The organism is Allobosea sp. BE125, from assembly GCF_031456075.1.
Taxonomy (GTDB): domain Bacteria; phylum Pseudomonadota; class Alphaproteobacteria; order Rhizobiales; family Beijerinckiaceae; genus Allobosea.
Genome location: NZ_JAVDTY010000002.1, coordinates 563765 through 618195, shown reverse-complemented (window position 1 = coordinate 618195; position 54431 = coordinate 563765). Strand labels below are relative to the sequence as shown.

The 54431-nt window shown below is 66.1% G+C and carries 57 protein-coding genes (2 of these 57 running past the window's edge); 40 read left to right on the top strand and 17 right to left on the bottom strand.

The features are described from left to right. Positions 1-758 carry the end of an acetyl/propionyl/methylcrotonyl-CoA carboxylase subunit alpha gene (locus J2Y55_RS08205; RefSeq protein ID WP_310150424.1) on the top strand. It extends 1228 nt beyond the left edge of the window, so 758 of the gene's 1986 nt are visible here — the last part of the coding sequence; the start codon falls outside the window, past its left edge; its stop codon occupies positions 756-758. A 7-nt stretch (positions 759-765) separates the two neighbouring features. On the opposite strand, the gene J2Y55_RS08200 is transcribed toward J2Y55_RS08205, so the two are convergent. Continuing rightward, positions 766-1347: a helix-turn-helix domain-containing protein gene (locus tag J2Y55_RS08200; protein ID WP_310150420.1), complete on the bottom strand. Its 582-nt coding sequence runs from the start codon at positions 1345-1347 to the stop codon at positions 766-768. On the opposite strand from J2Y55_RS08200, the gene J2Y55_RS08195 reads away from it, so the two are divergent. Then, a complete protein-coding gene (locus J2Y55_RS08195; RefSeq protein WP_310150418.1) occupies positions 1347-2465 on the top strand; it encodes a threonine ammonia-lyase in 1119 nt (372 codons plus the stop codon). The genes J2Y55_RS08200 and J2Y55_RS08195 overlap by 1 nt on opposite strands. Positions 2466-2488: 23 nt before the next feature. Here J2Y55_RS08195 and J2Y55_RS08190 read toward each other — a convergent pair whose 3' ends face one another. Both J2Y55_RS08190 and J2Y55_RS08185 read right to left on the bottom strand, forming a co-directional pair. Continuing rightward, positions 2489-3133: a LysE family translocator gene (locus J2Y55_RS08190; RefSeq protein WP_310150415.1), complete on the bottom strand. Its 645-nt coding sequence runs from the start codon at positions 3131-3133 to the stop codon at positions 2489-2491. 64 nt (positions 3134-3197) lie between these two features. Further along, the gene (locus tag J2Y55_RS08185; RefSeq protein ID WP_310150412.1) at positions 3198-3821 is read right to left on the bottom strand and encodes an FMN-binding negative transcriptional regulator; all 624 of its coding nucleotides are present in this window, start codon (positions 3819-3821) and stop codon (positions 3198-3200) included. A gap of 76 nt (positions 3822-3897) precedes the next feature. On the opposite strand from J2Y55_RS08185, the gene pdxR reads away from it, so the two are divergent. After that, positions 3898-5319, top strand: coding sequence for a MocR-like pyridoxine biosynthesis transcription factor PdxR (gene pdxR, locus J2Y55_RS08180; protein WP_310150409.1), 1422 nt, complete (start codon positions 3898-3900; stop codon positions 5317-5319). Positions 5320-5503: 184 nt separating this feature from the next. After that, positions 5504-6406, top strand: coding sequence for an orotidine-5'-phosphate decarboxylase (gene pyrF, locus J2Y55_RS08175; RefSeq protein ID WP_310150406.1), 903 nt, complete (start codon positions 5504-5506; stop codon positions 6404-6406). A gap of 119 nt (positions 6407-6525) precedes the next feature. On the opposite strand, the gene J2Y55_RS08170 is transcribed toward pyrF, so the two are convergent. From J2Y55_RS08170 to J2Y55_RS08155, 4 genes are all read right to left on the bottom strand, one after another. Then, positions 6526-7086 carry a GNAT family N-acetyltransferase gene (locus J2Y55_RS08170; RefSeq protein WP_310150402.1) on the bottom strand — a complete coding sequence of 187 codons (561 nt, stop codon included), beginning with the start codon at positions 7084-7086 and terminating at the stop codon, positions 6526-6528. A gap of 220 nt (positions 7087-7306) precedes the next feature. After that, positions 7307-7711 (bottom strand): hypothetical protein, encoded by a 405-nt coding sequence (locus J2Y55_RS08165; protein ID WP_310150399.1) that lies wholly within the window; start codon positions 7709-7711, stop codon positions 7307-7309. 259 nt (positions 7712-7970) lie between these two features. Continuing rightward, entirely contained in the window at positions 7971-8786 is an 816-nt protein-coding gene (locus tag J2Y55_RS08160; protein WP_404978862.1) for an aminoglycoside phosphotransferase family protein, read from the bottom strand. Positions 8787-8825: 39 nt separating this feature from the next. Then, complete coding sequence (locus tag J2Y55_RS08155; protein ID WP_310150394.1) at positions 8826-9593, bottom strand: SDR family NAD(P)-dependent oxidoreductase; 768 nt, start codon at positions 9591-9593, stop codon at positions 8826-8828. Between J2Y55_RS08155 and J2Y55_RS08150 the strand changes: the two genes are divergently transcribed. From J2Y55_RS08150 to J2Y55_RS08140, 3 genes are read left to right on the top strand one after another with little or no spacing between them, the layout of a single operon-like run. Next, the gene (locus J2Y55_RS08150) at positions 9568-10137 is read left to right on the top strand and encodes a peptidoglycan-binding domain-containing protein (RefSeq protein WP_310150392.1); all 570 of its coding nucleotides are present in this window, start codon (positions 9568-9570) and stop codon (positions 10135-10137) included. The two genes, J2Y55_RS08155 and J2Y55_RS08150, sit on opposite strands and share 26 nt — an antisense overlap. 5 nt (positions 10138-10142) lie before the next feature. Further along, complete coding sequence (locus J2Y55_RS08145; RefSeq protein ID WP_310150389.1) at positions 10143-11045, top strand: hypothetical protein; 903 nt, start codon at positions 10143-10145, stop codon at positions 11043-11045. 47 nt (positions 11046-11092) lie between these two features. After that, positions 11093-11530, top strand: coding sequence for a DUF1489 family protein (locus J2Y55_RS08140; RefSeq protein WP_310150713.1), 438 nt, complete (start codon positions 11093-11095; stop codon positions 11528-11530). A gap of 279 nt (positions 11531-11809) precedes the next feature. On the opposite strand, the gene panC is transcribed toward J2Y55_RS08140, so the two are convergent. Beyond that, positions 11810-12658, bottom strand: coding sequence for a pantoate--beta-alanine ligase (gene panC / locus J2Y55_RS08135; RefSeq protein ID WP_404978851.1), 849 nt, complete (start codon positions 12656-12658; stop codon positions 11810-11812). A gap of 99 nt (positions 12659-12757) precedes the next feature. Here panC and J2Y55_RS08130 point away from each other — a divergent pair, with 99 nt between their 5' ends. Together J2Y55_RS08130 and J2Y55_RS08125 are read left to right on the top strand one after the other, a co-directional pair. Further along, on the top strand, positions 12758-13504 hold the full coding sequence (locus J2Y55_RS08130) for a VWA domain-containing protein (protein WP_310150385.1): 747 nt from the start codon (positions 12758-12760) through the stop codon (positions 13502-13504). Beyond that, on the top strand, positions 13501-14220 hold the full coding sequence (locus J2Y55_RS08125; RefSeq protein ID WP_310150382.1) for a DnaJ domain-containing protein: 720 nt from the start codon (positions 13501-13503) through the stop codon (positions 14218-14220). Before J2Y55_RS08130 ends, J2Y55_RS08125 begins: the two co-directional genes overlap by 4 nt. Positions 14221-14284: 64 nt before the next feature. Here the strand turns inward: J2Y55_RS08125 and J2Y55_RS08120 are convergent, their stop codons facing one another. Next, entirely contained in the window at positions 14285-15937 is a 1653-nt protein-coding gene (locus J2Y55_RS08120; protein ID WP_310150378.1) for a serine hydrolase, read from the bottom strand. A 384-nt stretch (positions 15938-16321) separates the two neighbouring features. Here J2Y55_RS08120 and J2Y55_RS08115 point away from each other — a divergent pair, with 384 nt between their 5' ends. Then, complete coding sequence (locus J2Y55_RS08115; RefSeq protein WP_310150375.1) at positions 16322-16663, top strand: phasin family protein; 342 nt, start codon at positions 16322-16324, stop codon at positions 16661-16663. Between the two features lie 95 nt (positions 16664-16758). Here J2Y55_RS08115 and J2Y55_RS08110 read toward each other — a convergent pair whose 3' ends face one another. Continuing rightward, the gene (locus J2Y55_RS08110) at positions 16759-17631 is read right to left on the bottom strand and encodes an aldo/keto reductase family oxidoreductase (protein WP_310150372.1); all 873 of its coding nucleotides are present in this window, start codon (positions 17629-17631) and stop codon (positions 16759-16761) included. A gap of 94 nt (positions 17632-17725) precedes the next feature. Between J2Y55_RS08110 and J2Y55_RS08105 the strand changes: the two genes are divergently transcribed. From J2Y55_RS08105 to J2Y55_RS08095, 3 genes are all read left to right on the top strand, one after another. Beyond that, positions 17726-18637 (top strand): LysR family transcriptional regulator, encoded by a 912-nt coding sequence (locus J2Y55_RS08105; RefSeq protein ID WP_310150369.1) that lies wholly within the window; start codon positions 17726-17728, stop codon positions 18635-18637. 133 nt (positions 18638-18770) lie between these two features. After that, on the top strand, positions 18771-20300 hold the full coding sequence (locus J2Y55_RS08100) for a UxaA family hydrolase (RefSeq protein WP_310150366.1): 1530 nt from the start codon (positions 18771-18773) through the stop codon (positions 20298-20300). Positions 20301-20545: 245 nt separating this feature from the next. Further along, a complete protein-coding gene (locus tag J2Y55_RS08095) occupies positions 20546-20938 on the top strand; it encodes a hypothetical protein (RefSeq protein ID WP_310150363.1) in 393 nt (130 codons plus the stop codon). A gap of 106 nt (positions 20939-21044) precedes the next feature. Here the strand turns inward: J2Y55_RS08095 and J2Y55_RS08090 are convergent, their stop codons facing one another. Both J2Y55_RS08090 and J2Y55_RS08085 read right to left on the bottom strand, forming a co-directional pair. Next, complete coding sequence (locus tag J2Y55_RS08090) at positions 21045-21470, bottom strand: lysozyme inhibitor LprI family protein (RefSeq protein WP_310150360.1); 426 nt, start codon at positions 21468-21470, stop codon at positions 21045-21047. 27 nt (positions 21471-21497) lie between these two features. Further along, a complete protein-coding gene (locus tag J2Y55_RS08085; RefSeq protein ID WP_310150357.1) occupies positions 21498-22685 on the bottom strand; it encodes an aminotransferase in 1188 nt (395 codons plus the stop codon). Positions 22686-22781: 96 nt separating this feature from the next. On the opposite strand from J2Y55_RS08085, the gene J2Y55_RS08080 reads away from it, so the two are divergent. The 4 genes from J2Y55_RS08080 to J2Y55_RS08065 all read left to right on the top strand — a co-directional run bounded on the left by J2Y55_RS08080 (position 22782) and on the right by J2Y55_RS08065 (position 26304). Further along, a complete protein-coding gene (locus tag J2Y55_RS08080; protein WP_310150354.1) occupies positions 22782-23537 on the top strand; it encodes an SIR2 family NAD-dependent protein deacylase in 756 nt (251 codons plus the stop codon). A gap of 283 nt (positions 23538-23820) precedes the next feature. Further along, positions 23821-25086, top strand: coding sequence for an alkyl sulfatase dimerization domain-containing protein (locus tag J2Y55_RS08075; protein ID WP_310150351.1), 1266 nt, complete (start codon positions 23821-23823; stop codon positions 25084-25086). Between the two features lie 160 nt (positions 25087-25246). Beyond that, positions 25247-25639: a GFA family protein gene (locus J2Y55_RS08070; RefSeq protein WP_310150349.1), complete on the top strand. Its 393-nt coding sequence runs from the start codon at positions 25247-25249 to the stop codon at positions 25637-25639. A 317-nt stretch (positions 25640-25956) separates the two neighbouring features. Further along, positions 25957-26304: a hypothetical protein gene (locus tag J2Y55_RS08065; protein ID WP_310150346.1), complete on the top strand. Its 348-nt coding sequence runs from the start codon at positions 25957-25959 to the stop codon at positions 26302-26304. A 48-nt stretch (positions 26305-26352) separates the two neighbouring features. Here J2Y55_RS08065 and J2Y55_RS08060 read toward each other — a convergent pair whose 3' ends face one another. Beyond that, positions 26353-27234 (bottom strand): SDR family oxidoreductase, encoded by an 882-nt coding sequence (locus J2Y55_RS08060; protein WP_310150705.1) that lies wholly within the window; start codon positions 27232-27234, stop codon positions 26353-26355. Positions 27235-27337: 103 nt separating this feature from the next. Here J2Y55_RS08060 and J2Y55_RS08055 point away from each other — a divergent pair, with 103 nt between their 5' ends. Further along, positions 27338-28168: a helix-turn-helix transcriptional regulator gene (locus J2Y55_RS08055; RefSeq protein WP_310150344.1), complete on the top strand. Its 831-nt coding sequence runs from the start codon at positions 27338-27340 to the stop codon at positions 28166-28168. Positions 28169-28205: 37 nt separating this feature from the next. On the opposite strand, the gene J2Y55_RS08050 is transcribed toward J2Y55_RS08055, so the two are convergent. Continuing rightward, positions 28206-28838 (bottom strand): LysE family translocator, encoded by a 633-nt coding sequence (locus J2Y55_RS08050; protein WP_310150341.1) that lies wholly within the window; start codon positions 28836-28838, stop codon positions 28206-28208. A gap of 187 nt (positions 28839-29025) precedes the next feature. On the opposite strand from J2Y55_RS08050, the gene J2Y55_RS08045 reads away from it, so the two are divergent. Both J2Y55_RS08045 and J2Y55_RS08040 read left to right on the top strand, forming a co-directional pair. After that, complete coding sequence (locus tag J2Y55_RS08045; RefSeq protein ID WP_404978849.1) at positions 29026-29640, top strand: cold-shock protein; 615 nt, start codon at positions 29026-29028, stop codon at positions 29638-29640. 21 nt (positions 29641-29661) lie between these two features. Then, positions 29662-30135: a hypothetical protein gene (locus tag J2Y55_RS08040; protein ID WP_310150338.1), complete on the top strand. Its 474-nt coding sequence runs from the start codon at positions 29662-29664 to the stop codon at positions 30133-30135. Positions 30136-30151: 16 nt separating this feature from the next. On the opposite strand, the gene J2Y55_RS08035 is transcribed toward J2Y55_RS08040, so the two are convergent. Then, positions 30152-30502, bottom strand: a complete 351-nt coding sequence (locus J2Y55_RS08035; RefSeq protein WP_310150335.1) for a HesB/IscA family protein — start codon at positions 30500-30502, stop codon at positions 30152-30154. A gap of 98 nt (positions 30503-30600) precedes the next feature. Between J2Y55_RS08035 and J2Y55_RS08030 the strand changes: the two genes are divergently transcribed. The 15 genes from J2Y55_RS08030 (at position 30601) to J2Y55_RS07960 (ending at position 47448) form a co-directional block, all read left to right on the top strand. Further along, entirely contained in the window at positions 30601-31830 is a 1230-nt protein-coding gene (locus tag J2Y55_RS08030) for a deoxyguanosinetriphosphate triphosphohydrolase (RefSeq protein WP_310150332.1), read from the top strand. Between the two features lie 48 nt (positions 31831-31878). After that, entirely contained in the window at positions 31879-33645 is a 1767-nt protein-coding gene (gene argS / locus J2Y55_RS08025) for an arginine--tRNA ligase (protein ID WP_310150329.1), read from the top strand. 97 nt (positions 33646-33742) lie between these two features. Then, entirely contained in the window at positions 33743-35416 is a 1674-nt protein-coding gene (locus J2Y55_RS08020; protein WP_310150326.1) for an SPOR domain-containing protein, read from the top strand. A gap of 263 nt (positions 35417-35679) precedes the next feature. Continuing rightward, positions 35680-36777 carry a TRAP transporter substrate-binding protein gene (locus J2Y55_RS08015; protein ID WP_310150323.1) on the top strand — a complete coding sequence of 366 codons (1098 nt, stop codon included), beginning with the start codon at positions 35680-35682 and terminating at the stop codon, positions 36775-36777. Between the two features lie 144 nt (positions 36778-36921). Next, positions 36922-37932 (top strand): beta-N-acetylhexosaminidase, encoded by a 1011-nt coding sequence (gene nagZ, locus J2Y55_RS08010; protein WP_310150698.1) that lies wholly within the window; start codon positions 36922-36924, stop codon positions 37930-37932. A 41-nt stretch (positions 37933-37973) separates the two neighbouring features. Next, positions 37974-38801 (top strand): segregation and condensation protein A, encoded by an 828-nt coding sequence (locus J2Y55_RS08005; protein WP_310150320.1) that lies wholly within the window; start codon positions 37974-37976, stop codon positions 38799-38801. Between the two features lie 7 nt (positions 38802-38808). Further along, a complete protein-coding gene (gene scpB / locus J2Y55_RS08000) occupies positions 38809-39516 on the top strand; it encodes an SMC-Scp complex subunit ScpB (RefSeq protein ID WP_310150317.1) in 708 nt (235 codons plus the stop codon). Between the two features lie 161 nt (positions 39517-39677). Further along, positions 39678-40790 carry an ABC transporter ATP-binding protein gene (locus J2Y55_RS07995; protein WP_310150314.1) on the top strand — a complete coding sequence of 371 codons (1113 nt, stop codon included), beginning with the start codon at positions 39678-39680 and terminating at the stop codon, positions 40788-40790. A 65-nt stretch (positions 40791-40855) separates the two neighbouring features. After that, complete coding sequence (locus tag J2Y55_RS07990; RefSeq protein WP_310150309.1) at positions 40856-41101, top strand: twin-arginine translocase TatA/TatE family subunit; 246 nt, start codon at positions 40856-40858, stop codon at positions 41099-41101. A 48-nt stretch (positions 41102-41149) separates the two neighbouring features. Further along, positions 41150-41677, top strand: coding sequence for a Sec-independent protein translocase protein TatB (gene tatB / locus J2Y55_RS07985; RefSeq protein ID WP_310150308.1), 528 nt, complete (start codon positions 41150-41152; stop codon positions 41675-41677). Beyond that, positions 41674-42489 carry a twin-arginine translocase subunit TatC gene (tatC, locus tag J2Y55_RS07980; protein ID WP_310150306.1) on the top strand — a complete coding sequence of 272 codons (816 nt, stop codon included), beginning with the start codon at positions 41674-41676 and terminating at the stop codon, positions 42487-42489. Before tatB ends, tatC begins: the two co-directional genes overlap by 4 nt. Positions 42490-42699: 210 nt before the next feature. Continuing rightward, positions 42700-44001, top strand: a complete 1302-nt coding sequence (gene serS, locus J2Y55_RS07975) for a serine--tRNA ligase (protein WP_310150304.1) — start codon at positions 42700-42702, stop codon at positions 43999-44001. Positions 44002-44229: 228 nt separating this feature from the next. Beyond that, positions 44230-44991 carry a 5'/3'-nucleotidase SurE gene (surE, locus tag J2Y55_RS07970; RefSeq protein WP_310150302.1) on the top strand — a complete coding sequence of 254 codons (762 nt, stop codon included), beginning with the start codon at positions 44230-44232 and terminating at the stop codon, positions 44989-44991. 203 nt (positions 44992-45194) lie between these two features. Continuing rightward, on the top strand, positions 45195-45857 hold the full coding sequence (locus tag J2Y55_RS07965; RefSeq protein ID WP_310150299.1) for a protein-L-isoaspartate O-methyltransferase family protein: 663 nt from the start codon (positions 45195-45197) through the stop codon (positions 45855-45857). 169 nt (positions 45858-46026) lie between these two features. After that, entirely contained in the window at positions 46027-47448 is a 1422-nt protein-coding gene (locus tag J2Y55_RS07960) for a peptidoglycan DD-metalloendopeptidase family protein (protein ID WP_310150296.1), read from the top strand. Between the two features lie 213 nt (positions 47449-47661). Here the strand turns inward: J2Y55_RS07960 and J2Y55_RS07955 are convergent, their stop codons facing one another. Further along, on the bottom strand, positions 47662-48555 hold the full coding sequence (locus tag J2Y55_RS07955) for an ATP-binding protein (RefSeq protein WP_310150293.1): 894 nt from the start codon (positions 48553-48555) through the stop codon (positions 47662-47664). 329 nt (positions 48556-48884) lie between these two features. Between J2Y55_RS07955 and yajC the strand changes: the two genes are divergently transcribed. From yajC to J2Y55_RS07930, 5 genes are all read left to right on the top strand, one after another. Then, positions 48885-49154, top strand: coding sequence for a preprotein translocase subunit YajC (yajC, locus tag J2Y55_RS07950; RefSeq protein WP_310150695.1), 270 nt, complete (start codon positions 48885-48887; stop codon positions 49152-49154). 55 nt (positions 49155-49209) lie between these two features. Further along, the gene (secD, locus tag J2Y55_RS07945; protein WP_310150290.1) at positions 49210-50820 is read left to right on the top strand and encodes a protein translocase subunit SecD; all 1611 of its coding nucleotides are present in this window, start codon (positions 49210-49212) and stop codon (positions 50818-50820) included. Positions 50821-50849: 29 nt separating this feature from the next. Further along, positions 50850-51803: a protein translocase subunit SecF gene (gene secF, locus J2Y55_RS07940; RefSeq protein ID WP_310150287.1), complete on the top strand. Its 954-nt coding sequence runs from the start codon at positions 50850-50852 to the stop codon at positions 51801-51803. A gap of 84 nt (positions 51804-51887) precedes the next feature. After that, positions 51888-52265, top strand: coding sequence for an Mth938-like domain-containing protein (locus J2Y55_RS07935; RefSeq protein ID WP_310150284.1), 378 nt, complete (start codon positions 51888-51890; stop codon positions 52263-52265). Positions 52266-52367: 102 nt separating this feature from the next. Continuing rightward, positions 52368-53276 carry a phytoene/squalene synthase family protein gene (locus J2Y55_RS07930; RefSeq protein WP_310150280.1) on the top strand — a complete coding sequence of 303 codons (909 nt, stop codon included), beginning with the start codon at positions 52368-52370 and terminating at the stop codon, positions 53274-53276. Positions 53277-53403: 127 nt separating this feature from the next. Here the strand turns inward: J2Y55_RS07930 and trmFO are convergent, their stop codons facing one another. Beyond that, a protein-coding gene (gene trmFO, locus J2Y55_RS07925; RefSeq protein ID WP_310150277.1) for a methylenetetrahydrofolate--tRNA-(uracil(54)-C(5))-methyltransferase (FADH(2)-oxidizing) TrmFO crosses the window boundary here: on the bottom strand, positions 53404-54431 show its 3' portion. It continues 385 nt past the right edge of the window; 1028 of the gene's 1413 nt are visible here — the last part of the coding sequence; its start codon lies off the right edge, out of view; the stop codon is at positions 53404-53406.

The following is a 54431-nucleotide window of genomic DNA, read 5'->3' as shown; positions in this document are numbered from 1 at the left end:
TGGACAGGCTCGGGACGGCTTTGGGTGAGACCATCGTCGCGGGACCGCGCACCAATCTCGCCTTCTTGAAGGCGCTGACCGAGGCGCAAGGGTTTCGCGATGGCCCGTTCGACACCGGCTTCATCGAGCGCAACATCACAGCGCTTGGGGCCGAGCCGCAGCCGCTCGATGCCGCCGCGGTGGCGGCCGCGGCGCTGCAACTGGAGGAGGAGCGGCAGGCGGATGGACTGCTGGCTGCCGCGGGGCGTTCCGACAGCGAGGCGCGCTCGCCCTGGCTTGTCGCGGATGGGTTCTCATTGATGCCGCAGCCGGCGCTGGGCCTGGCCCTGCTGGTCGATGGCGAGCGCATCGAGGCGCGGATCGAATGGCATGAGGAGGGCGCGCGCGTCAGCCTGCCCGCCCATGAGATCGGGGAGGGCGAGCACGAGATCACGCTGGCCCAGGCTGAGCGCGGCACCTATCTCGCGCTGCATCGCGGCCGCCAGACAGCGGTTGCGCTGTTCGACCCCTTCAGCGTCGATCTCGACGCGGCGGCGGGCACTGGTGGCGTCATCAAGGCGCCGATGCATGGCAAATTGATCGCGCTCTTCGTTTCGGCCGGCGAAGCGGTGGTGAAGGGCCAGCGGCTCGCCATCGTCGAGGCGATGAAGATGGAGCATGTGCTGGTGGCTCCGCGCGACGGCACCGTCACCGAGGTCGCGGGCGAGGCGGGGGCGCAGGTGGCCGAGGGCGCCAAGGTCGTGGTGCTGGGGGAATAAGAGGGCTTCAGCGCTGCGAGCTCGGCGTGAACCGGTAGTGAATCAGGTCCATGACGACGACGTCATTGCGCGTCCGGTTTCGATAACCGTGACGACGATCGGCGGGGAATCTCAGCGATTGCCCCTGCTGGAGCGGCCTCCACTCCTCCTCCACCAGCAATTCGACTTCGCCGTGCAGGACGGTGACATGCTCCACGACGCCAATGTCGTGCGGCTCGGAGATGCTCTCGAAGGAGGGTGCGAAGGTGAGCTCGTAGAGCTCGAAACCAAATCGCGCCTCGTATGGAAACAGGAGTGCGCGTTGCATCCCTTCCTGCGCTGGGCGCACGCGAAGTTCGCTGGCGTCGCGAAGAAGCAGGACATCACCATCCCCGCGATTCGCCTCCAGCAGTGCAGTCATGGGCACGCCTAGACCCGTGGCGATCTTCCAAAGCGTCGCGACGGTCGGCGCAGATTCGCCGCGCTCGATCTGGCCCAGCATCGCCTTGCTGACTCCGGTCCGCGCGGCCGTCTGATCGAGGCTCCAGCCAAGATCGCGCCTGATCGACTTGAGCAGCTTCGGCGTGTCGACGGGGCTGATGGCCTTCATTGCGGGCAATCTCCAAGGCGTGCGTTATTGCGCACAGATGGGTCGTGCGCTATAGCGCACACGTCCACGCATCCGCGGTTCCTAGCATCCAACCGGAGGATTGTCCCATGCAGCCCGTCAGTGGAAGTCCCGCGCAAGATTTCGGCGCCATGCAGCCGAGCACCAGGCTCGATCTTCAACGCATCCGGCAAGCGCGGCAGGAGATTTCGCGGGTTTTCCGCGACACGCCGCAGTTCGTCTCTGCCAAGCTCGGCGATTTGCTGGGCTGCGAACTCGTCATCAAGCTCGAGACCGCGAACCCGATCGGCTGCTTCAAGGGGCGTGGGACCGAGGTCGCGATGTCACGTCTTGCAAGCGGCTCGGGGCCCATGGCCGCAGTCTGCGCCAGCGCCGGCAATCTCGGACAAGCGCTCGCCTATAGCGGCCGGGCACGCGGTCTCGCCGTCACCGTGATTGCGGGCAAAGGCGCCAATGCCGCGAAGATCGAGCGAATCCGCCGGCTCGGCGGTACAGTCGAATTGGTCGATGGCGATATCGAGAATGCACGCGAGCGTGCACGGGAGATTGCAGCTCGCGGCGATGCGTTCCTCGTGGAGGACAGCGAAAATCTCGACACTTGCGAGGGCGCGGGCACGATCGGCCTTGAACTCGTCGAGGGGTTCGATCGCATCGATACGGTTCTGCTAGCGCTCGGCGGAGGCGCTCTGGCCACCGGCGTGGGGCATGTCTTCAAGACCTTGTCGCCGGCGACGGATGTTGTCTGCATCCAGCCAAGAGGCGCGCCGGCCCTGGCGAAGTCCTGGCGGGCGCGATCGATTGTGACCACTGACCGCACCGATACGATCGCTGACGGCGTCGCGGGCCGATTTCCGATCGCCGCGGTTCTCGACGACCTGCTCGCCACCGCAGACCACGTCCCGCTGGTCGAGGAAGCGAGCATCGTCGAGGGCATGCGGATGCTCTACCGGCACGCTGCCCTCGTCACCGAACCTTCGGCCGCGCTTGGTATTGCCGCAGTCTTGGAAGACCCGGCGCGCTATCGCGGCAAGCGCGTGGCCACAGTGATATGCGGTTCCAATGTCCTGCCCGACTCATTCAGGGCATGGATGCAGGAATAGATGCGAGCGGCCGGTCTCTGGGATCAAGCAGGCCGTTTGGCCAGGGCAAGGCCGATGCCCAGCGCAATCATCGCGCCGCCCGAGGCTTCCCGCAGGCGCTTGATGAGCTCGGGCCGTGCTGCCGCGCCGTCCCGGATACCGCTGGCTGCAAAGGCCACCACGACGTCGGCCAGGGTGTTGAGCACGACGGAGATGAAGCCCAGCACGATGAACTGCAACGCCACGCTGCCCGCCATGTCCACGAACTGCGGAATGAAGGCCAGGAAGAACGCCGCCGTCTTCGGGTTCAGCGCCTCGACGACCACGCCCTCGCGAAAAGCCCGGCGTGGGCCGATCGGAGGCTCGACAGTGCCGCCGGCCAGGACATTCGCCGCGTCGCGCCGGGCGGCCTGGAAGGTGCGCCAGCCGAGCCAGACGAGATAGGCCGCTCCCACCAGCTTGAGCGCGGTGAAGAGTTCGGCGCTCGCCAGCACGAGCGCGGAGACGCCCAGGCTGCCGGCGAGGACATGGACCATTCCACCCAGGCCGGTGCCGAGGCTGGACGCGATGCCCTCAGTGCGACCGCCCGCGAGCGTGCGAGCCGCAACGTAGAAGATGCCGGGGCCGGGCGTGATCGCCAGCAGGAAGGCCGCGGCGAGGTAGAGGGCGAGTTGGGAGAGGTCAGGCATGGATCGGCACCGTCGAGAGAGAGGGGGAACTGGATGAGGGTTGAGGGAAACCGCGGGCACTCCCTCAGGACGGGATCAGGGCGGCGGCCGCGCGCTCCACCGGGCGATCGCTCGCGGCAAGGCCGGCCGCGACATTGGCTCTGTCGGCCTCCGGACGATTCTGGCTCATCTTGCGCTTGCCCTCCAGCCTCGTGATCGGCATGCGGATGCCGACGATCCCGCGCAGCTGCGCCTGGATGAAATCGGGAGGGGCATCGGCGACGGCCCAGGGCGCCGCCCGCTCGCCCTCATGGAGATTCGTCAATCGGGTCACGACCGCCAGCAGCCTGGTGGGGTCATCGAAGAACTCGACCGGGCCATAGGCGTGGACCGCGACGTAGTTCCAGGTCGGGACGACCTTCCCGGTCTCCTGCTTGGTCGCGTACCAGGACGGCGTGATGTAGGCGTCCGGCCCCATGAAGATCGCCAGCCCGTCGCCCGCGACGGGACTGCGCCATTGCGGGTTGGCCTTGGCGAGATGGCCGTAGAGCACGCCGTGCTCGCCCTCGTTCTCGTCGAGACAGAGCGGCAGCGGCGTGGCCAACACGCCGTCGGGCGTTGCGGTGACGAAATTGGCGAGCCGCGCGGCCCGGATCGCCGCCCGGATGCTGTCCCTGTCGTCGTCGCGGAAGGCTGGAGGCGTGTACATCTGCGAACTCCTTGCGTTGCCGGGACTGATGCCGCCAATCTGGCTTGCTGGGAATAGCCAGTTGCGAGGGATTGAAGTGGGCCAGTTAGAAGGCGTCGGCCGCAGGATCATCGCGGCGATCAAGGAGCAGATCCATAGTGGCGCCTATCGGCCCGGTGATCGCCTGCCCTCTTCGCGCGCTTTCGCGGCAGAGTGGGGAGCGTCCCGCACGACGGTGACGGCGGCGTATGGTCAATTGATCGCGGAGGGCTATCTGGTTACGCGGGCGGGGGCGCGTCCGGTCGTGGCGCAGGGCCTTGCCGCCAAGGCGACACCGACGCCCGCGCCGATGGCGGCGCTGCGGCATCTCTCGGGCTTCGCGCAACGCCTGCTCGGCTTGCCGCCGCCAACACCGTCCCACGCGGTCAACGTCGCGGATTTCCGCTATGGGGATCTGGCCGGTGACGATTTTCCCGTGCTGGCCTGGCGGCGCGCATTGGCCAAGGTCAGCCTTCGGCGAAAGGCGCGGCTGCGCTATGCCGACCCCCAGGGCGCCAGCGATCTGCGCTCGACACTGCAAGGCTATCTCTGGCGGGCGCGCGGCATCAATTGCTCGCCGGACGACATCGTCATCGTCAACGGTTCGCAGCAGGGGCTCGATCTCTGCGCCCGGCTGCTGCTCGATCCCGGCGATGCCTTTCTCATCGAAAATCCCGGATACATGCTCGCCCGTCACGCCTTCGTTGCCGCTGGCGGAATTGCGGTTCCAATTCCCGTCGATGGCGAGGGCCTATGCGTTGACGGGCTGCCGTCGGGGCGTCTCGTCTACGTCACGCCCTCACACCAGTTTCCGCTTGGCGGGGTCCTCTCCGCGACGCGCCGGCGCGCGCTCCTGGCCTGGGCTGCAGCGTCGGGCGCCTATGTCATCGAGGATGACTATGATGGCGAGTATCGGCACGATATCTCCCCGATCCCGCCCTTGCAGACGCTCGACCCGCAGTCGGTGATCTATGTCGGCACCTTCTCCAAGACGCTCTCGCCGACCCTGCGACTGGGCTATCTCGTTCTCCCCGCCGGGCTGGCGCGAGCGTTCAGCGAGGCCAAGCGCCTCACCGATCGGCACAGCCCGCTTCTGGAGCAGGAGGCGCTGGCCGAGCTGCTGGCCAGCGGCGCCTATGAACGCCATGTCCGCAGCATTCGCCGGAAGAATGCGGAGCGACGCGCGGTATTGCTCCAAGCCCTGTCGGCCGAATGCGGGACGGCCATATCCATCGAGGGAGCCGATACGGGCCTGCATGTCGTCATCTGGATCAACGGCGTTGCTGCGGATCGCGAGGCCGGGATTGTCGAGGCCGCACGATCGATCGGGCTCGGTATTCATCCCGTCTCGCCATTATACGATCCGAAGCTGTCCAAGCCCCAAACGGCAGGATTCATTCTCGGCTATGCCGCGCTCGACACCGAGATGGTGCGGCGTGGTATTTCGATGCTGGCGACCGTACTGACGCCGCGCCAATGAGGCCTTGCCGGCGCTTCGACCGCGGTCGGCCAATCACCCGCAGTCGCTGTTTCGTCCATGACCTCGTGGTCTTGGCGAGCCTTTCGAGGCGGGCCTTCTGATCGTTGCGACATTGTGGTCAGGCGACGTTGCAAAACCTGGACGCAGAACTCTAACCTTGAGTGGCGAGATTATGGGGGAGACCATGAACGCTCGAACATGGATTGAAATCGTCGAAGACAATGTCGGCCGATATGGCGAGCTTGTCGCCGGCGTCGACCCATCTCTCGCCGATGTGCCTCGGTTTTTTGAACGCGATGATGCCGGGGGCTGGGTCGACCGTTTCGTGAGTTTCGTCCTCGACGCGGTTGAGGGTCGCGTTGGCTTTGTGAAGTTTCAGTCGGCCTATTTTGAAGCCTGCGGCTTGGCGGGACTTGCGGCGCTTGCCTCCGGTATGAAACGGGCCAAAGCAGCGGGCATGGGCGTTATTCTCGACGCCAAGCGCGGGGATATCGGGGCTACGGCTGCCGCCTATGCCCGCGCATATCTGACGCCAGCCTCGGAAGGCGGAAGCGGCGATTTCGAAGCCGACTGCCTGACGGTCAATCCTCTGATGGGCCCAGATACGCTGGAGCCCTTCATCGAATGCGCCAACCGCTTCGGGAAAGGTCTATTCGTCCTCTGCCGGACATCGAATCCGGGAGCAGGTTGGCTCCAGGACAAGATGGCGGGCAACCGACTGGTTTCCGATCGCGTGGCTGACCTGATCGGGAGCTTCGCAACTGCGGACTTGCACTCCTTGAGTCCAATCGGCGCCGTTGTCGGGGCGACAGTCCCGAATGAAGGCCGGCGTCTGCGCCAGCTCTTGCCCAACTCCATCATTCTGGCGCCTGGTCTGGGGGCGCAAGGCGGCGATATCGCCAGCATTCACTCTCTGCGTGGCAGCCATCCCGGCGATTTGCTCGTTCCTGTCTCGCGAGGACTGACCCGGGTCGACGATCGCGATACTTCAGCCGAACTCTATCGTCACATGATCATCGAGAGGATTGGCAGCTTCAAAGCCGCGATCGCCTATGACCATGCCCATGGTCACAGCAAGTCGGCGTGATATCGATTTGGCCGTGACATTCCCGACCGGGCAGGGAGCGGCGAACAGGAACCAAAGCAGCTCGCCATCGTCGTGGCGATGAAGGTGGAGCAGGGGCTGCCGCCCCGCAGGATGTGAAATCAGCCCTGGCGTCGCCAGTCGTTCGCCAGCAACGCGTAGAGCAAATCGTCGCGCCAGGCGTCGCCGACGCGCAGATTGTCGCGCAGCAGGCCTTCGCGGCTGAAGCCGAGTTTCTCGATCAGCGCGATCGAGGCGGTGTTATCGGGATGGATGAAGGCCTGGAGGCGATGCAGGCCGAGTTCGCCAAAGCAGAAGTCGAGCATCGTTGAGACGGCTTCTGTCGCAAGGCCCTGCCGGTGGCGCGCCGGGTTGATGATATAGCCGATGCTCGCGCGCCTGCTGCGGATATGGCCGTCATGGTAATTGACCAGTCCGAGGCAGCGATCATCGCCTGCCTCGGTCACTGCCCAGAAGCGATAATAGGACGGCGTGCAGTCGATGAAGCTGCGCACGGCCCGCTCGGTTTCGATGGGCCTCGTATAGGCGGGCTGGTTCCAGAAGCGCATCGCCTCCGGGTCGGCGAAGCACTCATGCATCGCCTCCGCGTCATCGGCGCGAAACTGGCGCAGGCGCAGGCGTGGGGTCGAGAGAACCGGGTGGGGTATGGATTGCTTTACCATGGGGGCCTGCCAGGAGGGGCAACCCTGCCACCGAACCGTCGAGCCGGCCAGTCCCGGCGATCATGGGATTAGCTCACGAGTTAATTTGGCCCGTCGGGGGCGGTGGAGCAAACATGGCTGCACCGCCCCCGAAGACGTAGACTAGATCTGATTATTGCAGGTCCCGGACCCGAAGCTGAGATTCAGCTCCAGGCAGCTGTTTTCAGCCCGCGATCACGGCTTACTGCTTGAAGCCGATCAGCACGCCATCGGCGCCCAGAGAGAGCTGAAGCCCCTGCCGGCGCGCGGCCAGTCGCAGGGTCACGCCCTTGTCGTTCTGCAGCCAGACGCTGCCGCGTCCCCGATTGCCGACAGCCCAGCCTTCCTTCAGCTGGACATAGGCGCCGGCAAGATCGGACCTGTTCTTGAGTCCGTAGACAGTTCCGGAGGCGACGGTGCGCGATGCGCCGATCGAACCCAGGCCGATGCCGCCGACCGTGATCGGATAAGTGCGGCCGTGGTAACGCAGCGTACCGCCGCCGACCTCGCCGGAGGCGACAAAGCCTGCCTGGACCTGCTCGATGCTGACGGTGCCGGTCGCCGGACCGAGCGAGCGCGACTGCGCCATGGCCGGCGAAGCCAGCATGAGAAAAGCTGCTACGGAAACGGCCGTTTGCCTGATCGTTGTCATGGTTTGCTCCTCGCGCCTGATTGGCGATGTGACTGATCAACGCGCGAAACGCGATTTCGATCCCGACGGGAGCGGAATGGATCAAATCCCCGGTCCCGGGCATTACCAGGGCCACCGAAATTCCGGGATCCGTTTCGGCTGTGCGACGCGTGCTGGTCTGGGACGTTGTCCGGAGCGGGACGGGCAATTCCGGGATGCCTGCCTTTGGTCGGCTCTAGCCGTCAAGCGCGGCGATTGCCTTTGCCATGATCGCCAGGTTGATCTCGGCCAGCGGGTCGTCGTCGCCAAGGAACCAGGCGGCCGAGAGGCCGCACCAGGCGATGAGCCATTGCAGCAAACGGGGGCGCTCCAGCCCCGATTGCGCGAGGACGATGTCGAGCCGATGCTCGAAACGGCTCAGCGCGACCGGGGGCTCGGGATCGGAGAGATCTGGGTCGCAGAACAGGATGGTGTATTCGAAGGCGCGGTCGCCGATGACGCATTTCGGGTCGATGGCGCGCCAGCCGCGATCCTCGAAATCCAGCACATTCTCGTGGTGGAGATCGGCATGGAGCGGCAGGATCTCCCGCTGCGCCGCCAGCAATGCGTGCGCCGTGCCGGCGGAGCGGGCGAGGAGGCCGCCGCGCTGCTGCGCCATTGCAAACAGGTCCTTGAACCAGGTGTCGAGTGGGATCAGCCCGGTTGGGGCCGGGCCGCGCGGCTGCTGCAGGCGGGCGATCGCCTCGCAGAGGATGAGCGTCGCTTCATCGTCCCTGCCGTTGCGTGCCATGGCCGCAAGCGAGCGCTTGCCGATGGCGCGTTCGATCAGCATGGCACTGCCGCTCTCGTCGCGGGCAAGCAGGCGCGCCGCCCCGTCGCCGCCCCAGTATTCGAGCAGGCGGTAGCCGAGGCGCTCATCCCGCGCCTCGGGCAGCTTCAGCATTGCGGGTTCGCCCTCATGGCGCACTGGTAGCAGGCGGCTGCCATGGGTGATGATGGCGTCGCCATCGGGCACGAGCGCCCAGCGCGACAGCCAGGGCTCAAAATACAGCCAAGACTCGAAATCGGCAGGCGCAGCGGAATCCACGGATCAGACGCGACCGATCAGCGGGTATTGCTCGGCCTCGTAGAGCTGGCCCGAGACTGGGGCGCTCTCGTCGGAGAGCCAGAAGGCGGTGTGGGCCGCGATCTCCTCGGGCTGCATGATCCGGCCGGTCGGGGCGAGCTTGAGCGGGACATGGTCCTGCCAGCCAGGCTTCTGGCCCTCGCGCTGCTGTGTCGCATCCTCGTTGGCGGTGAAGGTCCAGCCGACATTGAGCTGGTTCACGCGGATATGCTCGGACCCGAGCGTGTTGGCGAGGTTGCGCGTCATCGTCATCAGCGCGCCCTTCGACATCGAATAGACGGTCAGGTTGGAGAGCCCGCAATAGGCGTTGATCGAGCCGACGGTGACGATGGCGCCGCCGGATTTCTGCAGGCGGAAGGCGCGGATCGCGGCCTCGGCGCAAAGCAGCGGGGCGCGGGTGTTGATCGCGAAGATGTGGTCGAAGAAGGTCGCCGTGGTCTCGGCCAGCACGCCGCGCGGATAGATGCCGGCATTATTGACGAGGCCGTCGATGCGCCCGAAGGCCTTCACCGTGGCGTCGACCAGCGTTTGCGCGGTGGCGGGGTCGGCGAGGTCGCCGGTGGCCCCTTGCGTCGATGCGCCCAGATGCCGGCAGGCGGCGTCGACCTCCTCCTGGTCGCGGCCATGGACGAGCACTTTTGCGCCGTCCGCCACCAGCCGCTGCGCCATGGCGTAGCCGATTCCGGTCGAGGAGCCGGTGACGAGGATGGCCTTGCCTGCAAGTCCGCGCATGGTGGGTCTCCTGTGTGCGGGTCTGGATAGCCTGTTCGGCGGCGGCGGTCACGTCGCCGCGTTGTGTGGATTTACAAGCCTGGCCGTTTCGGTGTCTGATGTTTTTGGGTTTATTCTGGATTGCTATTGGTCTGATTCTGCCAATCACGGAGACGCAGCGATGTTTCGGTCCCGTCGCCTTTCCGCCTGCCCGCCTTTGCTCAGGGTGACGTCGTCTGCGCCACTCGCCCGCGGCGCCGCCGGACCCGCTGTCGCGACGATGCAGGATCTGCTCAACGACCTCGGCTTCAGCTTCGTCAAATCGTTCAAGAATGGCCAGTGGGACGGGATTTTCGGCAGCGAGACCGACGCTAATGTGCGCAAGTTCCAGCTGCAGAAAAGGCTTGCCTCCGATGGGATGATCGGCCCCAAGACGCTGGGACTGTTCGATGAATTGATCCTTGCCGACCCGTTGCTCGAATTGCCCGATTTCGGGAAATACAAGGCAGGCCAGGCGTTCGACCGGGTTCTCCCGGCCGAGCAGCGCGGCAATATGTACTGGTAGGCGACATGTCCGATCATACGATTTCGCCTGGCTTCACCATTTCCGGCGTCACCTTCGAGAATATTTTCAATTCCGACGCGGCGAGGAGCCGCCCGGTCGATTTCGAAAAGCCCGACCCGTTCGACTGGCGGCTGATGGTCGGGCGCTTCGCTCCCAATAGCGGCGTGCAGGCGTTCAAAACGACCTGCAGCTTCACGCCCAAGGGGGCGCCTGCTGGAACGGGCTACGGTCTCAAACAGATCGCGTTCCACAAATTCCTCTCGATGTCCTATGCCGGGCTCGAGCCGGAGCACGGCTCGCAGACCATCGGCACGACCTCGATCAACTTCACCTGGAACCTCGATTGTGTCGGCGCGAATGTGGGCAACAATTTTTCGGCGCCGTCGCTGCCGTTTTTTTCGGCGCTGGCAAAGCCGGTCGCCAACAACAGCCAGGGCTCGATCACGATCACCGATTCGCCTGGCGGAACCGCCCGTCTCGTGCGCGCCAACATGCTGACAGCAAAACGGAATTTCCTGCAGAAGCACGCCAGCGAAACGAATTTCATCACAGCCCTCGTCGTCGAGCGCCCCGATGGTGCGCATGTCCCGGTGCGCGCGGTCCAGTGGACCTTCTCGACTTCGACGACCGTGGTCTGGACAGACGGAAAGCCGAAACTGCAATCGGTCGGCGGCTGTTCGTTCATAAGCCTGCTCGATCCCGATGAAATCCAGGACGTACGCAAGCGGCTCTTGGCTGACAATGCGCTCATGGTCTCCGACACCATCCTGCACAAGGTTAATCAGGGGCTTTCGACCGCCGAAATGCTCGACGCGGCAGCCGCCCCCACTCCCAATTCGCCGGACACGGTGCGCAAATTCGATGGCGGCACCTACGCCATCGAGCATTCGAGAAAAGCTTTGGATTGAGCGCGGCGGCGCTGGCGCGAGCGGCGATCGACGCTACTATCCCGGCCATGTCGCTTCACCTGCTCAAACTCTGCGTCGGCGCCGAATCGATCAGCGATCTCGAGGAATGGATCGAGGAGCAGTCGCTGTTGCGCCGGCGGATGGGCCGTCCAAACGAGCAGACGCACACCACCCGCATGGTGCCCAAGCGCGTCAGCGAGATCGTCGATGGCGGCTCGCTCTATTGGGTGATCAAGGGCCAGATCTCGGCTCGCCAGCGCCTGACGGAGATCAGGCCGTTCACCGATGCGGACGGCATCGGCCGCTGCCATCTGGTGATGGAGCCGGTGGTGGTGCCGGTCGAGCCGCGCCCCTGCCGGCCGTTCCAGGGCTGGCGCTATCTCGCCGACAAGGACAAGCCGCGCGACATCGATGGCCGCAGCGGCGATCTCGGCGTGATGCCCGAAGCGATGCGGCGGGAGTTGGCGGAGTTGGGGTTGCTGTAGGCTCCGCCGGTCGGTCGTTCAGCCCAATCGGCCCAGGACGTGTTCCGCCCAAGGCGAGCCTTCAATCGCAGTCCAATCGGGATCCGATGTCTCGTAGTCCAGGGCGAGCGTCAGAAAGCCCCTCCCAGCATCACGGTCAGCCGGCTCGGCATAGCCTTGCTCGCATTCCTCGCAATGAGCGTAGATCGTCCCCGACGCATCGTTCCGCTGGAGGATGATGCGGCCTTGCCGGCAGAGGGGACAGCCTCCGACCCAGTACAGAGGTGCCATCGCCACGGCTCAAACGGCAATATTGTCGATCAATCGCGTTCCGCCGATCCGCGCCGCGACCAGGATCCGGATCGGCCCGTCGGCGAGCGAGGTCACTGGCGCCAGTGACTCTGCGTGGCGTGCCTCCAGATAGTCGAGCTCGAAGCCGCCCGAGATGATCTCGCCCTGCGCTTCGGTCACTGCCTTGAACAGATCGTCGCGGTTACGCAGGCGCGCGGCGAGCGCTTGCATGACCTTGTGCAGCAGCGGCGCGAGCGCGCGATGTTCGGCCGAGAGGTAGCGGTTGCGCGAGGACATGGCGAGGCCGTCGGGCTCGCGGAAGGTTTGGAGCGGGACGATCTCGATGCCGAGGTCAAGATCGGCGGCCATCCGCGTCACCACCTTGAGCTGCTGATAATCCTTCTCGCCGAAGACGGCGCAATCGGCCTGACTCTGGGTAAAGAGTTTGCAGCAAACCGTTGCAACACCTTCGAAATGCGTCGGCCGGAAGCGATCGTCGAGGCCGACCGCGGCGGGGCCGAGCAGCAGGATGCGGGTGGCGAAGCCCGGCGGATACATTTCCTCGACCTGGGGAAAGAAGACCGCATCGGCCTGCGCCTCGGCCAGCATCGCGCAGTCCTGGTCGAAGGTGCGCGGATATTTCTTGAAGTCCTCATGCGGGGCGAACTGCGTCGGGTTGACGAAGATCGTGGTGATGACGCGCTGCGCATGGCGCTGAGCCTCCTTCACCAGGGCGATATGGCCTTGATGCAGCGCGCCCATGGTCGGCACCAGCGCGACCTTCTCGCCTGCGGCATGCCAGGCCGCGACCTTGGCCCGCATCGCGGCGATTGTCTCGAAAACCGCTATCTGCGTCACTGCGCCTGTCCTCCCATTTTGCGGACGGGTAGCAAATGCGCGGGCGATGGCCAATATCAGCTTAGCTATGATTTGCAGCGTCGTGCGACCGGGAGCCCCATGAGCGACAAGACCGACCGTGCCCTGGGCAAGGCCGAAGCCACCGCGCCACAGGCTGCGGGGGCCTCGGCGCCGGGTGCGATCGACCGCTTCCTGGGAGCCGCCAAGCAGCTCGCGCCGCTGGCGACGGGCCAGGCGGGTCGGCTCGTCTTCGCGCTCGACGCCACCATGAGCCGCCAGCCGACATGGGACCTTGCCTGCTCCTTGCAGGCGCGGATGTTCGAGGTCGCGGCGAAGAGCGGTGGGCTTGCGGTTCAGCTCGTCTATTTCCGCGGGCTGATGGAGTGCCGCTCGTCGGGCTGGGTCGGCGAGCCGCAGCGCCTCAACGGGCTGATGAGCCGGATCGCCTGCGAGGGCGGCCAGACGCAGATCCATCGCGTGCTCAAGCATATCCGCCATGAGGCGAAGACCGTGCCGATCCGCGCCTTCGTCTTCGTTGGCGATGCGATGGAGGAGGATGTCGATGCGCTTGCCGCGCTTAGCGGAGAGCTCGGCCTGCGCGGGATTCGCGGTTTCCTATTCCAGGAGGGGCATGACCCCGCCGCCAGCGCCGCCTTTGCAACGATCGCGCGCCTGACCGGTGGTGCGCATGCGCGCTTCGACGTCAATGCGCCGGGCTCGCTGCTCGATCTGCTGCGGGGAGCGGCCGCCTATGCCAGCGGCGGGCGGGAGGCGCTGTTGCGGCTCGCCGGCGAGAATGCTGCGGTCAAGGGGTTGCTGAGCGCGATGGATGGAGGCCGAGCTTGAGCCTGTTTTACGGCGTCGCCGTGCTGATCCTGCTCTGGTGGGTGTCGAAGCTGTTCGCCGGCACCAATCCGAAGCTTCTGGCCAAGGCGGTCAAGACCGGGGGCGGCGTGCTTTCGCTCGGCGTCGCGGCCTTGTTGATGCTGCGCGGGCGGCTCGACATGGCGATCTTCGTCGGCGGGCTCGGCGCCTGGCTGCTCGGCTGGAGCGCCTATGGGCCCGGTGGAATGCGCTTTCCCTGGGGCGGAGGAGCTGGGACGAGCACGACGCCGGGCGCGCGCTCCAAGGTCGAATCCAGGCTGCTGCAGATGGAACTCGACCATGACAGCGGCGGGATGACCGGCAAGGTCCGCGCCGGGGCCTTTGCGGGGCGCGATCTCGATGGCTTGAGCCTGCCGGAGATCAGCGCCTTGATGCGCGAATGCCTCGTGGGTGATCCGGACGGCGCCCGCTTGCTAGAGGCATATCTCGACCGCCGGACGCCCGGCTGGCGTGAAGACGCTGATCGTCACCGCGACACGGGGCAGGGTGGCGCGGCGGGCCCGGGCGCGATGTCGCAGCAGGAGGCCTACGAGATCCTGGGGCTTCAGCCGGGGGCGGGCGAGCAGGCGATCCGCGAGGCCCATCGGAGCCTGATGAAGCGGATTCACCCGGATGCCGGCGGCAGCAGCGGCCTTGCCGCTCGCGTCAACCAGGCCAAGGACGTCCTTCTGAAGTGAGCCGAACGGCGGCAGGGTGTGGGGCTGGAACGACATCGGTCTCAGATCCTTTCCTGTCTGTCCGTCAGCCGCGGGTCGCGAAGCAGGCGAAACCGTCGCGCTTGAGCTTCGTGCAGGCGTTCTGGGCGTCCTTGGGGTCCTCGAAGCCGGCGAAGCGGGCACGGAACAAGGTGGCGCCGCCCTTCTCGACCTTCTCGGTGAAGCCGGAGGCATCGGCCAGGGGGCCTGCCGCCTTGGAGCGGGCGCGGGCCAGAATGTCCTTGGCCTTGGCCTCGTCATCGGTGGCGCCGAGCTGGATGATCCATTTGCCGCTGGCGACGCTCGCTACCGGACGGGCATCATTCGCCTTGGTGTCGGCTGCGGCCTTGGCGAGGATGGTGGTGGCGGGCTCGGACTTCTTCTCCGCGGCGACGGCGGCCACGGCGACAGGCTGGCGCAGTTCGATTTTGCGCTCGGCCTGCTTCGCCTCTTGCTGCTTGACCTCCTGCGGCTTGCCCTGGGCGAGCTTGGCGAGAGCCTCTTCGTCGGGCTCGGAGACCTTGGCGATCGAGGAGGTGACGTCGACATTCGCCGGCGGGCGCAGGACCTTGGCGTCGGCCGGCTGGGAGCCGATCGACCAGCGCATCGCCGAAGGCGTCGTCGTGGCGGTCACGGTGCGCATGCCCGAAAGCTGCAGCGGCTGGGCCCCGACATTGAGCGGGCGCGGCGGCGCGATCGGCGTCGTGGTGGTGGCGGTGTAGGCGCGGGCGGCGGCGGGAAGCGGCGCTTCCTGCTGGACGCGTGGGCGCGGCACCGGCATGGGCGCGGGCTCGACGGCGGCGACAGCGACGGGCTGCGGCGGCGCGACGGCGACCGGAGCGGCGCGGCGCGGCGTCTCCTCCGGCTCGGGCGCTTCGGCGACCATGGTCGAGGCGCGGCCGCTGGTGGCGGCGCGAGGCAGGTTGGCGACCACGAGATCAGCCATGATCTTGTCGCGGGAGGCGCCGGAGCGGCCGCCGAGCACGACCGAGACGATCTGGCGGCCTTCCGATTTGGCCGAGGTCATCAGGTTGAAGCCTGAGGCGCGGGTGTAGCCGGTCTTGATGCCGTCGACGCCCTCGATGCGGCCGAGCAGGCGATTATGACCCCGGATCGTGCGCTCGCCATATTGAAAGGAGCGCGTCTGGAAGAGCGGGAAATAACGCGGGAACCGCTCCTGGATCGCGCGGGCGAGGATGGTGAGGTCGCGCGCCGTGGTCAGGTTCGGCGGGGAATGCGGCAGGCCGTGCGGATTGTGGAAGCGCGTGGAGCTCATGCCGAGCGAGCGCGCCTTGCGCGTCATCATCTCGGCGAAGGCGTCCTCGGAGCCGGCGATGCTCTCGGCGACCACGACCGAGGCGTCGTTGGCCGAGAGCGTGATCATGCCCTTGATGGCGTCCTCGACCGCGATGGTGGAGCCCGGGCGCAGGCCGAGCTTGGTCGGCGGCTGCGAAGCGGCGTAAGTCGAGACCTTGAGCTCGGAATCCATGCTGAAGCGGCCGCGCTCCATCTGCTCGAACAGCATATAGAGCGTCATGACCTTGGTCAGGGAGGCGGGGATGCGCGGCGCATCCTCATTGACGGCGTGCAGGGTGCGGCCGCTCTTCACGTCCACGACCATCGCCGCATAAGGCGGCGTATAGCCGCCGCCGGCGCCATGGTGGCGACGCTTGCGGGCTTCGGCCGGAGACGCGGCCATGCTGACCGCAATCGTGACGACACCGATCAGTCCGACGACCGCGCGAAGACGCGCGCGTCGGGTACCAACGCAACAAAAAGCCATGCAACCCGCCTCAACTCAGAACTCACGTCCCGATCCCACACCCCGTCAACAAACGTGGCGATAAGGACACAGTGGGAGAGGTTAGGCGGATGCGGTTACGGAGCCGTTAAAAAGCGACGCATCTGTTTTGGTGCGGTCTGCGTCTGGTGCAATGCGGTGTGTCCTTGACATTCATGTTGCACTGCACAATATGAGGACTGTCCCTGGTGGTGAACCTTTTCATCTGGCCTTGGGGCGAGAAACCTGGGTCCGCAAGGGCTCGTCAGCAGAGGCGGCACTCCGGTGCCGGAGGGAAGAAACATGATCCAGCAGTTCGAGACGATCCAGAAGGCTTCGAAAGAGAACGTCGATGCGGCCCTGAAGGCTTTCGGCGTCACCTCCAAGGGCGTGCAGACCATTGCCGTCGAGGCTTCCGACTATGCCAAGAAGTCCTTCGAGGCCGGCACCGCGACGATCGAGAAGCTCGCCGCCGTGAAGACCTTGGACAAGGCGATCGAGATCCAGACCGACTACGTCAAGACCGCTTTCGAGGGCGCCGTTGCCCAGCTGACCAAGATGGGCGAGCTCTACACCGCCCTCGCCAAGGACGCCTACAAGCCGTTCGAAGGCATCGTCGCCAAGGCCGTTCCGGCCGCCAAGTGAGCTGACGCCACGCCGCCGCAGGCGGCGCAGGCTCGCTGACACGATATGAAGCCCGGCCGTGAGGCCGGGCTTTTTCTTTGGCTTGGATCGGCGCTTCAGCCGTGAGCTGCCGGCGCCGCGATTCCGTCCAGGGCCGTGAGCGCATCGTCGGGCAAGACGATATCCGCTGCAGCCAGATTGTCGTGCAGATGCGCGACAGACGAGGTTCCAGGGATCAGGAGAATGTTGGGTGCCCGGTGAAGCAGCCAGGCGAGCGCGACCTGCATCGGCGTGGCGCCGAGCTGCGCGGCGACATCCGACAGGATCGAGGATTGCAGCGGGTTGAAACCACCGAGCGGGAAGAACGGCACATAGGCGAGGCCGTCGCGGGCGAGATCGTCGATCAAGGCATCGTCTGTCCTGTGCGCCAGATTGTACTGGTTCTGGACGCAGACGATCTCGACCATCTTGCGCGCGTCCGCGATCTGCGTCGGCGTGACATTGCTCAGCCCGATATGACGGATGAGGCCCTTGCGCTGGAGTTCGGCCAGCGTGCCGAGCGGCGCCTCCAGCGACCCTTCTGTCGGGCCGTGGACGTCGAACATGGCGCGGAGATTGACGACGTCCAAGACGTCGAGGCCGAGATTGCCGAGGTTGTCATGGACCGCCTGCGTCAGCTCGTTTGCCGAAAAGGCTGGAATCCAGGATGCGTCGTCGCCGCGCCGGGCGCCGACCTTCGTGACGATGACGAGGTTGTCGGGATAGGGATGCAGGGCCTCGCGGATGATCCGGTTGGTGACGTGGGGCCCATAGAAATCCGAGGTGTCGATGTGGTTCACGCCTGCTGCCGCCGCCTCGCGCAGGACGGCGAGCGCGGCGTCGCGATCCTTGGGCGGGCCGAAGACGCCGGGCCCTGCGAGTTGCATGGCGCCGTAGCCAAGGCGCTTCACGGGGCGGTCGCCGAGGACGAATGGTTCGATCGTGGACATGGATGATCTCCTCTGGGAACGACCCTGAGCTAGTGATTGCCGGCGCGCACGATAACTGGTCATAATCGGCACGGGCTGTGCGGGATTCAAAACAATGAAAGTCGAGCTGGGCGATCTCAACGCCTTTGTGGCGGTCGCGCGCGCCAAGGGCTTTCGCGATGGCGCACGGGCCAGCGGCGGTAGTGCGTCGGGCTTGAGCGAAGCGATCCGCCGGCTCGAGGCGCAGCTCGGTGTCAGGCTGTTCAACCGCACCACACGCAGCGTGGCAGTGACCGAAGCTGGCCAACGCCTGCTCGATCGTCTCGGGCCGGCCCTCCTGGAAGTGGAAACGGCGCTCGACGTCGTGAGCAGCTTTCGCGACAGGCCCGCGGGAACGCTGCGCCTCAACGTGCCGGTCAGCGCGTCGCGGCTCATCCTGCCCGCCATCGTGCCGCCGTTCCTGGCCGCCTATCCGGAGATTCGGCTGGAAGTGGTCGCCGACGAAAGTTTCGTCGATGTTCTCGCCGCCGGCTGCGACGCCGGCATCCGCTATGACGAGCGTCTGGAGCAGGACATGATCGCGGTGCCGATCGGCCCCCGCGTCCAGCGCTTCGCGGCTGCGGCGGCCACGAGCTATCTCGATCGCGCCGGCCGTCCGGCGCATCCCCGCGACCTGCTCGGCCATGCCTGCCTGCTCGGCCGTTTTGCCAGCGGCGCCTTGACGACGCCATGGGAGTTCGAGCGGGATGGCGAGGTCGTCCGGGTCGACCCTGCGGGCCCGCTCATCGTCAGCGTGGGAGGCGCGATCGATCTCGCCGTCGAGGCCGCGATCGCCGGCCGCGGGATCATCTCCCTTTTCGAGGGCTGGCTGCGTCCGCATCTCGATAGCGGCGCGCTCGAACCGGTTCTCGAATCCTGGTGGCAGAGCTTTCCGGGGCCGTTCCTGTATTATCCCGGCAGGCGCCTGGTTCCCGCCCCGCTGCGCGCCTTCCTCGATTTCGTCAAGGCAGCGGGCGGCCGGGTCTGACATGCGCCGCCGGGCGGCCAGCTTCTTCAAACGCGGTCGTCTTCTTCAAACGATTGAAAACTGAGCCGCGCAGGTGCATGTGTTGCGTATGTCGCCGCACCGGTCGCGGCGCGCCCCAGCCAGCGGTTCGCACATGCTCGACAAAGCGCTTCCCCCCCGCACGCTCACGCTCAACGCCGCCGACAATGTCGCGGTCGCGGTCGATCCTGTCGATGTCGGCGTCATTGCCGCGGGCGTCACTGCGCTGAAGCGGATTCCGCGCGGGCACAAGCTGGCGCTGAGCAAGATCGCGACCGGCGAGCCGATCCGCAAATTCGGCCAGATCATCGGTTTCGCCACGGTCGATATTCCGCCTGGCGAGTGGGTGCATGAGCACAATACCGGCTTCCATGCCTTCGAACGCGACTATGCCTTCTGCGCCGAAGCCAAGCCCGAATTCGTGTTGCCGGTCGAGCAGCAGGCAACCTTCGAGGGCTTCCGTCGGGCCAACGGCAAGGCCGGTACGCGCAATTATGTCGGCATCCTCACTTCGGTGAACTGCTCGGCCTCGGCGGCGCGCTTCATGGCCGAGGAGGTCAAGCGCTCGGGCTTGCTCGCCGATTATCCCAATGTCGACGGCGTCATCGCGCTGACCCACGGCACCGGCTGCGGCATCGACTATAATGGCGAGAGCTTCGAGGTGTTGAAGCGCACGACCTGGGGCTATGCCTGCAACCCGAACATGGCCGCCGTCCTCGTCGTCGGCCTCGGCTGCGAAGGTTTCCAGATCAAGCGGATGAAGGACGCCTATGGCGTCGAGGAGAGCGACGTCTTCCGCACGCTGACGATTCAGGAGACCGGTGGCACGAAGAAGGCTGTCGCCGCCGGCATCGAGGCGCTGAAGGTGATGCTGCCGATCGCCAACCGCGCCGTGCGCGAGACCGTGCCGGCCTCGGAATTGATGCTGGCGCTGCAATGCGGCGGCTCGGACGGCTATTCCGGCATCACCGCCAACCCGGCGCTGGGCAAGGCCGTCGACCTCTTGGTCGAGCATGGCGGCACCGCGATCCTCTCGGAGACGCCGGAGATCTACGGCGCCGAGCATCTGCTGACCCGCCGCGCCGCCACCCGCGAGGTCGGAGAGAAGCTCGTCGGCATCATCAAGTGGTGGGAGGACTATACGGCCCGCGCCCGGATGGACATGAACAACAACCCGTCGCCCGGCAACAAGGCCGGCGGGCTCACCACCATCCTGGAAAAGTCGCTTGGCGCCGCCGCCAAGGGCGGCACCAAGACGCTCGCCGCCGTCTATCACTATGCCGAGCAGGTGAAGTCCAAGGGCTTCGTCTATATGGACACGCCCGGCTACGATCCGGTTTCCGCCACGGGGCAGGTCGCCGGCGGCGCCAATATCCTCGCCTTCACCACGGGCCGCGGCTCGGCCTATGGCTGCAAGCCGACGCCCTCGGTCAAGCTCGCCACCAACACGCCGATGTATCTGAAGCAGACCGACGACATGGACATCAATTGCGGCGATGTGCTCGACGGCGTGACGCTGGAGGAGAAGGGCAAGGAGATCTTCGACTACCTGCTGCGCATCGCTTCGGGCGAGCACTCCAAGTCCGAAGAGATGGGCTATGGCGACGCCGAATTCGTGCCCTGGCAGATCGGTGCGACGATGTAGCGCTTTCCTTCTCCCCTGGCGGGAGAAGGTGGCGCGAAGCGCCGGATGAGGGGCCGCCGTGACCGTTCCGGTTGACGTCATCTTCGTCCATTTCAAACGAGAAAGCGCACGGCGCCCCCTCATCCGTCACGGCTTCGCCGTGCCACCTTCTCCCGCCAGGGGAGAAGGGCAAGGGGCGCATTGACACCTGTTCGGCCTTGACCGATAGGCCTTTCCGTATCGTAAAGCGGTGCCGGGGGGCGATCATGCGCAATATTCTTCTGGTTACTGTTCCGCGCATCCTGCTCGGGCTGCTTTTCCTGGTCAGCGCGGTCGACGGATTCTGGTGGCTTGCGACTGGCGCGCATCTGATTCATCCGCCGACTAGCGAGCGCGGCGTCGCCTTCGAGACCGCGCTGCAGAATGCCGGCTTCTTCTGGCCGCTGTTGAAGACGGTCAATCTGGCGGGTGCGCTCAGCCTGCTCCTGAACATCGTGCCGGCCTTTGGCCTCGCATTGCTCGCGCCGGTGATGACGGTGATCGTGCTGTTCCACCTGGTGATCAACCCCCAGGGCATCCCGGTCGCGATCATCCTGGTGGTGCTCGGAAGCCTGCTGGTCTGGGCCTATCGCGAGCGCTATGCGAGCCTGTTCAGGTAGCTAGAGCACTTTCCAACCAAGAGGATCGTTCAATCGCTCTAGCCCTTTGTTTCAACGCGTTTTCTTCATACGAGCTGGCTCCCGCCGCGCTCTAGCACGCTCCGATCTAAAGCGGCGAGAGGTCTTTCAACCATTTCGTGCGTTCCGCGGTCAGCTTCAGGAGGCAGCTCTGGTCGCTCAATGACGCCATCGTGCCGCGGTCGCGCAAGCCGGTCATGAAGGAGCAGGTGGCATCACGATGCGCCAGCCAGGCGCGCTGGGTATTGCGCAGCAGATTGCGCTGATCCGGCGTCAGATTGGCCGACGCGCCGCGATAGGCGGCGTTGAGCTCGGCATCGAGCGTCCTGTATTCGGCTGCCCCGCAATCGAGCATCGCCACGGTGACGCCGCCGCTTGCTTCCATGCATTTCTGGTAGGTGGGAGAAAAGCTCTCCTCCAGGGTGCGCTGCTGCGCCGCGCCCGGCTGCGCGGCGCCCGCGAGCACGGCCATGACGCCGAGGCATATGGCCGCCTTTCGGATATCGAACCACATTGCGGGGCTCCCTGCTGTTTGTTCGATTCAACCCAGGGCGAATCCACGCAGTCTTTCGGTTAATCCGCCGATCCGGTCGGCTGCGACATTGGCGATGGCGATGCGCAGATGCTGCTCCTGTTCCGGGCCGAAATAGGGGCCGGGCAGGGCGAGCACGCCGCGCTCCTGCACAAGCGCACGCGCGACCTCAGCGGCCGGCACGCCCGCGAAGGGATGCGCGACATAGGCGAAATAGGCGCCTGCCGCGAGCACGCGCCAGCCGTTCAGCGGGGCCATCGCGGCGCGGAACAAGGCGGCGCGGGCGTTGATCTCGGCCCGGTTGGCTTCGCGCCAGGCGCGGATGCCGTCGATGCCCCAGGTGATTGCTGCCTGACCGGCGCGCACCGGGCTGATCTGGACGCAGTCGAGCACCTTGCCGATCTGCGCGACGACCTTCTCGCCCGCCGTAATCGCACCCAGGCGCCAGCCCGGCACGGCATAGGCTTTGGAGAAGCTGTAGAGCCCGATGACGGAGTCTTGCCAAGCGCTTGCGACGAAGACCTCATGCGGTATCGCAACGCCTTCCGGCAGGAAATCGCGATAGGTCTCGTCGAGCACGAGCCAGAGCCCGCGCCTGGCGCAGAGCTCGGCGAAGGCGGCGATGGTCGCTGCCGGATAGACCGCGCCGGTGGGGTTGTTTGGCGTCACCAGCACGATGGCGCGGGTGCGGGCGTCGATCAGCTTTTCTGCATCTGCGACATCGGGCACAAACCCGGCTGCGGGATCGCAGGGCAGAGGCCTGGGCTCGACGCCGAGCATGGTCAGCGTCATCTCGTGGTTGAAATACCAGGGCGTCGGCAGGAGCACATTGTCGCCGGCCCGGGCCAGCGCCATCATCGTGATGACATAGGCCTGGTTGCAGCCCGAGGTGATGGCGATCTCGCTGGGCGAGAAGCGCGCGCCATAGATGCCCCCGATCTCCTTCACATAGGCCTCGCGCAAAGCGAGATCGCCGGTGATCACGCCATAGCGGGCGCTATCGGTCGCGCCGGCGGCCTCACCGAGGCGCTGCAGCAGTTCCTGTGGCGGCGGTGAGCCCGGCACGGCCTGAGACAAATCGATCAGCGGCCCGTTGCGGCCGTCATAGGCGCGCGCCCAGCCTTGGGCCTCGGGGATCGGCGGCGTACCGGTGTCGAGCAGGTCGGGATTCAAGGTGGCTTGCGGCGTCTTCAACATGGCAGGCAGCTTTGGGATGCGGCGGCGCCCTCGTCAATCCGCCATCCTTGTCAATCAACTTGGACGCGGGCGGGTTATCACCCCATATCATTGCGCATGCAGGACGAGACCAACGACGCCATCGACGAACTCCATGCGATGCTCGACCGGGCAGCCGTGATCGTCGGCTTTACCGGAGCCGGCATCTCGACTGAATCCGGCGTGCCGGATTTCCGCACGCCGGGTTCGCCCTGGATGGTCCACAAGCCGATCCCGTTTGCCGCCTTCACCGCCAGCCGCGAGGCGCGCATCGAGGCTTGGCGGCGCAAATTCGCGATGGACGACCATTTCGCCGGTGCCGGCCCCAATCGGGGCCACCGCGCTTTGGCGCGGCTGGTGAGCGAGGGCCGCTCGCCTGGCATCGTCACCCAGAACATCGACGGCCTGCATCAGGCCTCGGGCATTCCCGATGAGCGCATCGTCGAACTCCACGGCAACGGCACCTACGCTACGTGCCTGACCTGCGGCTGGCGTCATGAGCTCGCCGCGATCAGGCCGATCTTCGAGGCGACGGGCGAGCCGCCGAGCTGCATCATGTGCGGCGGCCAGGTCAAATCGGCGACGATCTCGTTTGGTCAGGCGATGCCGCAGATTCAGATGCAGCGGGCCCAAGCGCTGACGCTGCAGGCCGATCTCTTCCTCGTGGTCGGCTCTTCGCTCGTCGTCTTTCCCGCCGCGACGATTCCCGTCATCGCCAAGCGCAATGGCGCGAAACTCGTCATCGTCAACCGCGAGCCGACGGAGCTCGACGCCATCGCCGATCTGGTGGTGCGGGCCGAGATCGGCCCGGCGCTGGGGCGATTGGCGGGGTAGGGGCTTGCGTCATGCGCGCCGTAGCTGACGCGGCCTGTCAGTATCCAGCCGGCCTGAGCTTCATTCCATTGGCGGCGGTGCTAAAAGACAGTTTGAGACTTGGGCCCTCATCCTGAGGAGCCGCGAAGCAGCGTCTCGACGGATGTGCCAGGAGGTTCCAGAGCCTCTGCGAGCATCCTTCGAGATGCCATTCCCAGGGGAATGGCTCCTCAGGATGAGGGCTGCGGGGAAGCTCAAGCAGTCTCCGAGCAAGACGTTCGGCTCTGTTGAGAGGGATTTCGGGATGGCTCACGACGCGTTGTTCGAGCGGCTCTGGAGCGGCGCTGCCCCGATGGAGGAGTGGACGGGGGCGGTGTCGGAGGGCGCGATCACGCAGGTCGCGGAGAATATCATCACCGTCCATACGACGTATTTTTGCGGCAGCGTCACGGCTATCCGCACCGATGCCGGGCTCGTCCTGATCGACACGGCCAAGCCCGATACCGCGGCCCGGACCCTGGCCGTCGTGCGAAGCTGGGACGACAGCCCGGTTCACACCGTAATCTACACCCATGGCCATATCGACCACACCAGCGGTATCAAACTCATCGACGAGGAAGCCGATGCGAGGGGCCGCCCCAGGCCGCGCATCGTCGCTCACCGGAATGTGCGGCGCCGCATGGAGCGATACGAAGCCTCGCACGGCTTCAACAGCCTGGTTCAGGGCCAGCAATTCAACAAGCCGGGCTATGTCTACCCGATCGGCCAGCGACAGCCCGACGAGGTCTATGACGACAGCTTGTCGCTCACGATCGGCGGCGAGGAGATCACGCTTTTCCACGGGCGTGGCGAAACCGACGACGCCAGCTTCGTCTGGCTGCCGAAGCGCCGGGTCCTGGCGAGCGGCGACTTCGTGATCTGGGTGTTCCCGAATGCGGGCAACCCGCGCAAGGTCCAGCGTTACGCGGCTGATTGGGCGGTCGCGTTACGACGCATGGAAAAGCTCGAGCCGGAGATCCTGATCCCGGGCCATGGGCCGGTCATTTTCGGCGCGGAGCGGACGGCGCAGGTGCTGCGGGACGGCGCGGAGGCGCTCGAATATCTGACGCGCGAGACGCTCCGGTTGATCAATCAGGGCGCCACGCTCGATGAGGTGCTGCACGCGGTCAAAGTCCCGCCCCGCTATCTGGCGAAGCCCTATCTGCTACCGAAATATGATGACCCCGAATTCCTCGTCCGGGCCATCTACCATTTCTATGCCGGCTGGTTCGATGGCGATCCGGCGCATCTGAAGCCGGCGCGGACTGCCGATCTGGCAGCGGAGCTGGCGCGGCTCGCGGGCGGCGCGGACAAGCTTGCCGAGCGGGCCGCCATCCTGTCCGGGGAAGGCCAGACGCGGCTTGCGGCTCAGCTTGCCGAATTCGCCGGGGCGGCGGCTCCGGAGGGCGCGCAGATTCAAGCGATCCGCGCGGCGGTTCTCCAGAGATGCATCGATGGCGAGACCACGCTGATGGGCAAGGCTTTCTTCGCTGTCTACCAGCGCGATGCAGAAGAGAAGTCGAAAGCCTGACCGAGCGAGGAGCCGTAGGCTTTCTGCCCAAGCGATCGTGTTGCTTTATCATCGCTCATCATCTGCCTTGGTCTCGCGCGCTCCATGTCACGGCCTTCATGGACGCTCGATGGGGTTGGTTGTTAGCATCCCGACTGCTCGATCTTGGAGGAGACACAGCATGGACCGGTTCACGGGCGGTTGCCGGTGCGGCGACGTCCGGATTGTGGCGTCTGGGCGCCCCTACCGGGTCGGCCTCTGTCACTGTCTCGACTGCCGCAAGCATCATGGGGCGCTTTTCCACGCTTCCGCGGTGTTCCCAGAGGATGCGGTGACGATCGATGGCGAAACATGCGGCTATGCCGGGCGGTTTTTCTGTCCCCGCTGCGGCTCGCCCGTTTTCGCCCGCAGCGCCGACGAAATCGAAGTGAACCTGGGATCGCTGGATGCCCCCGACCAGTTGATGCCGACCTACGAACTCTGGACCATCCGCCGCGAGGCCTGGTTGCCGCCATTTCCGCTCAAGAGACGATATGAGCGCGATCGCGACGCCACGAGCCGCTTCGAAGAGTAGGTCGCACGAGCGGGGCGAGGGCGCCGTGCCGGCATTCCATTCCGCCGGGCGAGGGCGATAGCCAGAGCGCCGGCGGCCGCCCAGAGGCGCGTTTTTCCCAAGGAAAGTACCAGGTTGTGCTGCGGGCGATCGTCTCGGCCCGGCCCTCGGCGCTGCCGGTAGTCAGGGCGAAACTGGCCAGCCGCGGCCCTTCGACCCTTCGCCACGGCCAGGGCGGTAGCTCGGAATCACGGTGTGGTTCCGGGGGCGGCATCCAGCGAACTTCCCCGGCGTCATGATTGCAGCTTTGGGGGCAGCGCAATTTTGGATGTCCCCCGATGACACAGAACGACCCGAAAGCGAACGCAGATACCGCTCCGGCATCCTCCCGCCCGGTCCTGAAACGGCTCGCGAATGCCCTGGCCGGCGGAGCTTGTGCCTTCGCGCTGTCGGTCCCGCTGCTCAGCGAAGAGGTCATGGCTCAGGGCTGGCAGCTCAGCTCGCAATATTATTCGGGCGGCTCGACCTGGACGTTCCGCAAGCTTCGTTCCGGCAATGGCAGCATCACCGAGCTCAAGGAGCCGGCGCCCGCGAACAACTGCCCGGTCTCCGCCTTCGAGGTGGTGAACCCGAAGCGCGGAGAGCTGCGCTGCGTCGGCTATGTCGCTCCGTCCTGGCTGCGATAGAGCAAATCATCCGACCCTAGCGGCCGGCGGCCGGGGCCACCGCATGCCTCATCGAACGGCATAGTAGCCGGGCTGATCGATATCGCTGAGCAGGTTCGGGCCGGTCGGCTCCCAACCGAGCAGCGACCGCGTGCGCTCGCTCGACGCCGCCATATCCGCGCCTGCGAAGTCGGCGAACCAGCCGAAATGCTCGCGGCGACGCGATTCGACGGGCAAGCCGAGCCGGCGGCCGATCACCTCGGCGATATCCTTGAAGGGCGTGCCTTCGTCGGCGACCGCGTGATAGGCGGGCTCGGTGGCGCCCTGTTCGAGTGCGAGCCGGTAGAGGCGCCCGGCGTCGAGCCGGTGCACGCCGGCCCAGCGGTTCCGGCCCTCGCCGATATAGGCCGACACGCCTGTCTCGCGCGCCATCGCAATCAGGATCGGGATGAAGCCGTGATCGCTAAGGCCGTGGACCGACGGCGCGAGCCGGATCGTCGCCGCGCGCACGCCGCGCTCCGCCAGCGCTCGCGCTGCCGCCTCGGAGCGACGTGGGAAGGATGGATCGGAGGAGGGCACGTCCAGCTCGGTTGCGAGCCGACCCGGAGCGAGGTGCGCGAAGCCCGAGGTAACGAGCAGCGGACGGTTCGATCCTGCCAGCGCGCTTCCCAGCGCCTCAATAGCGCGCCGATCCTGCTGGGCATTCTCGGCGAATCTGGAGAAATCGTGATTGAACGCGGTGTGGATCACCGCGTCCGCTGCCGAAGCTGCGCTGCGCAACGCGTCGAGGTCGTCGAGGGTGCCGCGCAGCACATCGGCCCCGGTGGCTGCGAGCGCGGCAGCCTTTTCGTCGGAGCGGGCCAGGCCCGTCACCTTATGGCCGGCCCCGACCAGTTCCTGGACCACCGCCGAGCCGACCCAGCCGGTGGCTCCCGTCATGAATACACGCATGCGCTCAGCCTCCAGAATTTCACTTTGGCCGTTGTGGGCAGACTGGCTATTCAGGTAAAGTAGTGATCTTATCCCGGTATAATTGCTAACAGGATGGGCCGCGATGTCCGACGGCAATTCGCTCGGTGTTTATCTCAGGAGCCGACGCACGAAGCTCGATCCTGCCTCGTTCGGCCTCGCCGGCGGCCGGCGGCGAACCGCGGGGCTGCGCCGCGAGGAGGTGGCGCAGCGCGCCAATATCAGCGCGACCTGGTACACTTGGCTGGAGCAGGGGCGCGGCGGAAGTCCCTCGGCGGATGTGCTCGACCGGATCGCACGGGCGCTGACGCTGACGGATATCGAGCGCGAGCATCTGTTCCTTGTCGGTCTCGGTCGTCCGCCCGAGGTCCGTTATCGCGGCAGCGACGCGATCACGCCGCGATTGCAGCGCCTGCTCGACGTATTGACCTACAGCCCTGCGATCGTCCGGACGGCGACCTGGGACGTCGTTGCCTGGAACCGCGCAGCCGCGGCCGTACTGACCGACTATGGCGCGCTCCCGCCCGATCAACGCAACGTCCTGCGCCTGATCTTCTGTGATCCCCGCGTCCGCGCCGCGCAGTCGGAATGGGAATCCGTGGCCCGCTTCGTCGTGGCTACTTTCCGGATCGATGCCGCACGCGCGGGTGCCGACGCGGAGGTCGTGAAGCTGGTCGATGAATTGAGCCAGGCGAGCCCCGAATTCGCAGCGATGTGGCGCGACAACAATGTCCAGACGCATGGCGACGGCGTGAAGCGCCTGCGTCATCCCAGGCTGGGACCGATCACACTGGAATACTCTGCCTTCGCGGTGGATGCCCGGCCGGATCTGAGCCTTATCGTCTATAACCCGGCCACGCCGGCCGATAGGAGGCTCATCGAGTCCCTGGTCGAAGGACTGCCAGTAGCGGGCTAGGGACTGCCGGCGACCGGTTGGGCGACGTGCCGGGGCCTCATTCGCGCGCCGAGAGTGCCAGCCTGATCGCCAGCGCGCCGAAGACCGCGCCCATCAGCTTCTGCGGTAGGCGTGCGAGATGCGGACGGCTGGCGATGGCATGGCCGAGCCGGCTCGCGGTCAGGATCACAATGCCATTCGTGATCAGCCCCATCAGGTTGAGGATCGTCGCCAGCACCATGACCTGAAGCGCGACTGAACCGGCTTCCGGCTTCAGGAACTGCGGCAGCAAGGCGAGCATGAACAGCGCCATTTTGGGGTTGAGCAGGTTGGTTAGCAGGCCCTGCATGAAGATGCGACGCATCGAGACGGGGCTTGCCGTGGTATCCGGCGCGAAGAGCGGGGTTTTCGTGCGCAGCGTCGTCCAGGCGAGCCAGGCGAGATAGGCCGCGCCGACCCAGCGCAGGATGTCGTAGGCGGCCGGAACCAGGATGAAGAGCTGCGACAGCCCGAATGCGGCGGCGAAGGCCTGCAGATAGCTGCCCGCCGCGATGCCGGTATAGGTCAGGAAACCGGCGAGGCGGCCCTGGCTCAGGCTGCGCGACGCGATCAGCAGCATGTCGGGACCCGGCGTCGCGGTCAGCACCGCGCAAGCTGCCGTAAAGAGAACCAGGGTCTGCAGGTCTTGCATCGGTCTCTCCGGAATCAAATGGTGGCGCGCGTGATCATGACGACTGAGCTTTGGGCGGCCAAGCTGCTTACAATTGAATATTTCCCTCTCGTTGATGTGGATGAAGCTCTGCGGGCTGTATCGCGCCTTGGCAGCAATGGTATCGTGACACCACGAATCAAGCCATTCGCGCGGGGGTGAGCGGCACATGTCCGACGAGTACGGTGAGAGCGGGCGACCACCAGTGGGACCGATCCAGTCGCTCAATCGCGTGATGCGGCTCGACGGGCCCGATGGGCTGGCTCATGAGGCCGGCGTCGAGCTCGCCGGCTATGTCAAATGGTTCGATGTCAGCAAGGGCTATGGCTTCGTCGTCCCGGAGGATGGCGGCGCCGACGTGCTCGTCCATGTCACCATCCTGAAGCGCGACGGCTTCAACGCCATTGCCGAGGGCGCGCGCATCGTGCTCGAGGCGATCGAGAAGACACGCGGCCGGCAGGCGGTGCGGGTTCTGTCGATCGACACCAGCGCCGGGCGTCATCCCGCCGAATTGCCGATGGCGCGCACCAATGTCTCGGTCACGCCGACCAGCGGCCTCGAGCGCATGGTGGTGAAGTGGTTCAACCGCCTGCGCGGCTTCGGCTTCGTCTCGGCGGGCGAGGGCGCGCCGGATATCTTTGTCCATATGGAAACGCTGCGGCGCTATGGCCTCGTGGAGTTGATCCCGGGCCAGGCCGTGCTGGTGCGCTACGGCCCCGGGCCGAAGGGCCTGATGGCCGCCGAGATCCGGCTGGAGCAGGGCGGCGCGATCAGTTCGCATTGAGCTGAAGACCGAGGGTTATCGGTGGGGTATCGTCGCTCGGTAGCATTGGGCGCGATAATTGCGCCGCTTTGTGCGGGGCCAATCTTCGCGCAAGTTGTGAATTCAGATCCGTTATACGGCAAACTCATCTCGCTTGAGAAAATGACGCTTGAAGCGTTCGCTTCGCTCTCAAGCCGTGGGCTTCTCGACGTTCACAACGAGATTATGGAAGACATCGCCAATGAGCGGCAGGCCTCGTCCATCGGCGCCTGCTCGCAGGCCTATACTCAGCTGTCGATCACTGTCGTGTTCCACGCCTCGATCATCCAGCCTGATCTCAATCAGGCGGCGAACACCTCCGAGGCCCATGACGCAGAATGGGCAGATCGCACCTGGTCGGACTATCGGAAGACCGTGGCAGACTGCGAGGCGCTTTTAGGTATTGAATCGCCTCCAAGGAGGCCCGAACGGCCCAGCTCTACGCTTCGGCGACTATTACCGATTCTGCCAAAATAGCCGCATTGGCTGAGGGCTAAACCGCAAACGACGTCCCGCACCCACACGAGCTGGTTGCGTTCGGGTTGGTGATGCGGAAGGACTGCCCCACCAGGTCGTCGACGAAATCGATCGTGCAGCCTTCGAGCAGATCGAGCGAGGTCTCGTCGATCAGCACGGTCGCGCCATCGCGCTCGATCACGAGGTCGCCCGGCGCTTTTTCCCGGTCGACGTCGAAGATGTACTGGAAGCCGGAACAGCCGCCGCCGGCGACGCTGACGCGCAGCATCGAGCCGGGCGGCTCCTTTTCCATCACGGAGAGAATGCGGCTCGCGGCCTTGCCGGTGACGGCGATGCCGCGCGGATTGACCTCGATAGCGGTCGACATGGCGAGCTCCTTGGGCAGATGCTCCTTGCACCCGGGTTACCCACAAAGGTAATTGCCGGCACGCGCCACTACAAGCAGGGGGCGATGACAGGTCCGCCATGCCGCATCAACAGAGCTTTGAACCGGAACCCGGCGACCGCTGGCGGGCGATTTATGCCTGCCGCTCGAGCCTGAGTCGTGGTCGTCTGGTCGATGAGCCGAGCTCGCCGACGCGCAGCCAATTCCAGCGCGACCGCGACCGCATCATCCATTCCACGGCCTTCCGGCGCTTGAAGCACAAGACGCAAGTCTTTGTTTCGCATGAGGGAGACCATTATCGCACGCGACTGACGCATACGATCGAGGTGGCGCAGATCGCGCGTGCGCTCGCCCGGGCTCTGGGGCTCGACGAGGATCTCGCCGAGGCGCTGGCGCTGGCGCATGACCTCGGCCACACGCCCTTCGGCCATACCGGCGAGGATGCGCTCGACGCGTGCATGAAAGACTTCGGCGGCTTCGACCACAACGCGCAGACGCTGCGAATCGTGACGCGATTGGAGCATCGCTATGCCGGCTTCGACGGGCTGAACCTGAGCTGGGAGACGCTGGAGGGGCTGGTCAAGCATAATGGCCCGCTGCTCGATGCCGATGGCCGGCCGACCGCGCGCTACGCGGATACCGGCATTCCCGCCGCGATCCTCGAATACCAGGCGCAGCAGGATCTCTGGCTCGACAGCCATGCCTCGGCCGAGGCGCAGGCCGCCGCGCTCGCCGACGACATCGCCTATAACGCCCATGATCTCGATGACGGCCTGCGCGCCGGGCTGTTCGAGCTTGCCGATCTGCGCAAGCTGCCGTTCCTGGCGGAACTGCTCGACGAGATCGACCAGCTGCATCCCGGCCTCGCCAAGCCGCGCGCCACCAACGAGCTCGTCCGCCGCGTCATCACCCGCTTCGTCGAGGATGTGATCGCGGAGTCGCAGGCCCGGATCGCGGCGCTGAAGCCGCGGGACGCCGATGCGGTCCGTCGGGCGGGCGCGCCCGTGGTCGCCTTCTCCAAGGCGATCACGGCGGCCGACAGCGAGATCAAGGCCTTTCTCTATCCCAATATGTATCGCCATCCGCGTATCGCCGAGATCCGGCGCAGGGCGGCAGATGTGGTGCGCGACCTGTTCTCACGCTTCCTGGCCGAGCCCTGCGCCATGCCGGCGGAGTGGGGCGAGGGCTGCGAGGCGCTCGATCCGCAGCGCCGGGCGCGGCGGATTTCGGACTATATCGCCGGCATGACCGACTGGTACGCGCTCGACGAACACCGCCGCCTGTTTGACGCCACCCCCTCGCTGCGATAGGGCCGGGCGCTTCCCTGCAAGCACGAACCACCGCCAAGAATGACCGCGATGAACCTGTTCGAGACCTATTCCGCCCGCGTCAACGCCGCGCTGGCGCGCTTGTCCGAGCGTGGTGCGCTTCCCGCCGGGCTCAATCTCGGCCGGGTCGTGGTCGAGCCGACCAGGGATGCTGCCCATGGCGACCTTTCGACCAATGCCGCGATGGTGCTGGCCAAGGAAGCGGGCACCAATCCGCGCGCGCTGGCGCAACTGATCTGCGAAGAACTTGCCAGCGATGAGACGATCGTCAAGACCGAGATCGCCGGGCCGGGCTTCATCAACCTGACGCTGCAGCCGGAGATCTTCACCGCGATCCTGAAGAGCGCGGTAGAGGCCGGGCTCGATTATGGCCGGGGCGCGTTCAAGCCCGAGCCGAAGATCAATGTCGAATATGTCTCGGCCAATCCGACCGGGCCGATGCATGTCGGCCATGGCCGCGGCGCGGTCTTCGGTGATTCGCTCGCCAATGTGCTGGCTTTCGCCGGTCACAACGTGGCGCGGGAATATTACATCAACGATGCAGGCGCGCAGGTCGATGTGCTCGCCCGCTCCGCCTTCCTGCGTTATCGCGAGGCGCTGGGCGAGACGATCGGCGAGATCCCCGAGGGCTTGTATCCCGGCGACTATCTCGTCTCCGTCGGGCAGACGCTGGCCAAGGCGCATGGCGACGCCTTGCTGGCAAAGCCCGAATCCGAGTGGCTGCCGCTCGTCCGCGCGGTCGCGATCGACGGCATGATGGCGATGATCCGCGACGATCTCGCGGCGCTCGGCGTCGTCCACGATGTCTTCTTCTCCGAGCGCTCGCTGCAGAAGGTCGACGGCAATCTCGACGCCGTGGCCGAGACGATCGCGGATCTGCGCGCTCGCGACCTGATCTATGAGGGCCGCCTGCCGCCGCCCAAGGGCCAGAAGGACGAGGATTGGGAGGATCGCGAGCAGACCCTGTTCCGCGCCACCCAGTTCGGCGACGATGTCGACCGCCCGATTTTGAAGTCGGATGGCAGCTACACCTATTTCGCCAACGATATCGCCTATCACCGCTCCAAGTTCACGCGCGGCTTCACCGAGATGATCGACGTCTGGGGCGCCGACCACGGCGGCTACGTCAAGCGCATGCAGGCGGCCGTGAAGGCGGTGACCGGGGGAGCAGGGGCGCTCGACGTCAAGCTCTGCCAGCTCGTCCGGTTGCTGCGCAATGGCGAGCAGGTGCGCATGTCGAAGCGCTCGGGCGATTTCGTCACGCTGCGCGAGGTGATCGACGAGGTCGGCCGCGACGCGGTGCGCTTCATGATGATCTTCCGCAAGAACGACGCGACGCTCGACTTCGATCTCGCCAAGGTCGTCGAGCAGTCGAAGGACAACCCCGTCTTCTATGTCCAGTACGCGCATGCGCGCTGTGCTTCGATCTTCCGGCAGGCGCGCGAGGCCTTTCCCGATCTCGATCTGTCGCCAGCCAAGATGGCTCAAGCGGACCTCGCCATGCTCACCGACGAGGCCGAGATCGGCATCGTCAAGATGATCGCGGCCTATCCCAGGATGATCGAGGGTGCAGCCCTGGCGCATGAGCCGCATCGGGTGGCCTTTTTCGTGCATGAGCTGGCGAGCGCCTTCCACTCGCTGTGGAACAAGGGCAAAGACTCGCCGCAATTACGGTTCGTTAATCAAACTGATCGAAAGTCGACGGAAGCGAGATTGGCGTTCGTGCATGCGGTGCGCAGCGTTCTTGCTTCCGGTCTGGCAGTCGCGGGTGTAGCGGCGCCGGAAGAGATGCGCTGACGGAACCTTCCGGCAGCGCGCACAAAGGTCAATTTGACCGCGCGTGAGGTTCGGCGTTCCATTCGTCGCCTCGGCCCGCGCTGGAATGGATCATGCCATGAGTGAGCCAGCTAGAAACCGTTTCGCCCTCGACCTCGAAGATCTCGAGCGTCAGCTTCGCGGTGCGGCCCAGGCGCCCAAGCCCGGCCAAGCCACGGATCCGCTTGCGGAACTGACGCGCATCGTTGGGCAGGACGACCCGCTGAAGGATATCTTCGCCCATCGCGGCCAGCCGGCGCCAACGCCGCAGCCGGTCCAATCCTGGCAGCAGCCGGTGCAGTCCTGGCAGCCGCCGCGGCAGGAGCCCTCCTTCGCGCCTGCTCCGGTTCCGCCGACGCCCGAGAGCTCTGCTCCTCCCGCCGAGCTGCGCGGCGCGCTCGACGAGTTCGAGGCGCTGCTGCGGCGCACCGACGTCGCTCGACCGGCGGTGACCCCGGTGCCTGCGCCCGTTGCAGACGAGCACTATGACGAGCCCGAAGCGCATGGCTTCCACCTGCCGGAGCCGCAGAGCTATCAGCGGCCCGCTTCGGTGCAAGGCGTGGCTGATGTGCCGCGCGACCTCGATCAGGAGGCCGGCGGCTATTCCTATGCCTATGAGCAGTCCGGCGGCTACAGCCAGCCTGCCATGTCCGAGCCGGCCGAGAGGCCGATGATGGCGGATGACGATGCGCCTGATCTTGAGCCGCGCCGTTCGCGCAAGGGCGTGTGGCTGCTGGCCTCTGTCGCCGTCATCGGCATCGTTGGCGTCGCCGGCGCGTCGTTCTTCCGTTCGTCCGGCCCGGTCAGCAAGGACGGATTGCCGCTGGTGATCAACGCCGATCGCGGCCCGACCAAGGTCGAGCCGACCAATCCCGGCGGCGCCGAGATTCCAAACCAGAACAAGCAGATCTACGAAAAGGTTGGACAGGCTCCCTCGACCCAGACCCAGGTGGTCAGCCGCGAGGAGCAGCCGGTCGATGTTCAGCAGGCGGCGCGGAGCTTGCCGGCGCGTGTCGTCCTGCCAGCCCCGGGTTCATCCGTGGGCACGGGCGGCACCGACACCTCCGGCACGACCAACCCGCTGGCGAACGCGCCCGCCGTGCCCGAGCGCAGCGCGACGCCGGCGGAACCCGCCCTGGCGCCGGGGCCTGCCGTTCCGGGGCTGGGCGAGCCGCGCCGCGTGCGCACCGTCGCGATCCGGCCCGACGGCACGCCCGCGCCGCCGCCCGGCGCCAACGGCAACGGCAACGGCAATATCAATGCCGTATCACCGTCGGTCACGGGTTCGGCTCCCGCCAAGCTCACCGCGCCTGCAGCGGCCAATCCGGGCACGACTGGGGCCAACAGCCAGCCGCGCCCGCGCCCGGCTACGACGCCCGAGGCCGCGAAAGTGCAGGAACGCGTCGCGACGCCTGCGCCCGCGACCACGCCGCCGCTGCGCGTCGCCAGCGCCGCTCCTGCTGCGACGAATGCCGCTCCGGCCACCGCCGCGATCCGCGCCGGCACCGGCGATTTCGCGGTGCAGCTCGGCGCGCCCGGCAGCGAGGCGGAGGCGCGCGCCACCTTCTCGGCGCTGCAGCGCAAGTACCCCGATCAGCTGGGCGGCCAGGCGCCGATCGTGCGCAAGACCGAACTCGCCGGCGGCAAGACCGTCTACCGCCTGCGCGTCGGCCCCTATTCGCGCGACGACGCCACGGCCATGTGCACGCAGCTGCAGACGGCCGGCGGCCAGTGCTTCATCGCCAAGAACTGAACGAATAAGAACTGAGCGAACAAGAACCGGGCGGGCTTCAGCCGTCACATAACGCCTGACTTAAAAAGCCGTCGGCAGCGCCCAGTCGCTGCCGGCGGCTTTTCCGTTCGGCCTGCGGCGCATGACGCCACCGCATGGTTGGGGTTCAAGCGCGGGCCCAGTGCGGGTAGCGTCACCGCCCAGCTTGCGCATGTTCTGGCCGGGGCGAGGGCAGGGCGCGAGACTCAAAGAATTCCACGCGACACAAGAAACCGAGGAAACCCATGGATCGTCGTACATTCGTCAAGGCCGCAGGCACGGGCGCTGCGGTCGGCAGCACAGCCATTGCTGCTCCCGCCATCGCCCAGTCGCAGCCCAAGGTCAGCTGGCGCCTCACCTCGAGCTATCCCAAGAGCCTGGACACGCTCTATGGCCTCAGCACGCAGGTCGCCAAGCGCGTCGGCGAGCTCACCGACAATCAGTTCCAGATCCAGGTTTTTGCGCCCGGCGAGATCGTGCCTGGTCTGCAGGCGCTGGACGCCGTCCAGAACGGCACGGTCGAATGCAGCCATACGTTGTCGAGCTTTTATATCGGCAAGGACCCGGCCTTCGCCTTCGAGACCTCGCTGCCCTTCGGCTTCAACACGCGCCAGCAGAACGCCTGGCTCTACCAGGGCGGCGGGCTCGAACTGTGCCGTGCCTTCATGAAAGGCTATAACTGTTACACGATCCCCTCAGGCAACACCGGCGCCCAGATGGGCGGCTGGTTCCGCAAGGAGATCAAGACGCTCGAAGACCTGAAGGGGCTGAAGTTCCGCATCGCGGGCCTCGGCGGGCGCATCATGGCGCGGCTCGGCGTCGTGCCGCAGCAGATCGCCGGCGGCGACATCTATCCGGCTCTGGAGCGGGGCACGCTCGACGCCGTCGAGTTTTCCGGCCCGCTCGACGACGAGAAGCTCGGTTTCCAGCGCGTCGCGAAATATTACTACTATCCGGGGTTCTGGGAGGGCTGCGCCAATGTCAGCTTCATCGCCAATCTCGACAAGTGGAACGATCTGCCGCCGGCCTACAAGGCCGCGCTTGAAGCCGCCTGCTCGGAGGCCAACGCCTTGTGCGTCGCCAAATACGACCACGGCAATCCAGACGCCATGTTGCGGCTGGCCGCTGCCGGCGCCGAATTGCGCCCGTTCCCGCAGGAGGTGATGCTGGCGGCGTTCAAGGAGGCCTTCGCGCTTTATGGCGAGCTCGCCGCGAGCAACCCGGCCTTCAAGACGTTCTATGATTCGTTCCTGCCCTACTGGAAGAAGGAGCAGCTCTGGTTCCGCATCGCCGAGCTGCCTTTCGACGCCTTCAACGCCCAGATGTCGGCGCAGATGCGCTGAGAAGGCCTGTAGGCCGTCATTGCGAGCGTAGCGAAGCAATCCAGGCGTGTTTGCGCCACGTCTCCCTGGATTGCTTCGCCGCTTGCGCTCATCGCAATGACGGGCGCGCTTGACCGCGCCCGCGCCTGTTCCTACCCCAGTCACATGACCTCACGCGCCTTCATCGCCGGCTGCCTCGGCACGAGCCTGACCCAGGACGAGCGTGCCTTCTTCAGGGAGGCGCGGCCCTGGGGCTTCATCCTGTTCAAGCGCAACACGCAATCGCCCGAGCAGGTCGCGGCCCTGACGGCCCAGATGCGCGAGACCGTCGGGTGGCATGCGCCGATCCTGATCGACCAGGAGGGCGGTCGGGTCCAGCGCATGGGGCCGCCGCATTGGCCGGCCTACCCGCCGGCGCGGGCGTTCCTGGGTATCAATGACCCCGTGCAACAGCGTGAAATCGTGCGGCTTTCGGCGCGGTTGATGGCGCATGACCTGAAATCCGTCGGCATCGATGTCGATTGCCTGCCGGTGCTCGACGTGCCCGTCGCCGGCAGCCACGACGTCATCGGCAATCGCGCCTATGCGCATGAGCCCGACATGATCGCGCGGCTCGGCCGGGCGGCGGCCGAGGGGCTGATCGCGGGCGGCGTGCTGCCGGTGATCAAGCACATGCCCGGCCATGGCCGGGCCAAGGCCGACAGCCATCACGACCTGCCGGTGGTCGAGGCCTCGCTGGCGGAGTTGCGGGCGAGCGATTTCCGGCCGTTCCGGCATCTCGCCGACATGCCGATGGCGATGACGGCCCATGTCGTCTTCACCGCGCTGGATCCGAAGCATCCGGCGACGGTGTCGAAGACGATCCTCCGCGAGATCATGCGCGGCGAACTCGGCTTCGACGGTTTGATCATGACCGACGATATTTCAATGAAGGCGCTCGCGGGCGGCTTCGCCGCGAAGGCCAGGGCGGCGATCCGCGCCGGCGTCGATGTCGTGCTGCATTGCCATGGCATCATGGAGGAGATGGTGGCGATCGCCGGCGCCGTGCCGGAGATGAACGGTGCGCGCGGCCGTCGCGCCGCCATGGCGCTCGCCCGCATTCGGCACGAGCCCGAGCCTCTGGATGTGGATGAAGCGAGGGCGCAGCTTGCAAGCGCGCTTGCCTTGAGCGCCTGAACAGCCGAACCTATCGGTCGGGGTTCGACGATCGGGGCAAAATGGCCGCTGAACTGCCATTCGAGGATGAAAAGCCGCGGCGCGGCCAGGCCGGCGGCGAGAGCGAACCTGCGCTCCTCGTCGATGTCGACGGCTATGAAGGTCCGCTCGACCTGCTGCTCGATCTGGCGCGGCGCCAGAAGGTCGATCTGCACCGCATCTCGATCCTGGCCCTGGCCGAGCAATATCTCGTCTTCGTCGAGCAGGCGCGGGCGCTCAGGCTTGAACTCGCGGCCGATTATCTCGTGATGGCGGCCTGGCTGGCCTATCTCAAATCACGCCTGCTCTTGCCCGAGCCGCCCAAGGGCGAGGAGCCGAGCGCGGCCGACCTTGCCACCGCGCTCGCCTTGCGCCTGCGCCGGCTGGAGGCGATCCGCGAGGCGTCGCGCCGGCTCGCCTCGCGCGAACGGCTTGGGCAGGATGTTTTTGCGCGCGGTGCTCCCGAGCCGATCGTGGCAGGCGCGCGCCCGATCTGGGAGGCCGAGCTCTACGATCTGCTCTCCGCCTATGCGCAGCAGCGCCAGAGGCGCGTCCAGGGCCATATCTCCGTCGGCCATCGCATCGTCTGGTCGCTGGTAGAGGCGCGCGAGGCGTTGCAGCGTCTCGTCGGCGAGGCGGGTGACTGGACCGCGATCGACCCCTATCTCGCGCGCTACATGACCTCGCATGGCCTGCCGGCGCGCGAGATGACGGCAACCGTCAGGGCCTCGGCCTTGTCGGCGATGCTGGAGATGGTGAAGGAGGGGGCGCTCGACCTGCGCCAGGACGAAGCCTTCGCGCCGCTCTATCTGCGCCGCCGCTCGGCGCGGCCGCCGGCCTTGCCGTTGTGAGCGGGCGATGACGGTGGCGATGACCGAGCGTTTCGACGAGGAGGACGATGGCGGCGAGGCCGAGGTGCTGGCCCTGGCGACGCGCATTGTCGAGGCGCTGCTCTTCGCCTCGGCCATGCCGCTGAGCGCCGAGGAACTGGCGCGCTCGGTGCCGGCCGGCGTCGATGTCGCGCAGGTGCTGGAGCATCTGATCGAGCTTTATGCGCCGCGCGGGGTGAATCTGCGCCTGGTCGCGGGCGGCTATGCCTTCCGCACCGCGCCCGATCTCGGCTATCTGCTGGCGGCCGAGGCTGAGCCGCCGCGCAAATTGTCGCGGGCGGCGCTCGAGGTGCTCTCGATCATCGCCTATCACCAGCCGGTGACGCGGGCCGAGATCGAGGAGATTCGCGGCGTTGCCACCGCCAAGGGCACGCTCGACATCCTGCTGGAGGCAGGCTGGGTGCGCCTGCGTGGCCGCCGTCGCTCGCCCGGCCGGCCGGTGACCTATGGCACGACGCCGGGCTTCCTCGACCATTTCGGTCTCGACCGCATCGACGATCTGCCCGGCCTCGACGAGCTCAAGGGCTCGGGCTTCATCGAGGGGCGCTTGACCAAGGACCTCACCGTGCCGATTCCCGACGATGATCCGGATCTGCGCGCCGACGAGGATCCGCTCGGCGACCTGTTCACGCCGCTTGACGACGGCGAAGGGCCGCCGCACAGGGCGGATGAGTAGCAGGCTTCGTTTCTCTCAGCCCTCATCCTGAGGAGCGCTCCGTAGGAGCGCGTCTCGAAGGATGATCCAGTGCGTGCTGGAGCATCCTTCGAGACGCAAGGCTGTCGCCTTGCTCCTCAGGATGAGGGCTGCAGGGTTTGAAGCGCAGCAAGGAGCATCTTTTGGCGTCGAATGAGACCAAGGCGCGCTGGCTGAGCTGGGGCAGGCGGGGGACGGCCGGCGCCGCGATCCCGATGGCGCTTGGATTCGACCGGGTGACGCAGCGCTTCGGCGATGTGACGGCTTTGAGCGAGGTCAGCCTGTCCATCGAGCCCGGCGAGGTGGTGGCCCTGCTTGGCCAATCGGGCTGCGGCAAGACGACGCTGCTCAGGCTTGCCGCCGGCGTCGAGCGGCCGAGTTCCGGGCGCGTGCTGCTGGAGGGCAGCGATGTGTCCTCGCCGCAGAGCTTTGTCGAGCCGGAGCAGCGCGGCGTCGGGCTGGTCTTCCAGGACTATGCGCTGTTCCCGCATCTGAGCGTTCGCGAGAATGTTCGTTTCGGCCTGCGCGGCTATGACGAGACATCCGCCGAGGCCACTGCGCTGCGCGCCATCGCCCGCGTCGGTCTCGCCGATCTCAGCGAGGCTTATCCACATATGTTGTCGGGCGGTGAGCAGCAGCGCGTCGCGCTGGCCCGCGCCATAGCGCCGCGCCCCGGCGTGCTCTTGATGGACGAACCCTTCTCCAATCTCGACCGGCGCCTGCGCGATGTGGTGCGCGACGAGACGGCGGCGCTGCTCAAGGAAACCGGCGCGACCTCGATCATCGTGACGCATGATCCCGAGGATGCGATGCGCATCGCCGACCGCATTGTGCTGATGCGCGCAGGCAGGATCGTCCAGGTCGGCACGGGCGAACAGCTCTACCGTCAGCCCAACAGCCTCTTTGCCGCCCGATTCTTCTGCGATTTTACCGAGATAGAAGGCCGTGTCCTGCGCGGTGCGGTGGATACGCCGGTGGGCCGGTTTCCGGCGGGCGAGCTCGGCGAAGGCGCGCAGGCCGTGGTTTGCATCCGGCCGCAAGCGATCCGATTGACGCCGAACGGGTTCTGCCTGCCTGCACGCGTCGTGACGCGGCGCTTCCTCGGCGAGGTCGATCACGTCCTGCTCGCGGTCTCGGGCTTCGACCGGCCGCTGCTCGCGCGGGTGTCGCTCACCGGGAGCGTTCGCGAGGGCGACGATGTCGGCATCGATATTCCGACGGATGAAGTTCTTGTGTTCCCTGCGGGGGACACATAGGTTCCGCCACAAGAAGTTGGCCGAGGCTCAACGCCCGGCCGCACTGTAATTCGGAGGAGTTCGCCATGGGTGGCGTCAGTATCTGGCACTGGATCGTCGTTGGCGTCATCGTGATGCTGCTGTTCGGGCGCGGCAAGGTTTCCGAGCTGATGGGCGACGTTGCCAAGGGCATCAAATCCTTCAAGAAGGGCATGGCCGACGATGACGAGCCGGCCACGCCGCCGCCGAGCGCTGCTGCGGCCGATCCCCGGGTCATCGACCAGGCGACCACGAGCAATCCCGCTGCGGCCAAGGCCGAGCACAAGGCCTGATGGCGCGCCGCTTGCCTCAAGGCGAGCGGTTGAGAGGACGAGCCATCGATGTTCGACATCGCCTGGAGCGAATTGATGCTGATCGGGGCGGTTGCGCTCGTCGTGATCGGCCCCAAGGATCTGCCCAAAGCCATGCGCACTGTCGGCCAGGTGGTCGGCAAGGTGCGCCGCATGGCCAGCGAGTTCCAGGGCCAGTTCAATGACGCGATGCGCGAGGCCGAACTCCACGACCTGAAGAAGCAGGTCGAGGATGTCGGCGGCTCGGTGTCTTCGGCGATGAACTCCGACTACAAACCCATCGAGATGCCCAACGAGCCCGCCTCGACGGGCCTCGACGACGCGCAGATCAAGGAGGCCGAGGCCAAGCTCGCGGCACTGCCGGCGCCTGAGCCCTTGCCGCCCGTCGAGATCGCACCCGCGCCGATCGCAGACGCAACCCCCGAAGAGAAGCCGAAGCGCAAGCGTGCGCCCAAGGCGGAGCCCGAGGTCGTGGCGGAGGCTGTCGAACCAGCCAAGGCCGCCCCGCGTAAGCGCAAGGCTAAGGTCAGCGAACCCGAAGACGGGAGCGCAGTATGAGCGTCGTCAATGCCAAGGATGGCGAGGACGAGATCGAGGCCTCGCGCGCGCCGCTGATCGACCATCTGATCGAGCTCAGGGCCCGGCTGATCAAGTCACTGATCGCCTTCATGCTGATGTTCTTCATCTGCTTTGCGGTGTCGACGCAGATCTACAACATCCTGGTGCAGCCCTATGTCTGGGCGGCAGGGAGCACCGCGAACGCGCAGCTCATCTATACCGGCCCGCTCGAACTGCTCTTCACCCATATCAAGGTGGCGGCGTTCGGGGCCGGCTTCTTCGCCTTTCCGGTGATCGCGACGCAGGTCTACAAATTCGTCGCGCCGGGCCTCTATAAGAATGAGAAGGCGGCGTTCGCGCCTTATCTCGTGGCGACGCCGGTGTTCTTCACGCTGGGCGCCGCGCTGGTCTTCTTCTTCGCCATGCCGGTGCTGATGAAGTTCTCGCTCGGCATGCAGCAGGCCGCGACCGAGACTCAGGCCGGCATCGCGCTGCTGCCCAAGGTCAGCGAGTATCTCTCGCTGATCATGACGCTGATCTTCGCCTTCGGCGTCGCCTTCCAATTGCCGGTCGTGCTGACGCTGCTCGGGCAGGCGGGAATTATCGATTCGCAGTTCCTGAAGGACAAGCGCCGCTACGCCATCGTCTTCGTCTTCGTCATCGCCGCCGTGCTGACGCCGCCCGACGTGATCTCGCAGCTGATGCTCGCCGTGCCGATGCTGCTGCTCTACGAGCTCTCGGTGTTCTCGGTGCGCTATGTCGAGAAGAAGCGAGCGGCCAGGAAGGCGGCGGAGGACGCTGCCGCGGAGTGATCCTCCGTCGTCATGCTCGCCCTTGTGGCGAGCATCCACGTCTTGAACACAGGTCTTAGCCAGCGAAGACGTGGATGGTCGGGACTAGCCCGACCATGACGGGTGAGGGCGACCGCACTCCCAACCGCTACATCGGTGGTTCCATCGCTCGCCATCCCGGTCTAGAGCATCTCTCGCTGCATTCCGCAGCGGCGGCATGGCCTGACGACGATGTACGATATCAAATGGATTCGCGAGAACGCCGAGGCGTTCGATACCGGCTTGAAGCGGCGGGGGCTCGAGCCGCTGTCGTCGTCGCTGCTCGCCCTCGACGATACCCGGCGCTCGGCCATCGCCAAGGCGCAAAGCTCGCAGGAACGCCGCAACGCCCTCTCCAAGGAGATCGGCAAGGCGATGGGCGCCAAGGATGTCGCGCTCGCCGACAGCCTGAAGGCCGAGGTCGCCAGCTTGAAGGAGTTGCAGCCGGCGCTCGAAGCGCAGGAGAAGGCGGCGGTCGAGGCGCTGAACGAGCAGCTCGCAGCGATCCCGAACCTGCCCCATGACGATGTGCCCGAGGGCGCCGACGAGCATGGTAATGTCGTCAAGTCGGTGCATGGCGAGGCGCCGGAGAAAACCGGCGGCCGGCTCTTCGGCTTCAACCAGCTCAAGGAGCATTACGAGCTCGGCGAGGCGCTCGGCCAGATGGATTTCGAGACGGCGGCGAAGCTGTCGGGCTCGCGTTTCGTCGTGCTGAATCAGCGGCTTGCGCGGCTCAACCGGGCGATCGGGCAGTTCATGCTCGACACGCATACGGAGCTGCACGGCTATACCGAGGTCAATCCGCCGCTGATGGTGCGCGACGATGCGATGTTCGGTACGGCGCAACTGCCGAAGTTTCGCGACGATCAGTTCAGGGCGGGCGAGGATCATTGGCTCATCCCCACAGCTGAAGTCCCGCTCACCAATCTCGTGCGCGAATCGATCCTCTCCGAGGAAGAATTGCCGCGCCGCTACACTGCGCTGACGCCCTGCTTCCGGTCCGAGGCCGGTTCGGCCGGGCGCGATACCCGTGGCATGCTGCGCCAGCACCAGTTCGAGAAGGTCGAACTGGTCTCGATCACCACGCCCGAAAAATCGCGCGAGGAGCATGAACGCATGCTGGCCTGCGCCGAGGCCGTGCTGAAGAAGCTCGATCTGCATTATCGCGTGATGACGCTGTGCACCGGCGATATGGGCTTTGCCTCGCAGAAGACCTACGACATCGAGGTCTGGCTGCCGGGACAGAAGACCTATCGCGAGATTTCGTCCTGCTCGGTCTGCGGGGATTTCCAGGCGCGGCGGATGCATGCGCGCTACCGTTCGGGGGAAGGCGGCGCGCCGCGCTTCGTCCATACGCTGAACGGCTCGGGCACGGCGGTCGGCCGGGCGCTGATCGCGGTGATGGAGAACTACCAGAACGCCGACGGCTCGATCACGGTGCCCGAAGCGCTGGTACCTTATATGCGCGGCGTGACGCGGATCGAGAAGGCGTGATGCTCGCGCTGGCCGAACTGGACGCGGGGAACCCTCTCCCGGAGGGAGAGGGCAGGGTGAGGGGTAGGCCGGTTGACGCTTTGGCCGCGACCTCACCGCAGCCCGCGGTGAGCTTGGCGTTCGACTGGTCAAACGGCCTACACCTCACCCCTGCCCCTCTCCTTACAGGAGAGGGGTTCCCCGCGCTCCCCGCGCCTTTTGCTTCCCCGCTCGCTGAAAGCCTGACCCATGCGCATTCTCGTCACCAATGATGACGGCATCCATGCCGAGGGGCTGGCCGTGCTGGAGGCGATCGCCGCCCAGTTGTCCGATGATGTCTGGGTCGTTGCGCCCGAGACCGACCAGTCGGGCGTGGCGCATTCGCTGTCGCTCAGCAATCCGCTGCGCCTGCGCCAGATCGACAAGCGCCGCTACGCGGTCGCCGGCACGCCGACGGACTGCGTCATCATGGCCGCGCGCTCGATCATGATCGACCAGCGGCCCGATCTCGTGCTGTCTGGCGTCAATCGCGGCCAGAACGTCGCCGAGGACGTCACCTATTCGGGCACGATCGCAGCCGCGATGGAGGGCACGCTGCTCGGCATTCCCTCGATCGCCGTCAGCCAAGCCTATGGGCCGGCCGGCCGCGACCAGATCCATTGGGACTGCGCCAAGCACCATGCGCCCGGCATCATCCGGCGCTTGCTGGACGAGGGCATTCCCAGGGATGTGCTGTTCAACCTCAACTTCCCCAATGTCCTCCCGAGCGAGGTCGCCGGCGTCGCGGTCACGGTGCAGGGGCGGCGCGACCAGGAATTGATGAAGCTGGAGCCGCGCCAGGACGGGCGCGGCAATCCGTATTTCTGGATCGCCTTCCAGCGCAGCAAATCCGAGCCCGCCAACGGCACCGATCTGCGCGCGCTGTTCGAGAAGAAGATCTCGGTGACGCCGCTGGAGCTCGACCTGACCCATGAGCCGACGCTGACGCGTTTCGCGCAGGTGTTCGCTTGAGTATCGGCAATACATTGTCGGTCATGAAGGGCGGTACCGTCATTCCGGACAAGCCGCGTAGCGGCGCCGATCCGGAATCTATCATAGGGCACAGCGCCCTACGATGGATTCCGGGCCTCCGCTTCGCTGCGCCCGGAATGACGGCGCGCATTTTGTCTGAACCGGCCAAACCCTGAGCCATGACAGACGGCGAGGGCGCAGGGATGACCGAGGAGGTGGCCGCCAGCGAGGGCGAGCGCACTGTCGCCTTCCTGTTGTCGCTGCGGGCGCAGGGCGTGCGCGATCTCGTCGTGCTGCGCGCCATGGAAAGAGTGCCGCGCGAGCGTTTCGCGCCGTCGCGCTTTGCCGATCTGGCGCGCCAGGATGTCTCGGTGCCGCTGCCTTGCGGACAGACCATGACGGCGCCGCACACGGTTGCCGCGCTCCTGACCGCGCTGGAGATGCAGCCCTCGGCCCGCGTGCTCGAGGTTGGCACCGGTTCGGGCTATGTCTCGGCGCTGCTGGCTGCGATGGGCGGCGAGGTCGTCTCGCTGGAGCGCTACCGCACGCTGGCTCTGGCCGCGCATGAGCGCCTCAGCGGCAATGGCTATGGCCAGTCGGTCGATCTGCGCCATGCCGACGGATTTCAGCCGGACCGGACGCTGGGCCGCTTCGACCGCATTCTGGTCAACGGCGTCGCCCATGCCATGCCCGAGGCGCTGCTGATGCGGCTTTCGCCGGGCGGGCGGCTCGTCGGAGCCTTGCGCGTCGAGGGTGTCGCGCGCCGGGTCGTGGTGACGAAAGCTGCCGATGGCAGCTTCGACCATGCCATGGGGCCGGTGGTGCGCCTGCCGCCGCTCGCACCGGGCCTGGCGCGAGCGCTCTAGCCTTTTGTTCTAGCGTGCTTTCTTAACGCGAGCCGATATCGGCTTCGCGCGAAAATGCTTGGGAGCCGCGCAGAAAATTGAAGAGGGCGGGAGAGGGCGAAACGCTTTCGTAACCTGAACAGGGCTTTAATGCTCCCCATCGAGTTGCGTTGTTCGCGAGTACCAGTCCATGCGTAGCCAGGTCGCCAAGCGTATTCTAGTCGGATCGGTCCAGCCCAGCGTCGTCCTTCGCGTGTCGACGGTCTGTCTGCTTGCGCTGGGCGTCAGCGCCTGCTCCTCGGAGACGATGCGCTTCTCCGACGCGCCTTTCTCCAGCCCCTTCAAGAGCGCCCAGGCGGCCCCGCCGATGCGCGATCCTGCGACCACGGGCTCGATCGGCCGTGTCGCCAGCACGCCGCTGAACCCGCCATCAGCGCCGGTCATGGCGTCGGTCCGTTCGCAGCCGCTGCCGCCGCCGCAATCGGCCGTGGCACTGCGCAATACGGCTCCGCTTGCCGCCGGCGGCAATGCCTCGGGCTGGTCCGCGCAGGGCGGCACGCCGGTCGTCGTCGCCCAGGGCGAGACGCTCGACATGATCTCCTCGCGGTATGGCGTGCCGCGTGCCGCGCTGATCTCCGCGAACGGGCTTTCGAGCCCCAATATCGCGCCGGGCTCGCGCCTGACCATTCCCGTCTATAACGCCAATGCAAGCTCGGCTTCGGCCCCGCGGCAGCAATTCGCCCAGAGCGCGCAGGTTCAAAGCGACGCCCGGCCGGAGCCTGCCCGCAACCTCGCGCCGCCGACCGCTCCTCCGGCCCGCATCGCGGCTCCCGCCATGCCGGCAAGCGCGACCGCAAGGGCCAAGGCCGTCGCCGAAGCCAAGGCAAGCGCTGCTGCCGAGTCCAAGGCGACCGAGGCTGCCCAGGCCAAGACCAAAGCCGCAACCGACGCGCAGGCGATGCGCGAATCGCGCGCCAAATTCGCAGCTGAAGCCAAGGCGAAGGCCGAAGCGCGCAGCAAGACGCCCGTCGCGGCGGCTCCCGTCGCGCCTGTCGCCAACGTGCCTGCTGCCAAGCCGGTCGTCGCCGAGGTGAAGAAGCCTGCGCCCGAGAAAGCGAAGCCGGTGGTGGTCGCCAGCGCGCCTGCCGTCGAGCCCAAGGTCACGGCCGTGCCGAAGGCTGCACCCGAGCCCGTCGCGACCGCGAGCCTGCCCAAGCCGGCCGCCGAGGAGAGTGCCTCCGACAAGGCCGATTTCCGCTGGCCGGCGCGTGGCCGTGTCATCACCGGCTATAGCGGCAAGGGCGGCAATGAGGGCATCAACATCGCCGTGCCGGAAGGTACGCCGGTGAAGGCGGCAGAAGGCGGCACCGTCGCCTATGCCGGCAGCGAGCTGAAGGGCTACGGCAATCTGGTGCTGATCCGCCACCCCAACGGCTATGTCTCGGCCTATGCCCATAACGGCGATCTGAAGGTCAAGCGCGGCGATACGGTCAAGCGCGGCCAGGTCGTCGCCAGTTCCGGCCAGTCCGGCAACGTCTCGTCGCCGCAGCTGCATTTCGAGCTGCGCAAGGGCTCCTCGCCGGTCGATCCGACGCCTTACCTGACCAACTGAGCGATCCCGAAATTCGAGATCCTGGAATTTTAGATCCCGGAATTCGATCGGTACCCGCGAGACCCCACCGATCGGAACAAGGCGGGGCGGTCCCAGGAAAGGCCGCCCCGCTATTGCCTTTCCTTCTCCCCCTATCTCGGGCTTGCCCGAGATGGGCAACCCAAAGTGTCAAAGTCGGCAACAGCCGACTTTGATGGGGGAGAAGGCAAACGGCTACCCCTCCAGCCGCTTCCCCAGCCGGCCGGCCAGATCCTGGATGTATTGCCAGGCGGTGCGGCCGGAGCGCGAGCCGCGCGTCGTCGCCCATTCCAGTGCCTCGCGACGTAAGTCCTCGGGCGCGACCTGCAGGCAGAAATGACCGACATAACCGTCGATCATCGCCAGATATTCGTCCTGGCTGCATTTATGGAAGCCGAGCCAGAGGCCGAATCGGTCCGACAGCGAGACCTTTTCCTCGATCGCCTCGCCCGGGTTGATCGCGGTCGAGCGCTCATTGTCCATCATGTCGCGGGGCATGAGGTGCCGGCGATTCGAGGTGGCGTAGAACACGACGTTCTCGGGCCGCCCCTCGACGCCGCCGTCGAGCGCCGCCTTCAGCGATTTGTACGAGGTGTCGTCGCCGTCGAAGGAGAGATCGTCGCAGAACACGATGGCGCGGTGCGGGTCCGCCCGCAGCAGGGCCATCAGCACGGGCAGGCTCTCGATGTCCTCGCGATGGATCTCGATCAGCTTCAGCGGCCGAATTCCTGACGACACATTCTCGTCCTTGAGCCGCGTGTTGGTGTCGGCATGGATCGATTTGACCAGGGAGGACTTGCCCATGCCGCGCGCGCCCCAGAGCAGGACGTTGTTGGCGGGCAGGCCGCGCGCGAAGCGCTCGGTGTTCTCGGCCAAAGTGTCGCGGACGCGGTCGACGCCGCGCAGCAGCGAGAGCGCCACCCGGTTGACCCTGGCGACGGGCGCAAGCTCCGCCCCGGCCGGATGCCAGACGAAGGCGTCGGCCACTGTCAGATCAGCCGGTTTGCGGGCGGGGGGAGCGATGCGCTCCAGGGCGGAGGCGATGCGCAGGAGCGTCGCAAGCGTCTGGTCGGTAGCGGTGTCGGTCATCTGGAAAGCGCCTTGAAACAGGTGAGCCGCAGCAGCCGTACCCGACGGTACGGTTCAACAATCCGGTAAACTGCACCTCGATGCAAAGCGCAAGGCCATTGCGCGAATGATGGCAAGCCCATAGGTGGGGGACGCGGCCGGGTGACCGGCCGGTCTCAGATTGATTTACCGGCGTCCGTGGCTATAGTCCGCGCGATTTTGACAAGCCTGACGATGCTTTTGCCGCGCCCCGCGGCCGGTGGCCTTTTGCGCCGCCGCGATGAAGGAGCCTATTCGTGATCACCCCTGCTTTCGCTCAAGGCCTCGGCGGCGGTTCCTCCGACGTGCTGATGTCGCTGGTGCCGTTCGTTCTGATCTTCGTCATCATGTGGTTCCTGATCATCCGCCCGCAGCAGAAGCGGGTGAAGACGCATCAGGAGATGATCAAGAACGTCCGCCGCGGCGATACGGTGGTCACCTCGGGCGGCATCGTCGCCAAGGTGTCCAAGGTCATCGACGATGGCGAGATCGAGGCCGAGATCGCCGAGGGCGTGCGCGTCCGGCTGGTCAAGGGCATGATCTCGGAAGTGCGCGCCAAGGGCGAGCCGGTCAAGAGCTGAACGACGCTCCGGCTCCAAAGCGAGCCGGCGCGCGACAACAAGGCTGTTCAAGCAGATGCTTCGTTTCCAGGCCCGCAAGGTCATCGCCGTCCTTCTCGTGCTGTTCTTCGGTTGCGGTCTTGCGCTGCCGAACCTGTTTTCCCAGCAGACGCGAGACGCGATCAAGAACGGCGCGCCGTCCTGGATTCCGCGCATTCTGCTGCCGATCCACGCGGTCGTGCTCGGGCTCGACCTACAGGGCGGCTCGCATGTGCTGCTCGAGATCGACCGGAGCGACCTGATCCGCAGCCAGGTGACGCAGCTGCGCGACGATCTGCGCCGCATCCTGCGCGAGGAGCGCATCAGCTTCCAGGGCGGCATCGGCACGATCGCGCGCGGCGTGCAGGTGCGCGTTCCCGAGGCCGCCGACCGCGCCAAGCTCCTGCCCAAGCTGCGCGAACTTGCTCAGCCGGTCGGTACGCTGGGCGCCTTCGGGCCCTCCAGCAACAGCACGCTTGAGGTGACGGAGCAGCCCGACGGCCTGGTTCAGCTCTCGGTGACCGAGGCGGGCATCAATGAGCGCATCCGCCGCGCTGCGGGACAGGCGATCGAAGTCATCCGCCGCCGTATCGATCCCGACGGTACGGTCGAGCCCAGCATCCAGCTTCAGGGCATCGACCGGATTCTCGTCCAGGTTCCGGGGCTGCAGGACCCGCAGCATCTCAAGACTATTCTGGGTCAGACGGCAAAACTGCAGTTCCGCTTCGTGGCGGAGCCGGGCGCGACCGATGTCGACATGCTGCCCTCGAAGGATAGTGGCGGCCAGCGCATCCCGGTCAGCCGGCAGGTCATCGTCGAGGGCGGCGATCTGATCGACGCCCAGCCGGCCTTCGATTCCCGCACCAGCCAGCCGATCGTCAATTTCCGCTTCAACATCCGCGGCGCGCAGCGCTTCGGCCAGGCGACGACCGAGAATCTGGGACGCGCGCTTGCCATCGTGCTCGACGACGAGGTGATCTCGTCACCGGTGGTGCAGTCGCCGATCACCGGCGGCTCCGGCCAGATCTCGGGCAACTTCACCGTCGAGAGCGTCAATAATCTCGCCATCCTGCTGCGTGCCGGCGCATTGCCGGCGAAGATGACGATCGTCGAGGAGCGCACCGTCGGCCCTGGCCTCGGCGCCGATTCGATTCATGCCGGCAAGCTCGCGACCCTGATCGCAACCGCGCTGGTGATCCTCTACATGCTCGCGACCTATGGCGTGTTCGGGCTGATCGCCTCGATCGCGCTGCTCGTCCATGTCTGCCTGATCTTCGGGCTGATGTCGGTGCTGGGCGCGACCATGACGCTGCCGGGCATTGCCGGCATCGTGCTCACCATCGGCACGGCGGTCGATTCCAACGTGCTGATCTATGAGCGCATGCGCGAGGAGGAGCATCAGGGCCGCCCGTTGGTCTCGGCCCTGGAGGCCGGCTTCCAGCGCGCCTTTGCGACCATCATCGACTCCAACGTCACCATGCTGATCGCGGCCGTGGCGCTGTTCTCGCTCGGCTCCGGCCCGGTGCGCGGCTTTGCGGTCGTCTTCATCCTCGGCATCCTGACGACCGTGATCACGGCCGTGACGCTGACGCGGATGCTGATTGCGCTGTGGTATCGCTGGGCCCGTCCCAAGCATCTGCCGTTCTGACGCTGCCAACCCTTTTCAGGAGATAGCGCATGCGTCTGCTTCGCATCGTCCCCGACAATACCCGCTTCAAATTCGTCCGTTTCCGGCGCTTCAGCTACCCGCTCTCGGCCGCCTATTCCATGCTGGTGATCGCGCTGTTCCTGACGGTCGGCCTGAATTACGGCATCGACTTCAAGGGCGGCACGCTGATCGAGATGCAGGCCAAGAACGGCACTGCCGAGATCGCGCAGGTGCGTTCGACCGCCCATGGCCTGGGCTTCGGCGAGGCCGAGGTGCAGGAATTCGGTACAGCCGGCGATATCTCGATGCGTTTCGCCTTGCAGGCGGGCGGCGAAGCGGCCCAGCAGGCGGTCGTGGTCAAGGCGCGCGAGGCCTTCTCCGCGAATTACGATTTCCGTCGTGTCGAGACCGTCGGCCCGCGCGTCTCCGGCGAGCTGGTTCAGGCCGGCACGCTCGGCGTCGTGCTCGCGATCATCGGCGTGCTGATCTATCTCTGGTTCCGCTTCGAGATGCCGCTCGCCATCGGCGCGATCCTGGGCACGCTGCACGACATCGTCCTGACGATCGGCTTCTTCCTGATCACGCAGCTCGAGTTCAACCTGACCTCGATCGCGGCGATCTTGACCATCGTCGGCTATTCCTTGAACGAGACGGTGGTGGTGTTCGACCGCACGCGCGAATTGCTGCGCCGCTACAAGACCATGCCGATCGACGAACTGCTCGACCTTTCCGTGAATTCGACGCTCTCGCGCACGGCGATGACCGCGACGACGACCTTCCTGTCGCTGCTGGCGCTGGTCTTCTTCGGCGGCACGGCGATCGAGGGTTTCGCGCTCGTCATGCTGTTTGGCGTCGTGGTCTGTACCTATTCGGCGATGTTCGTCTCGACGCCGGTGCTGCTCTATATGGATGTGCGCTTCGGCCGTCCCGAGAGCGCCGAGGAAAAGGCGCCCGCCGCCACAAAGGCCAAGGCCAAAGCCTGATTTCGCGCCTCAGCTCTCGCCCTGAGGAGCCGCGAGCGGCGCCTCGAGGGATGAGGGCCGTGGTTGGATTGGAATGGATCGATCATGGCGCGCTTCGACGGTTTCGTTCCGGGCCGGCATCAGATCGACGCTTTTGGGGCTGGCGGCTTCCGCTTCGCCGATATGAGCCATCGCGGCTCGATCCTGGCAACGCCGGCGGGCATCCGGATCTGGCCGGTGACGACTTTCGCCCAGATCACGCGCGAGAGCCTGCAGCAGGTCCTCGACGAGGCCGAGGGCATCGATTTCCTGCTGATCGGGACGGGGCTCGACATCACGTTCATTCCGGCATCCCTGCGCGATCCGTTCCGCGAGGCTGGAATCACCATCGAGGGCATGGCGACGGGGGCGGCGGCGCGGACCTACAACGTGCTGGTCGGCGAGGACCGGCGGGTGGCTGCGGCGCTGATCGCGGTTGATTGAGCGTCTGCCATGACGATGAACGCATAGCCACGCACCCCATCCTGGGCCTAGACTAAGCGTTGAGCGAGGCCTTCCCTCCGAGAGCTGGCCAAGGCGGAAACCATGCCGCAGACGACGCAGACCGACGATCGTTCCAAGACCGTGATGCCGGCCTTGCCGGAGGCTTATGCGCATTGTGCCGCACTGGTGCGCGAGCATGATCACGATCGCTATATCGCGACCCTTTACGCGCCCGAGGCGCAGCGGCCGGCGCTGTTTGCACTCTATGCCTTCAGCCATGAGATCGCCCGCGTGCGAGCGCTGGTCAGCGAGCCGCTGCCAGGTGAGGTGCGCATGCAGTGGTGGCGCGACCTTTTGGAAAACCAGGCCAATGATCAGGGCGGGAAGCGTGAGGGGCAGGCCCACCCCATCGCGGCTGCGTTGCTCGACGCGGTCGCGCGCTACCGTCTGCCGATCGCGCCGCTGACCGGGCTGATCGAGGCGCGCATCTTCGATCTCTATGACGATCCGATGCCGTCCTTGCGCGACCTTGAAGGCTATGCCGGGGAGACCTCGAGCGCCCTGATCCGGCTCGCCTCGATCGTGCTGGCCAACGGCACCGATCCGGGCGGCGCGGCGGCTTGCGGCCATGCCGGCGTGGCTTATGCGCTGTGCGGGCTGATGCGGGCCTTTCCCTGGCATTCGGCGGCAGGGCAGGTCTATATCCCGGCCGATATCCTCGCCCGTAACGGCGTGACCCGCGACGATATCGTGCGCGGGCGCGGCGGGCCGGGCGTGCTCTATTCGCTGAAGGAACTGCGCGAGATCGCGCGCAAGCATCTCAAGAAGCTGCGCGAGATGCGCGAGACGGTGCCCTCGGCGGTCGCACCCGCCTTCCTGCCCGTCGCGCTGGTCGAGCCCTATCTCAAGCGCATGGAGCGCGGCGGCTACGACCCCTATCGCACGATCATCGCGCTGCCGGCCTGGCAGCGGCAATGGACGATCTGGCGGGCGGCGAAGGCGGTGCGGTAGCTGTCGCTGTCGTCATTCTCGGGCGGAACCCTCGGGTCCGATCTTTGATCGGCCCAAGGATAAACTCCGCGCAGACCTGAGAATCTCTCGCATGAGATGCTCGGGTCAAGCCCGAGCATGACGAGCCTTACTCCGCCGCCTGAACCTCGACCCCGCCGGCCCAGGCTTCCATCTCCGCTTTCGCCCGCGCGGTCAGCGCGTGCTTGCGCGCGACGCTCTTGGCCGGGCCCTTCAGCTTCTTGCCGTCGGGGCCATGCGTCGCCTGGCCTTCGATATGCGGGAACAGGCCGAAATTGATGTTCATCGGCTGGAAGGAGCGCGGGCCCTCGTCGATGGTGACGATATGGCCGCCGGTGATGTGGTTGACCAGCGCGCCCAGGGCCGTCGTCGCCGGCGGCAAAGCGAGTTCGCGGCCGAGGCGCTCGGCGGCGGCCATGCGGCCCGCCAGCAGGCCGATCGCGGCGCTCTCGACATAGCCCTCGCAGCCGGTGATCTGGCCGGCGAAGCGCAGGCGCGGATCCGCCTTCAGGCGCAGCCGCTCGTCGAGCAGTTTTGGCGAGTTCAGATAGGTGTTGCGGTGGATGCCGCCGAGCCTGGCGAACTCGGCGTTCTGCAGCCCCGGGATCATCCGGAAGATCGCGGCCTGCTCGCCATATTTCAGCTTGGTCTGGAAGCCGGTCATGTTGAACAGCGTGCCCAGCGCATTGTCCTGGCGCAGTTGCACGACCGCATAGGCCTTCACCGTCGGGTTGTGCTTGTTGGTCAGCCCGACCGGCTTCATCGGTCCCCAGCGCAAGGTCTCGCGGCCGCGCTCGGCCATGACCTCGATCGGCAGGCAGCCGTCGAAATAGGGCGTGCCCTCCCATTCCTTGAACTCGGTCTTCTCGGCGGCGAGCAGCGCATCGATGAAGGCCTCGTACTGGTCGCGGTCGAGCGGGCAGTTGATGTAGTCGGCGCCGGTGCCGCCCGGGCCGACCTTGTCGTAGCGCGACTGGAACCAGGCCTGGTCCATGTCGACCGAGTCGAAATGCACGATCGGCGCGATGGCGTCGAAGAAGGCGAGCGCATCCTCGCCGGTCAGCGACTGGATGCCTTGCGCCAGCGCCGGCGAGGTGAGGGGGCCGGTCGCGATGATGACATTGTCCCAGTCGGCAG

What these genes read in the sequence shown, in the direction of transcription:
- J2Y55_RS08200 (WP_310150420.1), bottom strand. Translation starts at nt 1,347, where the DNA reads ATGAAGGCCATCAGCCCCGTCGACACGCCGAAGCTGCTCAAGTCGATC.
- J2Y55_RS08190 (WP_310150415.1), bottom strand. Translation starts at nt 3,133, where the DNA reads ATGCCTGACCTCTCCCAACTCGCCCTCTACCTCGCCGCGGCCTTCCTG.
- J2Y55_RS08185 (WP_310150412.1), bottom strand. Translation starts at nt 3,821, where the DNA reads ATGTACACGCCTCCAGCCTTCCGCGACGACGACAGGGACAGCATCCGG.
- pyrF (WP_310150406.1), top strand. Translation starts at nt 5,504, where the DNA reads ATGAACGCTCGAACATGGATTGAAATCGTCGAAGACAATGTCGGCCGA.
- J2Y55_RS08170 (WP_310150402.1), bottom strand. Translation starts at nt 7,086, where the DNA reads ATGGTAAAGCAATCCATACCCCACCCGGTTCTCTCGACCCCACGCCTG.
- J2Y55_RS08165 (WP_310150399.1), bottom strand. Translation starts at nt 7,711, where the DNA reads ATGCTGGCTTCGCCGGCCATGGCGCAGTCGCGCTCGCTCGGTCCGGCG.
- J2Y55_RS08150 (WP_310150392.1), top strand. Translation starts at nt 9,568, where the DNA reads ATGGCCTTGCCTGCAAGTCCGCGCATGGTGGGTCTCCTGTGTGCGGGT.
- J2Y55_RS08155 (WP_310150394.1), bottom strand. Translation starts at nt 9,593, where the DNA reads ATGCGCGGACTTGCAGGCAAGGCCATCCTCGTCACCGGCTCCTCGACC.
- J2Y55_RS08145 (WP_310150389.1), top strand. Translation starts at nt 10,143, where the DNA reads ATGTCCGATCATACGATTTCGCCTGGCTTCACCATTTCCGGCGTCACC.
- J2Y55_RS08140 (WP_310150713.1), top strand. Translation starts at nt 11,093, where the DNA reads ATGTCGCTTCACCTGCTCAAACTCTGCGTCGGCGCCGAATCGATCAGC.
- J2Y55_RS08130 (WP_310150385.1), top strand. Translation starts at nt 12,758, where the DNA reads ATGAGCGACAAGACCGACCGTGCCCTGGGCAAGGCCGAAGCCACCGCG.
- J2Y55_RS08120 (WP_310150378.1), bottom strand. Translation starts at nt 15,937, where the DNA reads ATGGCCGCGTCTCCGGCCGAAGCCCGCAAGCGTCGCCACCATGGCGCC.
- J2Y55_RS08115 (WP_310150375.1), top strand. Translation starts at nt 16,322, where the DNA reads ATGATCCAGCAGTTCGAGACGATCCAGAAGGCTTCGAAAGAGAACGTC.
- J2Y55_RS08110 (WP_310150372.1), bottom strand. Translation starts at nt 17,631, where the DNA reads ATGTCCACGATCGAACCATTCGTCCTCGGCGACCGCCCCGTGAAGCGC.
- J2Y55_RS08105 (WP_310150369.1), top strand. Translation starts at nt 17,726, where the DNA reads ATGAAAGTCGAGCTGGGCGATCTCAACGCCTTTGTGGCGGTCGCGCGC.
- J2Y55_RS08100 (WP_310150366.1), top strand. Translation starts at nt 18,771, where the DNA reads ATGCTCGACAAAGCGCTTCCCCCCCGCACGCTCACGCTCAACGCCGCC.
- J2Y55_RS08095 (WP_310150363.1), top strand. Translation starts at nt 20,546, where the DNA reads ATGCGCAATATTCTTCTGGTTACTGTTCCGCGCATCCTGCTCGGGCTG.
- J2Y55_RS08090 (WP_310150360.1), bottom strand. Translation starts at nt 21,470, where the DNA reads ATGTGGTTCGATATCCGAAAGGCGGCCATATGCCTCGGCGTCATGGCC.
- J2Y55_RS08085 (WP_310150357.1), bottom strand. Translation starts at nt 22,685, where the DNA reads ATGTTGAAGACGCCGCAAGCCACCTTGAATCCCGACCTGCTCGACACC.
- J2Y55_RS08080 (WP_310150354.1), top strand. Translation starts at nt 22,782, where the DNA reads ATGCAGGACGAGACCAACGACGCCATCGACGAACTCCATGCGATGCTC.
- J2Y55_RS08075 (WP_310150351.1), top strand. Translation starts at nt 23,821, where the DNA reads ATGGCTCACGACGCGTTGTTCGAGCGGCTCTGGAGCGGCGCTGCCCCG.
- J2Y55_RS08070 (WP_310150349.1), top strand. Translation starts at nt 25,247, where the DNA reads ATGGACCGGTTCACGGGCGGTTGCCGGTGCGGCGACGTCCGGATTGTG.
- J2Y55_RS08065 (WP_310150346.1), top strand. Translation starts at nt 25,957, where the DNA reads ATGACACAGAACGACCCGAAAGCGAACGCAGATACCGCTCCGGCATCC.
- J2Y55_RS08060 (WP_310150705.1), bottom strand. Translation starts at nt 27,234, where the DNA reads ATGCGTGTATTCATGACGGGAGCCACCGGCTGGGTCGGCTCGGCGGTG.
- J2Y55_RS08055 (WP_310150344.1), top strand. Translation starts at nt 27,338, where the DNA reads ATGTCCGACGGCAATTCGCTCGGTGTTTATCTCAGGAGCCGACGCACG.
- J2Y55_RS08050 (WP_310150341.1), bottom strand. Translation starts at nt 28,838, where the DNA reads ATGCAAGACCTGCAGACCCTGGTTCTCTTTACGGCAGCTTGCGCGGTG.
- J2Y55_RS08045 (WP_404978849.1), top strand. Translation starts at nt 29,026, where the DNA reads ATGTCCGACGAGTACGGTGAGAGCGGGCGACCACCAGTGGGACCGATC.
- J2Y55_RS08035 (WP_310150335.1), bottom strand. Translation starts at nt 30,502, where the DNA reads ATGTCGACCGCTATCGAGGTCAATCCGCGCGGCATCGCCGTCACCGGC.
- J2Y55_RS08030 (WP_310150332.1), top strand. Translation starts at nt 30,601, where the DNA reads ATGCCGCATCAACAGAGCTTTGAACCGGAACCCGGCGACCGCTGGCGG.
- argS (WP_310150329.1), top strand. Translation starts at nt 31,879, where the DNA reads ATGAACCTGTTCGAGACCTATTCCGCCCGCGTCAACGCCGCGCTGGCG.
- J2Y55_RS08020 (WP_310150326.1), top strand. Translation starts at nt 33,743, where the DNA reads ATGAGTGAGCCAGCTAGAAACCGTTTCGCCCTCGACCTCGAAGATCTC.
- J2Y55_RS08015 (WP_310150323.1), top strand. Translation starts at nt 35,680, where the DNA reads ATGGATCGTCGTACATTCGTCAAGGCCGCAGGCACGGGCGCTGCGGTC.
- nagZ (WP_310150698.1), top strand. Translation starts at nt 36,922, where the DNA reads ATGACCTCACGCGCCTTCATCGCCGGCTGCCTCGGCACGAGCCTGACC.
- J2Y55_RS08005 (WP_310150320.1), top strand. Translation starts at nt 37,974, where the DNA reads ATGGCCGCTGAACTGCCATTCGAGGATGAAAAGCCGCGGCGCGGCCAG.
- scpB (WP_310150317.1), top strand. Translation starts at nt 38,809, where the DNA reads ATGACGGTGGCGATGACCGAGCGTTTCGACGAGGAGGACGATGGCGGC.
- J2Y55_RS07990 (WP_310150309.1), top strand. Translation starts at nt 40,856, where the DNA reads ATGGGTGGCGTCAGTATCTGGCACTGGATCGTCGTTGGCGTCATCGTG.
- tatB (WP_310150308.1), top strand. Translation starts at nt 41,150, where the DNA reads ATGTTCGACATCGCCTGGAGCGAATTGATGCTGATCGGGGCGGTTGCG.
- tatC (WP_310150306.1), top strand. Translation starts at nt 41,674, where the DNA reads ATGAGCGTCGTCAATGCCAAGGATGGCGAGGACGAGATCGAGGCCTCG.
- serS (WP_310150304.1), top strand. Translation starts at nt 42,700, where the DNA reads ATGTACGATATCAAATGGATTCGCGAGAACGCCGAGGCGTTCGATACC.
- surE (WP_310150302.1), top strand. Translation starts at nt 44,230, where the DNA reads ATGCGCATTCTCGTCACCAATGATGACGGCATCCATGCCGAGGGGCTG.
- J2Y55_RS07965 (WP_310150299.1), top strand. Translation starts at nt 45,195, where the DNA reads ATGACCGAGGAGGTGGCCGCCAGCGAGGGCGAGCGCACTGTCGCCTTC.
- J2Y55_RS07960 (WP_310150296.1), top strand. Translation starts at nt 46,027, where the DNA reads ATGCGTAGCCAGGTCGCCAAGCGTATTCTAGTCGGATCGGTCCAGCCC.
- J2Y55_RS07955 (WP_310150293.1), bottom strand. Translation starts at nt 48,555, where the DNA reads ATGACCGACACCGCTACCGACCAGACGCTTGCGACGCTCCTGCGCATC.
- yajC (WP_310150695.1), top strand. Translation starts at nt 48,885, where the DNA reads ATGTCGCTGGTGCCGTTCGTTCTGATCTTCGTCATCATGTGGTTCCTG.
- secD (WP_310150290.1), top strand. Translation starts at nt 49,210, where the DNA reads ATGCTTCGTTTCCAGGCCCGCAAGGTCATCGCCGTCCTTCTCGTGCTG.
- secF (WP_310150287.1), top strand. Translation starts at nt 50,850, where the DNA reads ATGCGTCTGCTTCGCATCGTCCCCGACAATACCCGCTTCAAATTCGTC.
- J2Y55_RS07935 (WP_310150284.1), top strand. Translation starts at nt 51,888, where the DNA reads ATGGCGCGCTTCGACGGTTTCGTTCCGGGCCGGCATCAGATCGACGCT.
- J2Y55_RS07930 (WP_310150280.1), top strand. Translation starts at nt 52,368, where the DNA reads ATGCCGCAGACGACGCAGACCGACGATCGTTCCAAGACCGTGATGCCG.